Here is a 55,785-nt window from a genome sequence, read left to right on the forward strand (position 1 = left end):
GGCCATAGGGCGTATCGCAAGCGGCATGGGTCGAATTGGCATAGACGATATGCGGGTCGGCGCCGGCCTCACGGCAAGCTTGCGCCAAGGCTCCGGCGATCGCCGGATTGCCCTGTTCGATCTCCTCATCCGAGGCCCGGTTGATACCCGCGAAGTGCAGCACGGCATCGGCACCCGTCAGGGCCTCGCGCAGGAGAACCGGGTCGACGAAGGCGCGGTGGTCGAGCGTGATGAGGTCGAAGGGGGGCGGAGCCTTGCGAAAAGCCGCCGCGCAGTTTGAGGCATGGAGACGCGCGCAGGCGTGCCAGCCCAGCAGCCCCGCAGCGCCGGTGACAACGAAACGCTTCACGCCGGCTTGTTCCACGCGTAAAGCTCCGCCTGGACCTCGGGAAGAGTCAGCAGCAGCGCCTTCACCTTGTCAACATCGAGACGCTCGGTATTGTGCGAGTGATAGTCCTCGCGCCGCGCCGTCTCATCCTCGCCCTCGGTGAAATAGGCGCGATAATTGAGGTCGCGGCCATCCATGCAGATGCGATAATAGTCGCCCATATCCTCGCTCTGGCCGAGTTCCTGGGCGGTGGCCAGCGTTTCGTAGAGCTTCTCACCGTGGCGCCAACCGATCTGCTCGACAGGATGGTTAGGCACGCCCAGCAGCTCGGCGAGCGCCCGTACGAGATTGGCTATGGTGGAGGCGGCCGCCTTACGGATGAAGAGATCACCTTGGCGCGCGCAGGTAAAGGCATGGTTCACAAGCGCCACGGAATCACGCAGCGGCATTAGGAAGCGCGTCATCGCCGGTTCGGTCACGGTGATAGGCTGCCTACTCTTGATCTGATTGATGAAAAGGGGGATTACTGAGCCACGCGAATACATGACGTTGCCGTAGCGCACGAGTGAGATGGTCGTCGCGGCATCCGGCCCGATAGCGCGGGCAAGCGCAATGGCGATCTTCTCCATCATCGCCTTGGAGATGCCCATGGCGTTGACCGGCATCACCGCCTTGTCGGTGGACAGGCAGACAACTGAGCGCACGCCAGCGGCTACCGCCGCATGGATCACATTTTCGGAACCCAGGATATTGGTGCGCACTGCCTCGAGCGGGAAGAATTCACAGGACGGCACCTGCTTCAACGCCGCAGCATGGAAAACGCGATTGACACCGGCCATCGCCCTGGTCACGCTGTCTCGGTCCCGAATATCTCCTATGTAAAAACGAACGTTCTCATTGCGAAGCCTGTTACGCAGTGCGTCTTGTTTTTCCTCGTCACGGCTGAAGATGCGGATTTCTCCGCAGCCGCGCTGCAAGAGGTCGTGCAGCATGGTCTTGCCGAACGAACCCGTGCCGCCGGTGATGAGAACACACTCGTTTTTCATACCTTGCACCCTGTAGCGCCAACTCTCGCACCACCTTTATGGTGCGGTATAACGAGCCGGCTCTCAAAGGTAAAGCTACCTCAGCATGCCGGACAATGCGATGAGTCCGACGCATACAGACCACACCACGGCAGCAGGAGGTTGGAACTGGGATGCCGACATCGTCGTCCATCTCACTTATGCCGAGTATGAGGCCAAGGCAAGCACCCCATAAACTACTTCATCGCAAGAGCAACGAGGACAATTGCAGCGAGATAGTGGACAGCGAGGCAACCATATCGCATTGCGCTGCGCTTCCAGTTTTTTGGGGCCTTCCGAACAAGCATTCAATGACGTTTCGACGTTTATAATAGGCGGGACGATTGAGCGGACAGGCGCACTACGACTTGCTTGGTCGGAGATCACCACTTTAATGCCTCGCTTCTTACGCCAAAAGATGCAGCCAATCAGCATTGCAAGCGTTGTCGGCGATCGGACGGCGAGTCTGAGAAATAACCTCCAACATGGGCCGAGCCATGGAGATATCTGCAATATTTCCAAGTGTCAGTGCGACGGCAACGATCCGGCCACAAGCCCGCCCATCTCCGCCAGATGCAGAGCGATGGGTTTTCACCTAAGAACTGTCGAGCATCATTTCATCAGGGGTTGGCCTGGAAGCAGCCACTCTAGCGAGGACACACTGCCAAGTACCGCACCGAGCCCAGCGGGAATATCAGGTTTATAGATCGTTTTCGCCGGGCCGTACTCGGGCAGCACGTTCCACCACCGTGCACCGGTTTTCAGGATGCGCAGAATGCAGCTGATGATACGTCGGCACCTACCCGGGACTTGCTCGGTTGGCTCTTTGGCAAATGCGGCTTCAACGTCGTCCAGGCTTCATTCGATAGCCGGAATAGATCGCGCATGACTGCCCTCCATGCACCAGAACTCATTCCGAAACAGAACCGTCCAATCTTGACAAGAATTTGATCCAATCACCCATCTCGAATCCGTTCGGTATAAGCTTCGTCAGATCCAGCAACCCTGAAGTAATTTTTGCGCTCGGCCGGTGAGAATAACTCACTTTAACTGGCGGAACGCCAAAGAGCCGCACCGATGTTGCGCTCTGCCCTTGCCCACATCTCAGCTCGCATTAATAGGCCCTGAGCCTAGAGAAAATCAGACACCCCCCCCATGGGGTACGCATCAAGAAGACTCCCGTCTGTTAAGTTCACTATCTTAATATGATTTTCTTTAGCCAATTTTGCTATAAGGTAATGAATCTCCGTAGTAATGTGATAGTATTTAAGGTAAAATGCCAAATTGTAGGTCGGCAAGCTTTGATCGTCCAATGCATCGCTGTAGCAATGATTATTCATACGAGAGCAGAATAGATTATAGTCGCACCCCAAAAGATATATTTCTCTAAACCCCATATACATAGCAGAAATTATAGAATAACTAACAACATTCATGACAGAAGATACATTACTAGATAAATCATATCTAACAACACTTTCTGGATAATTTTTAGAATAAACGAACACGCAATCTAAATCGTCTCGGATGCAATCCCTGGCTCTAATGTCAGTTATAAAAACAGGAGGACTAGATATATATTTATTAATAATCTCACTAAATTCATTAATTTCTTTTATCCAGTATTGGTTGTCAAATAATGAGTAATAACTAGGCCTTAAATGATCTAGAATATCGGATTTATACATAGAATTCACCCCAAAAACACACTCTGAGCTTAAAAATGCAAGGTGCTCAGCCGGAATTTTTTTAAGAGAGGGGCCAGTGCCAATAATAAAGCAACGCTCTCCTTTGTGTAAATTTTTGTATTTTTTATTCCTACCTAGACTGGCGTGAAGGTCACGATTCATCCAGAAGACAGCATCACTTGCGACATTAAAAGCGCGATAAAGCACCCTGTTAATCTTTTCGTGCAACTCAAAATACGACATTATAACCTCTAAGAGCTGTTACGAGTGGCGCTAGGTAAATCTGCAATATTCTCTAGAGATGGATTTGAAATTGTAAATAAATGCATCGCTGAGCGGATTTCGCTCTCCGATGCATTCCACCAAGCCCCCTGGAGCAGGGCAGCCACAACTTCTTCCGGGAATCTGAGCTTAATATGCCTTGCAGGAACGCCACCTACAACAGAATAGGGAGGAACGTCTCGAGTCACAACTGCTCCCGCGCCGACAATCGCCCCGCTACCTATCTGAACACCCTCAAGGATCATGCAGTTGGCACCGATCCATACATCATGTCCGATTTTAACTCTACGCTCGACATAACTGGCGGACTCAGTCTCCACCCAACTGAATCCCGTACCGTTATACTTTTCCACGAAAATTGGAGAGGTCGATACAAGCTCCGCCATGTGGGATGGAAGCCCAATAAAACAATCCCAGCTTATGGAACAGAATGACCCAATATCGGCATTACATACGCGAGTTCGCGGACCAACATAACTATACCTACCTATTTTGCTATTATTAATCCTAACAAACCGATTTAATTTGGCTTTTGGATCCACAAAAGACTTATTATCCGCCATCGACAACAATGGATCAATAAAGCCTTTCACCGCCCGTAAGAATCGAGTTCGAAGCATTGAGAAAATCGCCATATTCCACCCAAGCATGATAATTTTTATGTAAAAAAACACACCACGATAGACAGAGAGACTCGATACTTATGATAGTTAAATTCAAGAATTAACCATACCAAAAAATACAATATAAATAATATTTACATAAAAACATCAAGAAAAATATGTAAAATTTGTTGGAGTCCCACTCAAGGCATCCTTTATTAGTCTTCTCCCAAGAATAATACTTAGGTGCTTCGGCGCAAGCCCGTATCCTGGCCGCACACTCCGCACGGCATCGGCAGTGATGATCTCGCCGGCCTTCAAATCCTTCACGAAATAGAGCGAACGACGAAACTGTATGTTACCCTGCTCGCTTGATTTACGACCGTAATCGATACGGCCAAGCGCGTCCCATGCGGTCTTCGCACCGATGCAGAGCGCGGCCATGTCCGCCGGCTCCAGCGAAAAGCTGTCGTCGGGTCCACCACCGTTGCGGTCGAGCGTGAAATGCTTTTCGATGATGGAGGCGCCGAGCGCAACGCCAGCGATAGCCGTGGTATTGTCGAGTGTATGATCGGACAGGCCGGTGACAAGGCCGAAACGATCCATCATGTCGGGAATGGTGCGCAGATTGTAATCGGCGGCCGGCGCGGGATAGCCGGAGACGCAGTGCAGTAATGCCAGTTCGCGGCAGCCGCCATCGCGGGCCGCGGCGACCGCCTCCGCGATTTCCTCCTCGTCGGCCATGCCGGTGGAGATGATCATCGGCTTGCCGGTCGCGGCCGCATAGCGGATGAGCGGCAGGTCCACCGCCTCGAACGAAGCGATCTTGTAGGCTGGCGCGCCAAGATCCTCGAGCAGATCGATGGCCGTCGTATCGAAAGGCGAGGAGAAAATGGTAATACCGAGCCTGCGCGCATAGTCGAACAGCGGCTTGTGCCACTCCCACGGCATATGGGCTTCCTCGTAGAGCTCATAGAGCGTACGCCCGTCCCACAGCCCCCCTTTAATTTTGAATTCCTCCCGATCGCTGTCAAGCGTTATGGTATCGGGGCGGTAGGTCTGCAGCTTGACCGCGTCGGCACCCGCCTTCTGCGCCTCCTCGATGATGCGCAAGGCGATATCCAGATAACCGTTGTGATTGGCCGACAGCTCGGCAATCACATAGGGAGGATAGCTTGGGCCGATAGCGCGACCGGCGATCTTCAGCTCTGGAATCATGTTATCGTTCCTGTTGACTGCAGGCGAGCACGGCTTGCATCGCCCCGCGCCTGTGTGCCCATTCTTGGGAGAGAATCCCCAGCCGAACGATGTCCACAAAGGCACCGTCTCGCAAGTGCTGGCCGCGAAATGTCCCTTCGATACGAAATCCGAACTTCCGATGCAATCCTATCACCGGCATGTTAAAGGCCAGCACCTCACAATACAGCTTATGCAAACGCATGTTGCTGAAAACCTCGTCCAACGCAAGGAACTCCATACGCGAACCCGTTCCACGCGGTGCGTCGGGGGATGCATAGAACGCCCAGGAACAATTGGAATTGACTCGATCAACCATCGTAAAGCCGACAATACCTAACGGTATGCTCCAATCCTCGTACATGAAATAGTACTGGTCAGTGCGCTGGCGAGTCCGCTCCCACCACGCCATATGCTCCTCAGCCGATATTTCGTGCCGCGTATACATATTGGCGCGAACGGTGGGCGCATTTCGCCATGACAACATAAGGTCAAGTTCATTGTCGGCGATCGGACGGAGTCGGCCGGAAATACTCATTCTATACCCCCAAGGAAATGGTCTCTTGCAACATCCCCTCTATAACGGCCAATACACCAAGACCGTCGCAGATGCCGCTCGAATATCTTGAAAGTAAGCGCAATTGCTCAAACGCCGGATCTTTCAGCAGTTTGGGTAAAATTTTCTGTAAAGACGGCACGGTAGGAATAGCAATAACAGCATTCAACTCTGCGAAAGCCGCTGCGACCTCTTTCTGATTCTCAGCCAAAACCAATTGTATCGTCGGCAGGCCGAGGCAACAGCGCTCCCAAGAGGTGCTGCCCGCCGCGCCAATGGCAAAATCTGCGTCTGTCATCAGGCGCGCCATATCGTGCACGCCGACCAGCACACGGGTCGGCCGAGGCATCGCGGCGGCTTTCGCCCTTACCTGCGCCAGAAAGGGTGCATGCGGGCCCATCACCACGGTAATCCGCAGGTCAGGTGGCAACTCGCAGCCGCCCAACGCGTCGAGGATCGCGCCAGTCGCGTTGTCCTTGTCGACACCGCCCATCGTGATGAGCAGATGCTTGAACTCTGACTGCTCACGCCGTGCCAGGCTTTCGGCGCGCAGGGCGGCGAACTCGGGACGCAACAGGGCGTAGCGCGGACCGATCAGGGTTTGCGCGTCCGGCGGCAGCAGATCACAGTAGTCTTCAACCCGCCGACCAAGGCTCTGGTCGAGCAGGAGGTCGCAATCGTGCGGGCGGTCGGCGAGATCGTCGATCACCAGCAGGCGGCGATAGCTCGGGCGCACCGCTTGTTCCCATCGGCGATCAAGCGCGTAGTGGTCCACGACCATCCAGTCCGTAGATACACCGGCCAGTGCCTCAAGACTGTCTTGCGCATCAGTAGCCCAGTTCGTACCGAGCCAATGCGCGTGGGGAGGAGCATCGCAATCCATGGCAGCCAGTGCATCGGGGCGAGGCAAGGCAATGGCCTTATACCCGCGGCCGGCAATCAACTCGAGCAGGTTCCCTTCATGCCGACGACACAGAAACAGGCACTCCGCTCCGTCTTCGCGCAGAGCATCCGCCAACGTCAGGCAACGCATGACGTGGCCGGTGCCGATCTCCACCGAGGCGTCGGTACGGAAAGCGATACGCTTGGGTTGGCGGCTATCGTGGGTCATTTTGAATCGACGCCTTCACTCCGGTATCCACCGCAGCCTTGAACATGAGTTCCGCCCGTTTCCAATCCTCGGACGTATCGATATCTTGAACGCGGTGGCGCGGCAGCGGAACCGGCGCACTGGCAGGACCAAACAGTGGCGTCCCCGTCAACCACGCTTTTGCCTTCCCCCAATAGAATTGCCCAGCGTCGTGCCAGGCTTCTTCCAGATCCTGCGAACGGGTATTGAAATGCTCGGGCTGTAACATCTCCACACGTCGCTCCGGCGTCAATCGGAGCGCGCGCTGGATTGGAAACGGATAGCTCGTGACGGAAAAGGCATAGTCCGCACCGCTATCGTCGAGCACATAGAGCCCCCGTCGGATATCAGCGGCCCTGATGAAGGGTGCGGTCGCATAAATGCAGCAGACTTCCTGCGCCGTCGGGCCGTTCTCGTCCTGCCACCGCACCGCATGAGCGATGACGGGAATGGTCCCGGTATGATCGTCCGACAGTACGGCCGGGCGCACGAACGGCGTCTCCGCCCCATATTCCCGGCCGACCTCGGCGATCTCGGCGTCATCGGTGCTGACGATGATGCGTTCGAAGCAACCGCTTTCAATCGCGGCGCGGATTGACCAGGCAATCATTGGGAGTCCCACGAACGGCCGGATGTTCTTACGCGGAATACGCTTGGAACCGCCCCGCGCGGGGATGACGGCAAGCCTCATTGCCCGATCGCCTCCCGCAGCACTTTGACGACGAAATCCTGCTCGGCATCGGTCAATGCTGGGTGCATCGGGATGCTGATCGCTTCCCGGTAATATTGCTCCGCGTGTGGGTAATCGCCCTCACGGAAACCCATTGCCTGATAATGCGGCTGGATATGTACCGGAATATAATGCAGATTGACCATTATATCGCGCGCGCGCAGCGCATCGAACACCTCAAGATGCGTGGCTTCAATCCGGTCGAGCTGTAGGCGGACCACATAGAGGTGCCAGGCCGAATGGCTATCTGGATGCTGCCACGGCAGGGTCAGTGGCAGATCAGTCATCAGGCTTTCATATCGCGCCGCAATCTCGTGGCGGCGCAAGACATATTCGGCCAAGCGGGTCGCTTGGCTAACACCGAGGGCGGCCTGTATGTCCGTCATGCGGTAATTGTAGCCGAGCGCGACCTGCTGATAGTACCACGGCCCATCCATACCCTTGGTCATCAGCGCTGGGTCACGGGTGATACCATGACTACGTAACAAGCCGAGGCGTGTCGCCAGCCCATCGTCATTGGTCAGAGCCATGCCGCCTTCAGCAGTGGTAATGATTTTAACAGGGTGGAAGCTGAAAACCGTGATGTCGCTGTAGCGGCCATTGCCGATCGGCTCGCCCTTGTAACGGCCGCCGATAGCATGCGAGGCATCCTCTATGATGCGGAAGTTATATTTCAGGCCAAGCGTATGGATTGCCGCCATATCGCAGGGCTGACCGCTAAAATGCACCGGCACAACGATCTTGGGCAGACGGCCGACCCTCTCAGCCTCCATGAGTTTGCGCTCCAGCGCCTGCGGGCAGAGGTTGTAGGTGCGGGGGTCGATGTCGACGAAATCGACCTGTGCGCCGCAATAGAGAGCGCAGTTGGCAGAGGCGACGAAGGTGTTGGGCGTCGTCCACAGCCAGTCGCCGGGACCGAGATCGAGCGCCAAGCAGGCGATGTGCAGCGCCGATGTGGCGCTGTTGACGGCGACCGCATGGCGGGCGCCGACATGCGCGAGCACCGCTTGCTCGAATGCCGGGATATTGGGACCTTGGGTCAAATTTGTGGATTTAAGCACACCGATGACGGCGTCAATATCGTCCTGCGTGATATCCTGTTGCCCATAGCGAATCATGTTGGTTGAACCGTTCCGATGTTAAGAGGACGTAGCCATGCCGGTATTACGACCGAGCCGCCAGCAAGCGACGGTCTTCCAGACAAGGATCAGAATGAAGGATGCGCCCAAGCCGATCGGCACCGCCAGAAGGGGTTGAAACATGCCCACCAGCCATGTCGATAACCCGAACACCGGCAGAGTCACCAAATGGCTTGCGATAATCGACCTATCCTTCCCGTAGGCATAAAGCACATAATGCGGCACCATGCCGAGGGCGTTGATTGTCATTGCCATCAATATCCAAGGGTACAGCCGAATCGCATTCTTGTAGACCGGGTCACCAATCCAATCCAATAGGAAGGGTAGCACCAACCAACTGACAAAGGCGAAGGCTACACACAATGCCAGGGTCTGCAGCAGTATCTGCCACATGCGCTTGCGGGCCAGGGCATGTTCACCGTCATGAGCCAGCCGGATAAGTTCTGGACAAGCATAAGCGAACACACCCGCGTCAAGAAATACTAACAAGGTGCCGGCTATACCCAGGAACAGCACATAGGCCCCAACCATCTGTATACCACCAAGCGCTTCCAACCAGTATCGGTCGACGGTTTGGATGCCCCTCAGAGCCAAGGTTGCGCCGAGAAAAGCCGCGCTTAAGACGACGCCTTTCCTGATCCACCCCCAGTCGATTGGAAGACGCCAGCCGCCCATCCGCAACTTCCTCAATTTCACAATGCCTAGCGCGGCGGTAACCACCCCGGAGAATGCCCACAGCGCCATAACAGCATTGAGATTCCTGCTCTCCGCGCACCAAGCCATCAGGGCGACAATTACGAGCCCCCAACTCCCCTGACGCATAAATAGGAGTAGGCTAGCGGAAATCTGTTGCGATAACGCAATGAGCAGACGGTATATTTCCTGATTGAAATATTCGAGTAGCAGAAGCGGGGCGAACCACCAGATCAGATAAATGGGCCAGCCGACATACCGAAGCAGAAGGATCGCGAGAGGTAGCAGCAGTACGTAAAGTACCGCCGATAACGCTGCTTGCCCCTTGAGCATCTGACCTCTCCGGCCTTCGGAAGTCCGTATAATCTCGCGCGTGGTATAAATATAGAAATCCAACCCAACAAAATACATTCCATAGGAAACCGTGGCAGAAAAAATACCGTAGTAGCCAATTGAAGAAGGATCTATGTATTTTGCCAAAAAAAATATAAATAAAAACCGTATGCAAAGCGTCATACTCCGCAATACAATGTTGACAATTCTCTCAGCACTGAAAAGCAAAGAACTCCCCTATAGAACCATTATAAATGCTCTTTGCGCTTCGCCTTCTAGATTTTCCGGTAACTTTGCAACAACTCTAGCGACGTGGTATCGCTTCTGCATCAGATCCATACGGCAGCTTCGGTGCAATCCGGGTCATCTAACCGCCACCGAGGGATCACCGTCGATTTTGCCGAGGGGTTATGGCCTTTAAGGGCTTGATGATCAAGTGGGCACCATGGATTGCAAATTTGGTTCTGACATGCTCCCCTGAAATATCCTCGCTTTAAGATTAGGCTGTTCTCTGGAGATGCAGACAGAAAATGAAGCGATGCCGTTTCATTGACGAACAGATCATCGGCATTTTGAAGGAGCACCAGGCTGGGTTGTCGGCTGTTGAAATGTGCCGCAAATATGGTGACAGCGACGCGACCTTCTACAAGTGACGCTCGACGTATGGCGGAATGGACGTGCCGGAGACCAAGCGCCTGAAGGCTTTAGAGGACAAGAATGCCAAGTTGAAGCGCCTTCTCGCCGAAGCGGCGTTCGATGTATCAACGCTGAAGTAAATGCTCGGAAAAAACTTCTGAAGCCCGGCTCAAGGAGGAACGCCGTGAACTGGCTATGAGCGAGAAAGGTTATTCCCAGCTCCGCGCTTGCGGTCTGGTCGACATAGACCCGCGTGTCTTCCGCTATCGGTCGACGCGGGGCGATGACGCCGCGCCCCGCACGAGGCTAAAGGAACTGGCCAGCCAAAGGCGTCGCTTCGGCTATCGTAGCCTGCATGTCGCTCAAGCGGCAAGGTATCAAGGTCAACTGGAAGAAGCTGTATAGGCTTTACAAGGAGGAGAGCGGCTGACCGTGCGCAAGCGCGGCGGTCGCAAAAGAGCGCTGGGAACGCGAGCATCGATGGCAATCCCGCAGGAACCTAACCTGCGCTGGAGCCTGCACTTCGTCTCCGATGCTCTGGTCGACGGCAGGCGCTTCCGCATTCTCTGTGTCCTCGACTACTTCAGCCGAGAGTGTCTTGCTAGCGTGGTCGACACTCGCTGTACGGCGAACGTGTCGGTCGTGAACTGAACGGGATCGCCCTCAGAACGGGCTATCCCTGCATGATCGTCTCGGACAACGGAGCCGAACTGGCGTCGAACGCCACCCTAAAATGACAGCAGGATCATGCTGTCGCGTGGCATTACATCGCGCTGGCCAAGCCATTGCAAACGGCTTCGTGAAGAGCTTCAGTGGACGCATGCCTTAACGGGCACCTATTCACCAGCTACCGCCATGCCAGGGAGATTATCGAATGCTGGAGAAACGACTATAACTTGGACCGCCCGCACACGAGCCCCAACGGCTTGCCCCTCATGAGTTTACAGCCCGGTCCAAACAGGATCAGAACATAGACAGAGCTAACTTGTAAACGCGGACGATCAGGGGGAGCACGTCAACGGAAATCCCCCAGTCTTGGCGAGCAAAAATCCGCAACTCTCCCTACAGTACGCCTTTGTAGACCGCCATAAGCGGTGACCAGTAAGCAGTACCGTGGAAAACGACTTGCCGATCTCCAGCCGCTCCAGAGCACAGGCCCGAACAGTGTCCTGAATTCATCCATCCGAAACCGGTCGCGAAACAGAGACCAACATCCTCCCGCGATAAGGCTTTCGCCCCGGGCACCATGTCGACAATAGGCAAGATGATCTTTGGGGTCCCTCCGTAGTCCTTCGGCAACTGGAAAATAGGCTTCTCTGCACTTCACAATGTCCGCTCGCCGCATTGGCGCGGCTATTCGTGTCCGGCGTGAAATGTTTCTCTGGCCTGAAGAAGGGAGGGCTGGCTGGGGCGCCAGGATTCGAACCTGGGAATGCCGGTACCAAAAACCGGTGCCTTACCGCTTGGCGACGCCCCACCGAGCCAGATCGCTCAGCGATGCCTCGGCACCTCAAAGCGAATCTTCGAGATTGCTCTAGCAAGGGTCGATATTGGATGCAACACACTTCGATCGGCCGTGTGCGTCCAATGCTGGAGACTGCCCTTTGGGGCGAGAATAGTACCGATACGCCCCTCATAAAAATTCGCTTTTTAGCGGGAACAAATTTTGCGGCACCGCATTTCAGGAATGCAACTGCAAACACCCCCGGATGCGGTTGCGAGGGGGACCCGAGAGCGATGTGCACGCTCTTGGGTCTCAACCATGCCGGGGATTTCTCTTCCGGAAACAGCATGCGCCGGCCGCTGCAAACAACCGCACGGCTCGCGCCAAACCTGCGAAGCCAAGCGGAAGGAGCGCGTCATGGTCTTCAAGGAAGGCACCTTCAAGGGCGTGCAGCCCGAGCATTTCGATGGGCCGCATCCCGCCCGGCTGGAAACGGCGGTCGCCGATGCGCTTTCCATGGCGGGCGATGTGGATGCGTCCGATATCGCCGTGACCTGCGTTGGGACGCGTATCCTGCTGTCCGGCAGCGTCGGCTCTGCCGATGAGGCCGGGCGGGCGGTGGCGGTGGCCGCTTCGCTCAAGGATGTGAGCGAGGTCGACAGCCGGCTCACCTGGCTCTAGCAAAAAGCCGCCATTGCCCCCTACTCTCCGGAATGCTAGTTGCAGTGCAGCAAACTGGAGTGATGCCGGATGCTTGCCGCAAGACCGACCTATGACGCGCTGTACCGGGATTTTCACTGGCAGATCCCCGAACGCTTCAATATCGGCACCGCCGTCTCGTCCGCCTGGGCGGCACGTGAACCGGACCGGGTCTGCCTCCAGCATTTCCTGCCCGATGCTCCCCCGCTTTCCATGACCTATGGCGCGCTTGCCGCCCGCTCGGATGCCTTTGCCGCCGCGCTCAAGGCGGAAGGCGTCACGAAAGGCGACCGCGTTGCGATCCTGCTGCCGCAGGGGTTCGAGACGGTCGTCGCCCATGTCGCGATCTACAAGCTCGGCGCCATCGCGCTGCCGCTGGCCCTGCTCTTCGGTGCGGACGCCCTGCTCTTCCGCCTGAAGAACGCCAGGGCAAAGGCCGTCGTCACCAACGGCTTCGGCCTGACGCGGCTGGCATCGATCCGCGCAGAGCTTCCGACGCTGGAGCTCGTGATCTCCACCGAGCCGGCGGATGGCGTGGAGGCCAAGGACTTCCAGGAGCTGGTGTCCCGACATGCCGGCCCCTTCGAGGCCGTGGACAGCGGGCCGGACGATCCGGCCATGATGATCTACACCTCGGGCACGACCGGCCCACCGAAGGGCGCGCTGCACGGCCATCGAGTGCTGCTCGGCCATGTGCCGGGCTTCCAGATGCATCACGAGTTCCTGCCGCAGCCGGGCGACCGCATCTGGACGCCATCGGACTGGGCCTGGGCGGGCGGCCTGCTCAACGTGCTGCTGCCGGCGCTGCTGCTCGGCGTGCCCGTCGTCTCCTCGCCCGGCCAGAAGTTCGACCCCGACATGGCCTATCGCATCATGCAGGAGATGGATGTGCGCAACGCCTTCATCCCGCCGACGGCGCTGCGGCTAATGAAGACGGTCGAGAAGCCGCGGGAGAAATACCGGCTGAACCTGCGCACCATCGGCTCGGCCGGCGAATCGCTCGGCCGGGAAACCTGGGAATGGGTGCGCGATACGCTCGGCATCACCATCAACGAATTCTACGGACAGACCGAGTGCAACATCGTGCTCGGCTCCATCGGCAAGCTCGGCATCTCCCGGCCGGGGCCGATCGGCAAGGCCGTGCCGGGCCATGTGGTCGCGATCATCGATGCCGAGGGCCGGGAGCTGCCGCGCGGCACCGTGGGGCAGGTCGCGGTGAAGCGCCCGGACCCCGTCATGTTCCTCGGTTACTGGCTGAACGAGAAGGCGACGGCGGAGAAATTTATCGGCGACTGGATGACGACGGGCGATCTCGGCCGCATGGACGAGGAAGGCTACGTCACCTTCTTCGGCCGCGACGACGACGTGATCACCTCGTCAGGCTACCGGATCGGCCCGAGTGAGATCGAGGATTGCCTTGCCGGGCATCCCGCCGTGCAGCTCGCCGCCGCCGTCGGCAAGCCGGACCCAGTGCGCACGGAGATCGTCAAGGCCTATGTGATGCTGCGCCCGGGCCATGCGCCGTCGCCGGCGCTGGCGCGCGACATTCGCGACTGGGTGAAGTCCCGGCTTTCCATGCACGAATATCCGCGCGAGGTGGATTTCGTCGATTCCCTGCCGCTGACAACCTCCGGCAAGGTCATCCGCCACCTGCTGCGCAAGCGGGCGGCGGAAGAAGCCTCCTTCGCGGCATAGGGCATTTTGTGCAATCGCATGATCCAACGCCAAAGCGATCCCGCTCCGGCTGGAAATGCTCTTGGCTAGAGTTTGTCAGGGAAAAGTGGAACCCGGTTTTCCCGATAAGACAAACGGAAACAAGGGAATCTAGAGTTTGTCAGGTTCAGAATGAACCTGACAAACTCTAGCGCCGCGCCAGCGAACGGATCTTCTCGCGCAGCAGCCGCGCCACGTTGCGGGTGTTGCGATAGAGATGGAGCTGCGTCGCCACCTGCCGCACGTCGCGGTCGCGGTTCTGCTGCAGGCCGATGACCAGCGTGCCCATCTCCTCGCGCTCTTCCCAGAAGCGGCTCATCACCGGATGGTCCGGCACGGCGCAGGAATCCGACCGGACGATATTGGCGTCGTCGAGATGCCATTCCGTCAGTTCCGCCAAAAGCAGCTTGCCCGGCGAATATTTCGCGAACTCCTCATCGAAGGCCGTCTTCCACGTATAGGCCTCGCCGCCCGTCAGGAAGACGACCATGGAGGCGATGGCGCGGCCGTCGAGATCGAGCGTGTGGATGCGCACGCCGTCGGTCTCGGCCAGATTGGTGATCGCCTCGCGGGCGAAGGCGGCGCGATAGCGATCGTTGATCATCGCCGTGCGGCCCCGGCCCTTCCAGCCGGAGGCCTCCAGCAGCAGGAATTCCTCCATGCGCAGGCGAATATCGGCCGGCTGGCGGGCGACGTTGTAGCCGAGCATGCCGAGTTGATCGAGCTTTCGCCACTGGCGGCGCAGCTCGCGGAAATGCTCCGGCGATATGGCGTGCTGGAGATAGGTCTGGCCGTCGAGCAGGCTCTCCAGCATCGGCCGGCGATAGGTGTCGGTGACCGTGACCGGAAGGTTGCGGCCGATCGCGACGGCGCGGATCAACTGCGCGAAGGGACCGTCGAGGCGAAGATCGGGCAGGACGAGGATCGGCGGCAGGCCGGCGCTGCCGCCGCCCAGTACGTCCAGCAGGTTGTCGAGCGTCTCGGCGGCATCCTCGGCGTCTACGAGCGGCGTGCCGAGCGGGCCGAAGGGGTTCGACCAGACGCGCAGGATGCTGGAGCCGATGGAAAAGCCCGGCTTTTCGATGGAGAACGGCATCAGGAAGCGAAGGCGGCTGCGCCCCGCTGCCTCGTCGCGGATGACGGCGAGGCGCACCGTGCGGTCCTCGAGCCGCGGCATGGCCGGCGCGAGGAACCGGCCGGTGAAGAAGACGTTCGGCTCCATGACGCGGTTCGACAGGAAGTCCAGCTCCTGCTGCAGTTCGTAGCCGGCCGTCGCCGGATAGAGGGCGAGCGAGCGGCCCGGCTTGCCGGTGGCGATGCGCTGGTCGGCCGGCGGCTGCGCCAGCGGGGCTGCCGGCGGGATAGCGGCCTGGGCGCGCCCGCCCGCAAGCGCATGGTCGAAGCCGTGGCTATCGGTCATGGTGGTCCATCCCGTTGGTAAGGCTTGCCGTCACCGGATTGGCGAAGGCGAAGAGAATGATAGAGAGCTTGCCGCGCACCGCGATATGCAGGAGCACCGCCTCCACGACCATGGCGCTGGCCGTGGCGATGGCGGCGCCCGTCAACCCGAAGAGCGGAATGAGCGTGACGTTGAAGAGGACGTTGGCGGCGAGCGCCACGGCATAGACGGCGACGCAGAACCGCTGCTCGCCGGCCATGGTGAGCAGAACCTCGCCGGGGCCGACCAGCGCCTTGGCGAGAATGCCGGCGAGGAGGATCGCCATCAGGCCATGACCGGCCGTGAAGGCCGGGCCGAACAGCGACAGGAGGACATGGCCGAGCGCCAACACGGCAAGCCCGACGACAAGCGACGGCCAGAAGCTCCAGCGCACCGTCTCGCCGGCAAAGCGCGCCAGCGCCGCCCGGTCGCCGGAGGCGAACAGGGCCGAAAAGCGCGGAGCCGCAGCGGCCTTTACCGAGAAGACGACGAAATGCACCAGCGCCATGGTCTTGGCCGCCGCGAAATAGATCGCGACGCTTTCCGGATCGAGGAAGATGCCGACGACCAGCACATCCGAATTGGTGAGCAGGAAGCTGAACCCCTCGATGAGGAAGATCGGCAGCGCCGCCTTGATCCAGAGGGAGATTTCGACCTTTCGAGGCCCCGGAACATAGCGCGTGCCGAGCCGTCGCACGATATTGATGAACTGCACGACGGTGGTCAGATAGGTGGCGGCCAGCGCCGCGACCATCGCGGTCTGCGCCGTATGCGGCTCATCCAGCCACATCGCCAGAACCATGAAGACGAGGATCAGCAGCGGGCGGATGATGTAGGTAGGGCTGAGCGCAACGAGCGCCCAGCTATGGGCGCGGGCGGTGCTGTCCAGCACGTCGCCGAGCGCAATCATCGGCATGCAGAAGAGGCCGATGAACAGCGGTATGACATAGTAGTCGGAGAAGGCCCCATGGAAAAGCCAGAGGCAGAGGAAGCCGACCGCCGCCAGCACCGTGGAGGACAGCATGGCGAAGACGCGCGCCGTGGAAATGAGGCCGCGGATTTCCGCATGGGCGTTTCGCCCGGCATAATCCGGCAGGAAGCGCACGACGGTGGTGTGGAAGCCGAGGCAGGACAGGTCGCCGCAGATGACGACGAGCGCCCAGGCGAAGACGAAGACGCCATATTCGAACTCCCCCATCATGCGGGCGAGAACGATCTGCGAAAGGAAGGCGATGGCGGCGCTGACGACGCGGATGGCGAAGGTGACGAGCGCCATGCGCTGCGCGCGATTGCGCGGATCGTCGCTGGCGAGCGCGCGCAGGAACGGTTCCGCCTTGCCGCGCAGGCCCGCGGGCAGCAACCTCTCCGCCGACTGTATGACCGCCATGAACACAGGAACCCGAACGCTACGCAGGACTGAACGAGCGCCAGTCTTGTCAGATCAGGGTTAACAAACGGTTGGATGGACTGCCGCGCGGGGCCTCGCCCGTAAAGAAAATGCCGCCCGGAGGCGGCATTTCAGGATGCTCGTCACGCCTGCTCGAAGGCGCCGTGGCAATGCTTATATTTCTTGCCGGAACCGCAGGGGCAAGGCTCGTTGCGCGCGATGCGGCCCCAGGTCGCGGGGTCGTTCGGGTCGCGGTCCTCGACGGCGACGGCCATGAAGCCGCTGCCTTCGCCGAAATCGTCCTCGCCGGTCGTGCCGTCGATGTGATGGCCTTCCATTTCCGGCGGCACCGGCGCGGGCGCATCGGCGGCCTGGCGCACCAGCTCGACGCGCATCAGCTGCGCGGTCACGGTCTGGCGCAGGTTCGCCAGCAGCGCCTGGAACAGTTCGAAGGCCTCGGCCTTGTATTCCTGCAGCGGATCGCGCTGGGCATAGCCGCGGAAGCCGATGACGGAGCGCAGGTGATCGAGATTGACGATATGCTCGCGCCACAGGTGGTCCAGCGTCTGGAGCAGCACCGAGCGCTCGACATAGGTCATGATCTCGGGGCCGAAGCGTTCCGCGCGATCCTGCGCCGCCGCATCGGCAGCCGTCCGCAGGCGCTCCAGGATATCCTTCTCGTCGATGCCCTCTTCCGCCGCCCAGGCGTCGATCGGCAGGTCGAGATTGAGCTGTTCGAGAACGCCATGCTTCAGGCCGGCGACGTCCCACTGCTCCGCATAGGCGTTTTCCGGAATGTTCAGGCGCACGAGGTTTTCGACCACCTCATGGCGCATGTCGCCGACGATTTCCGACAGATTCTCGCCGTCCATCAGCTCGATGCGCTGCTCGAAGATGACCTTGCGCTGGTCGTTGAGAACGTCGTCGTATTTCAGGAGGTTCTTGCGGATATCGAAGTTGCGCGCCTCGACCTTCTTCTGCGCGCGTTCCAGCGCCTTGTTGATCCAGGGATGGACGATGGCCTCGCCTTCCTTGAGACCCAGCTTCTGCAGCATGGAATCCATGCGCTCGGAGCCGAAGATGCGCATCAGGTCGTCCTGCAGCGACAGGAAGAACTTCGAGCGGCCCGGGTCGCCCTGACGGCCGGAGCGGCCGCGAAGCTGGTTGTCGATACGGCGGCTTTCGTGGCGCTCGGTGGCAAGGACGTAGAGGCCGCCAGCGGCGAGCGCCTGTTCCTTCAGCTTCTTCACCTCGGCGATGATGGCGTCGCGCTTGGCGTCGCGCGCGGCACCCGGCTCCATCTCGGCAAGCTCGCGCTCAAGCCGCATCTCGACGTTGCCGCCGAGCTGGATGTCCGTGCCGCGGCCGGCCATGTTGGTGGCGATGGTGACGGCGCCGGGAACACCGGCCTGCGCCACGATATAGGCTTCCTGCTCGTGGTAGCGGGCGTTCAGCACCTGGAAGTCCTTGAAGCCGGACTTCTTGAGCAGTTCGGCCAGAAGCTCGGACTTCTCGATGGACGTCGTGCCGACGAGGATCGGCTGGCCCTTCTCGCGCGCCGCCTTGATCTCCTCGATGATCGCCTTGTACTTCTCTTCCGCCGTCCGGTAGACCTCATCGTCCTCGTCGATACGCTGGATCGGCAGGTTGGTCGGCACTTCCACGACCTCGAGGCCGTAGATGTTGCCGAATTCCTCGGCTTCCGTCGAGGCCGTGCCGGTCATGCCGCCGAGCTTGGAATACATGCGGAAATAGTTCTGGAAGGTGATCGAGGCCAGCGTCTGGTTTTCCGGCTGGATCGTGACCTTTTCCTTGGCTTCCAGCGCCTGGTGCTGGCCTTCCGAATAACGGCGACCCGGCATCATGCGGCCGGTGAATTCGTCAATGATGACGATTTCGTCGTTGCGGACGATGTAGTCCTTGTCGCGGGTGAAGAGCTTGTGGGCCTTCAGCGCGTTGTTGATGTGGTGAACGATGGCGACGTTCTCCACGTCGTAGAGCGACTCGCCCTTGAGAAGACCTGCCTGGCGCAGCAGGTTTTCGAGCTTCTCCGTGCCGATTTCGGAGAAGTTGGCGGAGCGCTGCTTCTCGTCGATCTCGTAGTCGGCCTCGTCCAGCAGCGGAATGTAGGCGTCGATGGTGGTGTAGAGGTCCGAGCGGTCGTCGAGCGGGCCGGAGATGATCAGCGGCGTGCGCGCCTCGTCGACGAGGATCGAGTCCACTTCGTCGACGATGGCGAAGAAGTGGCCGCGCTGGACCATCTGGCTGCGCTCGTACTTCATGTTGTCGCGCAGATAGTCAAAGCCGAGTTCGTTGTTCGTCGCGTAGGTGATGTCCGAGGCGTAGGCCGCGCGGCGCTGGTCGTCGTCGAGGCCATGCACGATGACGCCGGTCGAAAGGCCGAGAAAGCCGTAGATCTTGCCCATCAGGCCGCTGTCGCGGGAGGCGAGGTAATCGTTGACCGTCACGACATGCGTGCCCTTGCCGGCCAGCGCGTTGAGATAGACGGGCAGCGTCGCGACGAGCGTCTTGCCTTCGCCGGTCTTCATTTCGGCGATCGACTTCTCGTGAAGGATCATGCCGCCGATGAGCTGGACGTCGAAGGGACGAAGGCCGAGAACGCGGAAGGCCGCCTCGCGGGCGACGGCGAAGGCCGGCACCAGGAGGTCGTCCAGCGTCTTGCCGGCTGCGAGCTGTTCGCGGAATTCGACGGTCTTGGCGCGCAGCGCCTCGTCGGAGAGCGCCTTGATCTCGGGTTCCAGCGCGTTGATCGCATCGACGCGGGATTTATAGGAACGGACGCGGCGATCGTTGGAGGAGCCGAACAACTTGCGGGCAATGCCGCCGAGGCTGACCATCAGAATGGTCCTTTCTTTATGGGCGCCCGGCGCGTGACGGGCCGCACGATAATTGCGCGCAAAGCCGTGAAACGCCCGGAAACTGTTCTGGACGCGGGATTGCGTGACAGATAAGAGGGGGGTCGAATGATGTCAACGGCTCTGACGGTTGCACAACTGCCACATTCTGGTGGTGTTGAACCGTCCGGCACCGGATATCGACCCGATTCCGGCGAGGATGTGAAAGGTCTTTTCGTAATGTTCAAGTACAGCAAGCTCGCGGCAGTCGCCCTGATCGCGATCGCCGCAGCCAGCAGCAATGTTCGCGCAGAAGATGCTCCGGCCGATCCGGTCATCGCCAAGGTCGGCGCCGTCGAGATCCACGAATCGGAGCTGAAGCTCGCGATCGCCGGCCTCGACCCGCAGCTCGCCAACCTGCCGGACGACCAGAAGCGCGTCGCCGCCCTCTCCTCCATCATCGACGTCAAGCTGCTCGCGGCCGACGCCGACAAGGAAGGCCTGAAGGACAGCGCCGACTTCAAGCAGCGCCTCGCCTTCCTCACGGACCGCGAGTTGCACAACGCCTACTTCAAGAAGCACGTCGTCGATGCCGTTACCCCGGAAGAGGTGAAGGCGCGCTACGAGAAGGAAATCGCCGCGATCACGCCGGAAGACGAAATCCGCGCCCGCCACATCCTCGTCAAGACCGAGGAAGAGGCCAAGGCCATCATCAAGGATCTCGACGCCGGCAAGGACTTCGTTGAAATCGCCAAGGAAAAGTCGACCGACCCGAACAAGTCGGAAGGCGGCGACCTCGGCTATTTCTCCAAGGGCCGCATGGTTCCGGAGTTCGAAGCAGCCGCTTTCGCGCTTGAAAAGGGCGCCTATTCCAAGGAGCCGGTGAAGACGCAGTTCGGCTTCCACGTCATCAAGGTCGAGGACAAGCGCAAGCAGCAGCCCCCGGCGCTGGACCAGGTCGAACCGCAGGTTCGCCAGCTTGTCATGCGCGACAAGTATCTGGAGCTTCTGGAGAAGGCCAAGGCCGCCGCTCCGATCGACATCCAGGACGCCACGCTGAAGACCGCCTATGACGCCGTGAACAAGCCGGTCGCCGAAGGTGAAGGCGAAGCCGCCCCGGCAGCGGAAGGCCAGCAGTAAAACGACTTTGGCCCGGCGCTTCCCGCCGGGCCTTTCTTCACGCAGGAAACAAACGATGTCCGGTTCGATCTCCCCGCTCGCTCCCAAAACCTATGCCGACATGCCGCCGCTGCGCGGCGTGCGCATGGCGACCGCCGCCGCCGGGATCAAGTACAAGAACCGGACCGACGTGCTGATGATGGTCTTCGACCGCCCCGCGACGGTGGCGGGCGTCCTCACGCGCTCCAAATGCCCCTCCGCCCCGGTCGATTTCTGCCGCGCCAACCTTCCGGGCGGCGTCGCGCGCGCCGTCGTGGTCAATTCCGGCAATGCGAATGCCTTTACCGGCCGCAAGGGCCGCGAATCGACGAAGATGACCGCGGAAGCTGCCGCAAAGGCCATCGGCTGCAGCGAGGGTGAAGTCTTCCTCGCATCCACCGGCGTCATCGGCGAACCGCTCGACGCCACGAAATTCTCCGGCGTGCTCGACAGCCTCGCCGCCTCCGGCACCGAGGACTTCTGGTTCGAAGCCGCCAAGGCGATCATGACGACGGACACCTATCCGAAGGTCGCCACGCGCACCGCCGCGCTTGGCGGCGTCACCGTCACCATCAACGGCATCGCCAAGGGCGCCGGCATGATCGCGCCCGACATGGCGACCATGCTCTCCTTCGTCGTCACCGATGCCGACATTCCCGCCGCCGTGCTGCAATCCCTGCTTTCGGCCGGCGTCGGCCCGACCTTCAATTCCGTGACCGTCGACAGCGACACCTCGACCTCCGACACGCTGATGCTGTTCGCCACCGGCGCCGCCGCGACCGACGGCCAGAAGCCCGTGACGGCCGACGATGCCACGCTCGACGGCTTCCGCGCCGCCCTGAACGACCTTCTGCGCGATCTCGCCCTTCAGGTCGTTCGCGACGGCGAAGGCGCGCGCAAGATGGTGGAGATCACCGTGGAAGGCGCAGAGAACGACGAAGCGGCCAAGCGCATCGCGCTTTCCATCGCCAATTCGCCGCTGGTCAAGACCGCCGTCGCCGGCGAGGACGCCAACTGGGGCCGCATCGTCATGGCTGTCGGCAAGTCCGGCGAGATGGCCGACCGCGACCGCCTCGCCATCTGGTTCGGCGACGTGCGCGTCGCCGTCGACGGCGAGCGTGATCCGGCCTATTCCGAGGCCGCCGCCACCGCCGTCATGAAGCGCGAGGACATTCCGGTGCGTGTCGAGATCGGCCTTGGCAAGGGCCGCGCGACGGTGTGGACCTGCGACCTCACCAAGGAATATGTCGAGATCAACGGCGACTACCGCAGCTAAAAGACCGGCGAATCCGTGACCCTTTCCGGACAGAAGACGACGATGAGCGATCTCCCCAAAGTCCGGCGGCTCGAGGCCGTCGGTTTTCGTGCCTGGCCGGCGGCCACGGTTCAGTATGACGGAAGCTGGCTCTGCCGGCTGACCGCGGGCCACCCCTCGCGCCGGCTGAACTCGGTCAACCCGCTCGACCCGTCCGATACCCGCGACATCGCGATCCGCCTTGAAAAGGCGGCAAAGCGCTTCGCCGATTACGGCCGGCCGCTGCTCGTGCGCCAGACGCCGCTTGCGCCGCCGGAGCTGATCGCCTTCATGGACGAGGCCGGCTGGGCGAATGCCGGCCGGACCGCCGTCATGATGGCCGACCTCGCCAGCCTCCCGCGCGACGAGGGCCTCGATCACCTGCCGAGCCGCGATGTCGGCCGCTTCGTCGATGCGCGCATCCGCGTGGCCGGCGACGACCCGGCGCTGAAGCCCGGCCTTACCGAGATCATCAACGCCATCAAGGCGGAAGCCGGCCTCTTCATCTTCGAGGAACCCGACTTCGGCCCGACCGCCGTGACGATCGCCGTGCAGGACAACGACCTTGCCGGCATCCTCCAGCTCGGCGTCGCCGAAGAACGGCGCGGACAGGGCCTCGGCACCGCCATCCTGCATGCCAGCCTGCGCTGGGCCAAGCTCAAGGGCGCACGCAAGGCCTGGGTGCAGGTCGAGGCGGATAACGCCGCCGCCCGCGCGCTCTACAGCCGCGCCGGCTTTAAGGACGCCTACGAATACAGCTACCGGGGACCGAACGCGGCATGACCGAGACCGTTGCCAAACAGCGCCGCATCCTTCTCGTCGCCGCCTGCGCGCTGGTCGATGCCGATGGCCGCATCCTTCTGGCGCAGCGCCCCGAAGGCAAGCAGCTCGCCGGCCTGTGGGAATTCCCCGGCGGCAAGGTGGAGCCGGGCGAGACGCCCGAGGAAACCCTGATCCGCGAGCTGGACGAGGAACTCGGCATCACCACGAAGATCCCCTGCCTTGCGCCGCTGACCTTCGCCAGCCACACCTATGACGACTTCCACCTGCTGATGCCGCTCTATGTCTGCCGGCGCTTCGAGGGCACCGCACAGGGCCGCGAGGGGCAGGCGATCAAGTGGGTGCGCCCGAAGGCGCTGCGCGACTACCCCATGCCGCCGGCCGACGAACCGCTCATCCCCTTCCTCATGGACCTTCTCTGAGCGGGATAGCGAGGGATTTACCCTCAATTTTTCAGTCTCCGTTAAGCAAACGTTTAGCACCCTCGTTCAAAGATTGGGTCTAACGTTGCAATGAATGCTTACGAGATCCTGTGATGCGTGACGAAGACTTCTGGAAAGCCGTTCAGGAGAAGGATTTCACGCCGGCCGGCGACACCCGGACCGGTGCCCTCAATCTTGCCCTCCTTTTCGGTACAGCCGTGATCGCCCTGGCGCTGGTCCTGACCCCGGTCCTCTCCGCGAAGACCGACAAGCGCATGATCGCCAATGTGCCGGACGACTTCGACATGATCTCGACGGGTTCGATCCCGGCGGAAAGCGGCACCAAGCGCTATACCGTGCGCCGCAGCGTCCTGCAGGAAATGCCGGGCGCCGTCTGCATCGTCAACGGCAGTGAAACGGGCGGCGGCTGCTGAACGAGACCCTTGGGAGAGCGGGAATGATGCGATTTCTGAAGTCATTCCTCGCCGACGCCAAGGGCGCGACGGCCATCGAATACGGCCTGATGGCCGCCCTCGTCGCCGTCGGCCTGATCGTCGGCCTTTCCGCCCTGGGCGACAGCCTCGACAACACGTTCCAGATGTTGAGCGAAAGCCTCACACTGGAGGACTGATCACTCTTGCCCACCTGTCTGCTTGAGCGCATCGGCAAGCCGCATCGCCGCCGAACCGGGCTTCAGCGGCTTCTGCTGGCTTTCGTGCGGCGCCCAGCCCGATACATAGATGATCGAAAAGGTCGCCCGGATGCGCCCGTCCGGATCGCAGAAGCGTTCGGCATAAAGCTCCGCCGCCCTGAGCAGGATCGCGCGCGCCAGCGGCCGGCGGCTGCGGCCGGCAAGCGGATTGGCCATGCCCATGGCGCGCAGGTCCTTCATCAGCGGGAAGATCGAATCGTAGCGGACCGTATAGGTCTCCTTGTCCGTCACCGGCAGCGCGAAGCCGCCGCGCTGGAGCAGCGCACCCACGTCGCGCACATCCGGGAAGGGGATCACCCGGGGGCTGGCCCCGCCCGTCAATTCGCTTTCCGCCGCCAGCAGGACCTCGCGCAATTCCTGCAGCGTGCCGCTGCCGGGAATGGCCGCCATGAACAGCCCGTCCGGCTTCAGCGCACGGCGGATCTGCACGAAGACCCCCGGCGTATCGTTGGTGAGATGCAGGGCGAGCGGCGAGACGATCAGGTTGACCGATTGCGGCTCCAGCGGCACGGTCTCGAGCGGCGAGACGATCACCGCCTCGCCGGGCGCTGCAAAGCGCGCGTCGCTCTCCACGCGCAGGATGGCGTCCACCTTGCCGGTTTCGGCAAGGGCGCGCGCCACCGCGCCGGTATGGCCGTGCAGCTCGACCGCGTGCTCGAAGCGGCGCTCGATGACGCCGAGCCGTTCGGCAAGCTCGCGCGCCACCAGGTCGAGCAGGAAATCGGCCGGCTCGCCGCGCAGCGCCCGCAGGCGGTTCGTGTCGATCAGGGCGTGGTCGAAAAGCGTTTCCATGGGAAAGGTCCAGTTCGGATTCCCTGTCGCTTTGGCCGTGAACCGCGGCTATTGTCAACCATATGAGCGAAAACGGGGCCGATGAAGCGCCGGCAGTCCCGCTCCGGCAGGCCCTCGCCCGCCGGCTGCGCGGCCTTGCGGGCCTTGCGCTCGACACCGTCTACCCACCCGTCTGCGCCGGTTGCGGCGTGCTTCTCGGCAGCAAGGCAAGCCTTTGCCCGGCTTGCTGGGCCGGGCTCGCCTTCATCGAACGGCCCTATTGCGAGGTGCTCGGCACGCCTTTCTCGCACGATCTCGGCCCCGGCATCCTCAGCGCCGACGCCATAGCCAGCCCGCCGCCCTTCGACCGGCTGCGCTCCGTCGCGCTCTATGACGACCTCGCCCGCAGTCTGGTCCATGCGCTGAAATATCGCGACCGTACCGAACTTGCGCCGATGATGGCGGCCTGGATGCTGCGCGCCGGCGACGGCAGCGTTCAGGCGGCCGATGTCGTGGTGCCCGTGCCCCTGCACCGCCTGCGCCTCCTCTGGCGCAAGTTCAATCAGGCCGCCGAACTGGCGCGGGCCCTCGGCGCGCTTTCCGGCACGCCCGTCCTGATCGACGCCGTGCGCCGCACGAAGCGCACCCGCCGCCAGATCGGCCTTGGCCCGCGCGCCCGCGAGGACAATGTGCGCGGCGCCTTCACGATTACCCCCGCAGGTCGCGAGGCTCTTTTCGGCCGCCGCGTCGTGCTTGTCGACGATGTCTACACGACCGGCGCGACGGTTGCCGCCGTCACCCGCATCCTCAAACGGGCCGGCGTTGCGGACGTCACCGTTTTGACCTTTGCAAGGGCGCTGCCCGGACCTATATAAAAGATAAGGTTTTTCAAGCTTTGGAGCGAAAACGCATGGCTTCGGTCGTCATCTACACGCGTCAGTTCTGCGGCTATTGCAGCGCCGCCAAGAAACTCCTCGAAACGAAGGGCGTCGCCTATCAGGAGCACGACGCCACCCACGCGCCCGAACTGCGGCAGGAGATGATCGAGCGCGCCGGCCGCAACACCTTCCCGCAGATCTTCATCGATGGCCGCCATGTCGGCGGCTGCGACGACCTGCATGCGCTGGACCGCGCCGGCGAACTCGACGCGCTTCTGGCCGCCTGAGGAGACCCCGATGCCCGTCACGATCGCCGCCATCCAGATGTGCTCCGGGACGGACCCCGTCCGCAACGTGGAGACGATGCGCCGGCTCGTGCGCGAGGCGGCCGCTAGGGGCGCGGTCTATGTCCAGACACCGGAAATGACCGGGGCCCTCCAGCGCGACCGCACGGGCCTGCGCGCCATCCTGCGGCAAGAGGAGGACGACCTCGTGGTGGCGGCGGCCGCGCAGCTTGCCGCCGAGCTTGGCATCCATGTCCATGTCGGCTCCACGGCCATCGCGCTTGCCGACGGCAAGGTCGCCAACCGCGGCCTCCTCTTCGGCCCGGACGGTGCACGCATCTGCGCCTACGACAAGATTCACATGTTCGACGTCGACCTCGACAATGGCGAGAGCTGGCGCGAAAGCGCGGTCTATTCGCCGGGCGCGGTGGCGCGCATGGCGGACCTGCCCTTCGCACGGCTCGGCTTTGCCATCTGCTACGACGTGCGCTTCCCGGAACTCTTCAAGACGCAAGCTCAGGCGGGCGCGCAGATCATCTCCGTGCCCGCCGCCTTCACCCGCCAGACGGGCGAAGCCCATTGGGAAATCCTGCTGCGCGCCCGCGCCATCGAGAACGGCGTCTATATCGTCGCCGCCGCGCAAGGGGGCGTGCATGAGGACGGCCGCGAGACCTTCGGCCATTCCATGATCGTCGACCCCTGGGGCCGCGTGCTCGCCTCTGCGGGCGGAACGGGCGAGGCGGTCGTGCTTGCGGAAATCGACATCGCCGCCGTCAAGGCGGCGCATGACAAGATCCCGAACCTGCGCAACGGACGCGCCTTCACGCTCGAAGCCCCGGGCGATCATCCCGTCAAGGGAGGCGTTGCCGCTTGATCCGCTATGAACTTACCTGCGACAACGGGCACGCTTTCGAGGGCTGGTTCGGCTCGGCGGACGATTTCGACCGCCAGCAGAAGATGGCCCTCGTCTCCTGCCCCACCTGCGGCTCGGCCCATGTCGCCAAGCGCCTGATGGCCCCTTCCGTCTCCACCGCGCGCAAGAAGCAGCAGCGGCAGGATCTCGCCGTGCAGACCGGCCAGCGCGAGATGATGACGAAGCTTCGCGAGATCGTCTCGACCATCCGCGCCAATTCCGAGGATGTCGGCGAGCGCTTTCCCGAGGAAGCCCGCAAGATCCACTACGGCGAAACCGAGCAGCGCGGCCTCATCGGCCGGGCGACGGCGGAAGAAGTGCGCGATCTCCTGGAAGAAGGCGTCGAGGTCGCCGCCCTGCCCGTGCTACCCGACGATACGAACTGATCACGCGGAGGCGCGCCGCGCCACCAGCATGTAGTTCACGTCCATGTCCTTCGACAGGTTCCACTGATTGAGCAGCGGATTGAAGAAGACGCCCGTGCGATCCGTCATCGTCAGGCCCGAGGCCGTGAGCGGCTTTTCGATCTCTTCCGGCCGCACCAGCTTTTCATATTGATGCGTGCCGCGCGGCAGCCAGCGCAGCACGTTCTCGGCCGCGAAAATGGCGAGCGCCGCCGCCTTGAGCGTGCGGTTGATCGTGGCGACGAACATCATGCCGCCGGGGCGCACCATGGAGGCGCAGGTGGTCAGGAAGAAATCGACGTCGGAGACATGCTCGACCACTTCCATATTGAGCACGACGTCGAAGGTCTCGCCGCCTTCCGCAAGAGCCTCGGCCGTCACGGCGCGGTAGTCGACCGGCACGCCGCTGCCCGCCGCATGGGCTTTCGCGATGCCGATATTCTTTTCAGAGGCGTCCGCGCCGAGCACTTCCGCCCCCATGCGCGCCATCGGCTCGGACAGAAGCCCCCCGCCGCAGCCGATATCGAGGATGCGCAGGCCCTCCAGCGGGCGATGGGACTGCGGGTCGCGGCCGAACTGGGCGGAAACGAGGTCGCGGATATAGGTGAGACGAACGGGGTTGAACTTGTGCAGCGGGCGGAATTTTCCCGTCGGATCCCACCACTCGGCCGCCATCGCCGAAAAGCGGTCGACCTCGGCCTGGTCGATCGTCGTGCGGGCTGCTTCGCTCATGGCTCGTCTCCTTCGCGTCGGGATGCCGAAGTGAAGTCGGCCTCCGGGGGCCGGATGTCAAGGGGGCGAAGTGAAGCGGGGCGTGGCTCTCGCCACGCCCCGCCCGTTTCAGCGCAATTTTGAAAGGCGAGGTCAGCCGCGGCCGAACTCGTCCTCGATGCGAATGATGTCGTCTTCGCCGAGATAGGAGCCGGTCTGCACCTCGATCAGCTCGAGCAGGATCTTGCCCGGATTGGAGAGCCGGTGAACCTCGCCCTGCGGAATATAGACGGATTCGTTCTCGCGCAGCGGGATCGTGCGGTCGCCGATGGTCACCTCCGCCGTGCCGCGCACGACGATCCAGTGCTCCGAACGGTGGTGGTGCTTTTGCAGCGACAGCCGCTTGCCGGGCGTCACGAACAGCCGCTTGACCTGGAAGCGCTCGCCGTTCAGCACCGAGGTATAACCGCCCCAGGGGCGATAGGACGTCGGATGCGTCTCGGTCAGCTTCGCCGTCTTCGGCAGGCCCGCAAGATGCTTCACCAGCTTGCCGACATTCTGGCTGTCCTCCAGCCGCCCGACATAGACCGCATCCTCGCTGGCGATGACCGCAATATTCTCCAGCCCCTGCACGGCGACATGGATATCGCGCGAGATGACCAGCGAGTTACGCGTGTCGAGCACCGTCGTGCTGCCGTCGGCGACGTTGCCGGCCTCGTCCTGCCGGCCCGTTTTCCAGACCGAATCCCAGCTACCGAGGTCCGACCAGGAAATCGGCGAGAGCACGACGGCGGCGATCGGCGTCTTCTCGAAGATCGCATAGTCGACGGAGATATCCGGCGCGCGGGCAAAGGCCGTCTCGTCGAGGCGTTCGAAATCGAGGTCGTGATGCGCCTTGGAAACCGCTTCGCTCGCCGCGGCCAGCACCTCCGGCGCATATTGCTGAAGCTCGCGCAGGAAAAGGCCGACCGGCAGCATGAACATGCCGGAATTCCAGAGATAGCCGCCGGCCGCAAGCATGGCCGTCGCACGGTCTGCATCCGGCTTCTCGACGAAGCGGCGCACGGCATGGGCGCCGTTGCCGAGGTCCTCGCCGGTTTCGATATAGCCGTAGCCCGTGGCCGGCTCGCTGGGCGTGATGCCGAAGGTGACGAGGCGGCCGGCGCGGGCGGCAGCGGCAGCCTTGGCGATGCAGTCGAAATAGACGGCATTGGCGTCGATCTCGTGGTCGGAGGCCAGCACCTGCATGATCGCCTCCTCGCCGTGCTTGGCCGCGATCACGGCGGCAGCGGCGGCAAGGGCGGGTGCGGTGTTACGCGCGACCGGCTCCAGCAGGATCGAGGTGAGCGGCACGCCGGCCGCCCGCGCCTGCTCGGCGACGAGGAAGCGGAAATCGGCATTGGTGACGATGACGGGCGGCTCGTACAGCGCCGCGTCGGAAACGCGCGACAGCGTCTTCTGGAAGAGCGTCGTCTCGCCGAGGAACTCGAGGAACTGCTTGGGGGCGGAAGCGCGCGACAGCGGCCAGAGGCGCGTGCCCTTACCGCCGGCCATGATGACGGGTACGATCTTGGTGCTCATTCATTCCATCCTGATGCTGGACCTCGCCTTCATGGCGATGGGCGTTTGACCGCAATCTTGCGCAGGGCCGTAAAGAAAGAGGAAATCGCCTGCAAGTTGCCGACGAAAGAAGCGGCTTTCCCTTCGGTAAGGTAAAGAGGACCTTGTCAGCGCATGCAGGGCAACAAAAAACCCGCCGGAGGCGGGTTCGATGTCTACGCGATGATGCCTGCCATCAGACCGGCATGACGATGCCCTGCAGCGTCGTCAGTTCGGCGAGATAGGTCTCGATGCCGAACTTCTGGTCGTCGGACTTCACATGCTCGAGTTCCTTGCGGGCAACATCGATGCGGCGCGTGATGTCGTCGCTGTTGAATTCGTCGACATGGACGGCCGATTCGGCCAGCAGCGTGCAGCCGGTCGGGATGATGTCGGCAAAGCCGCCGAAGACCACATAGCGGTCCTTCTTGCCGTCGGCCGTCTTCACGGTGACAATGCCCGGCTTGATCGTCGTCATGGTCGGCGCATGGTTGGCCATGACGGTCATCTCACCCTCGGTCGCCGGGATGACGACTTCGCTGACGCTACCGGAAACCAGCAGGCGCTCGGGGGAAACGAGTTCAAAGTTGAAACTGTCGGCCATGACCATTCACTTCTTTTGACTAATCCGGTCAGGAAAGGGCGCCCTGACGGGCGCCCCGATTTCATCAAGCGGCTTCGGCAGCCAGCTTCTTGGCCTTCTCGATGGCTTCTTCCATGGAACCGACCATGTAGAAGGCGGCTTCCGGAAGGTGGTCGTACTCGCCGTTGACGAGGCCCTTGAAGCCCTTGATCGTGTCTTCGAGAGCGACGAGCTTGCCCGGCGAACCGGTGAAGACTTCAGCCACGAAGAACGGCTGGGACAGGAAGCGCTCGATCTTGCGGGCGCGGGCAACGGCCAGCTTGTCGTCTTCCGACAGTTCGTCCATGCCCAGGATCGCGATGATGTCCTGGAGAGCCTTGTAGCGCTGCAGGGTCGTCTGGACTTTACGGGCGACTTCGTAGTGCTCTTCGCCGACAACCATCGGGTCGAGCATGCGCGACGTGGAGTCGAGCGGGTCAACGGCCGGGTAGATACCCTTTTCGGCGATCGAGCGCGACAGAACGGTCGTGGCGTCGAGGTGGGCGAACGAGGTGGCCGGCGCGGGGTCGGTCAAGTCGTCGGCGGGAACGTAGATGGCCTGAACCGAGGTGATCGAGCCCTTGGTCGTGGTCGTGATGCGTTCCTGCATCTGGCCCATGTCCGTGGCGAGCGTCGGCTGATAGCCCACGGCCGACGGGATACGGCCGAGCAGAGCCGACACTTCGGAACCGGCCTGCGTGAAGCGGAAGATGTTATCGACGAAGAACAGAACGTCCTGGCCCTTGTCGCGGAAGTCTTCAGCGATCGTCAGACCCGTCAGGGCGACGCGAGCGCGGGCGCCCGGCGGTTCGTTCATCTGGCCGTAAACGAGAGCAGCCTTGGAGCCTTCGCCGCCACCGTGCTTGTTCACGCCCGATTCGATCATTTCGTGGTAAAGGTCGTTGCCTTCGCGGGTACGTTCACCCACGCCTGCGAACACCGAGTAACCACCGTGCGCCTTGGCGACGTTGTTGATCAGTTCCATGATGAGAACGGTCTTGCCGACGCCTGCACCGCCGAAGAGGCCGATCTTGCCGCCCTTTGCGTAAGGCGCGAGAAGGTCGACGACCTTGATGCCGGTGACGAGGATCTGCGCTTCCGTGGACTGCTCGACATAGGCCGGAGCGTCCTGGTGGATGGCGCGCTTGGCGGAGGTGACGAGCGGGCCTGCTTCGTCGACCGGCTCGCCGATGACGTTCATGATGCGGCCGAGCGTTTCATCGCCGACCGGAACCGAGATCGGAGCGCCCGTGTCGGCGACCGGCTGACCGCGGACGAGACCTTCGGTCGAGTCCATGGCGATCGTGCGAACGGTGTTTTCGCCGAGGTGCTGGGCGACTTCGAGAACGAGGCGGTTGCCGTTGTTGTCGGTTTCCAGCGCGTTCAGGATGAGCGGCAGGGCGCCGTCAAAGGCGACGTCGACGACGGCGCCGATAACCTGGGTGACGCGGCCGGTCGCAGCAGCGGAAGCTACCGGATCGGCAGCCTTCGTTGCCGTCTTGCGCGCAGCAGCCGGCTTCTTTTCGACTGCGGTTTCTTTCGGGGTAGCTGCCTTAGCCATGTATCTTACCCTCTTTGTCCTGGTCCTTAGAGCGCTTCAGCGCCCGAGATGATTTCGATGAGTTCCTTGGTGATCTGAGCCTGGCGCTGACGGTTATAGTTGAGCGTCAGCTTGTTGATCATCTCACCGGCATTGCGGGTCGCGTTGTCCATGGCGCTCATCTTGGCGCCCATTTCGCCGGCGACGTTCTCGAGCAGGGCCCGGAAGATCTGCACGGAAATGTTGCGCGGAATGAGATCGCCGAGGATCGCGCTGGCGTCCGGCTCGTAGTCGTAGATCGCCGTTGCACCGGTCGTTTCGGCAGCGGCCGCGGGAGCGGAAGCCGGAACGAGCTGGAGCGCGGTCGGGATCTGCGCGATGACCGACTTGAACTCGGAATAGAACAGCGTGCAGACGTCGAATTCACCCTGCTCGAAGAGACCGATGACCTTGCGGCCGATCTCGTCTGCATTGGTGAAGCCGATGCGCTTGACTTCGCGCAGGTCGACGCGGTCGACGATCAGCGAAGCGAATTCGCGGCGCAGGATATCGAAGCCCTTCTTGCCCACGCAGATGATCTTGACCGTCTTGCCGCTTGCCAGAAGCTTGCGGGTATGGTCACGCGCCAGACGCGCGATCTGCGAGTTGAAGCCGCCGCACAGGCCGCGTTCGGCCGTGCAGACGACGAGCAGGTGGACATCGTCCTTGCCCGTGCCGGTCATCAGACGCGGCGCGCTGTCGTCCTGGCCGATGTTCGCGAGAACGGCGCTCATGCGCTGCGAATAGGGCCGGGCGGCCTCGGCCGCTTCCTGGGCGCGTCGAAGCTTCGCCGCGGCGACCATTTTCATCGCCTTGGTGATCTTCTGCGTCGCCTTGACGGAGGCGATCCGGTTTTTCAGATCCTTAAGTGAAGGCATCCGTTTTCCGTCCTGTAACACGATCCGGAAGGATCATGCGTCAAATCCAAAGTTCGGGAGCGCCCGCGCGCCTGTCGGCGCGCAGGGCTGGAACCGTCAGCTCAGCCGAAGGTCTTGGCGAAGGCGTCGAGAGCAGCCTTGAGCTTGCCCTTCGTGTCGTCGCTGATCGCCTTTTCGGTGCGGATCGCGTCGAGGATCGACTTGCCTTCCGAGCGCAGGTAGCCAAGCAGGCCCTGTTCGAACTTGCCGACCTGAGCGACCGGAAGCTTGTCGAGGTAGCCGTTGACGCCGGCGAAGATCACCGCGACCTGCTCTTCCGTCTTCAGCGGCGAGAACTGCGGCTGCTTCAGGAGTTCGGTCAGGCGGGCACCGCGGTTCAGCAGGCGCTGCGTTGCGGCGTCGAGGTCCGAGCCGAACTGGGCGAAGGCTGCCATTTCGCGATACTGGGCGAGTTCACCCTTGATCGAGCCTGCGACCTGCTTCATCGCCTTGATCTGCGCGGACGAGCCGACGCGGGAAACCGACAGACCGACGTTAACGGCCGGGCGGATACCCTGGTAGAACAGGTCCGTTTCAAGGAAGATCTGGCCGTCGGTGATCGAGATCACGTTGGTCGGGATGAACGCCGAAACGTCGTTACCCTGGGTTTCGATGACCGGCAGAGCCGTCAGCGAGCCAGCGCCCATGTCGTCGTTGAGCTTTGCAGCGCGCTCGAGGAGACGCGAATGCAGGTAGAAGACGTCGCCCGGGTAAGCTTCGCGGCCCGGCGGGCGGCGCAACAGCAGCGACATCTGGCGGTAGGAAACGGCCTGCTTGGAAAGGTCGTCGTAGCCGATGAGGGCGTGCTTGCCGTTGTCACGGAAGTATTCGCCCATCGCGCAGCCGGCGAACGGTGCGAGATACTGCATCGGCGCCGGGTCGGAAGCCGTTGCGGCAACGATGATCGAGTACTGGAGAGCGCCGCGCTCTTCGAGAACCTTCACGAACTGGGCGACGGTCGAACGCTTCTGGCCGATAGCGACGTAGACGCAGTACAGCTTGTCGCCGTCCGGGCCGTTGTCGTGGATGGCCTTCTGGTTCAGGATCGTGTCCAGAATGATGGCGGTCTTGCCGGTCTGGCGGTCGCCGATGACGAGCTCGCGCTGACCGCGACCGACCGGGATGAGGGCGTCGATGGCCTTGAGGCCGGTCGACATCGGCTCATGAACCGACTTGCGCGGGATGATGCCCGGAGCCTTGACGTCAACGCGGGCGCGCTGCTTGGCATTGATCGGGCCCTTGCCGTCGATCGGGTTGCCGAGCGCGTCGACGACGCGGCCGAGCAGTTCCGGACCGACCGGAACGTCAACGATGGCGCCCGTACGCTTGACGGTGTCGCCTTCCTTGATGTCACGGTCCGAACCGAAGATAACGACACCGACGTTGTCGCTTTCCAGGTTCAGCGCCATGCCGCGGATGCCGCCGGGGAACTCCACCATTTCACCGGCCTGGACATTGTCGAGGCCGTAAACGCGGGCGATACCGTCACCGACGGAAAGCACCTGACCGACTTCCGAGACTTCCGCCTCTTTGCCGAAGTTTTTGATCTGATCTTTGAGAATTGCGGAAATTTCCGCGGCGCGGATATCCATCAGCCGACCTCTTTCAGTGCAAGCTTAAGAGTAGAGAGTTTGGTGCGAAGGGACGTGTCGATCTGGCGCGATCCCACCTTGACGATCAGACCACCGAGAATGGACGGATCCACGGTGACGGCAACCGCCACGTCTTTGCCGGTGACGCCTTTCAGCGCCGCCTTCAATTCGTTTTCCTGCGCTGCGGTCAGCGCATGGGCCGAGGTGACATCGGCCGTGATTTCGCCGCGGGCGCGGGCCGCGATGACGCGGTATGCCTGGATCATGCCGGGAACGGCGAAGAGGCGACGATTCGACGCAACCACCTTGAGGAAGTTTGCCACGAGGCCCGTGATGCCGGCCTTGGCGGCGACGGCGGCAATGGCCTTGGTCTGATCTTCGGCGGAGAAGACAGGGCTGGCGATCAGCCGCTTCAGGTCGTCGCTTTCGTTGATCAGAGCCTGGAAACGGGCAAGATCGGCACCGACACTGTCAGCCGAACCGGCTTCCTGAGCGAGGTCGAAAAGCGAAGACGCGTATCTTTCTGCAACACCGGAAACAAGCTGGGATGTGTCTGCCACGGGCACAAGCTTCTCTTCTTATCATTCAAGACGCAGGGCAGTAGCGAAGCTACGGTCCTAACCACCTGAAATCGTTGCGGTAATCTTCAGTTCCCACAGGCCTTGGCGCCCGCTTTTTCTGAATTTCGCGGTTCGTCTAGCATAGGAAACCCGGACTCGCAACACGCCGGACGCAGGAATGCGCCATAAGTCGGCCACAGTCGGGGCAAAAGTTGACTGCGCGCACTCTGTTCGGCCGCCGGAAAGCGTCAATCGCCTGATTTTCGGGTCAGATGAAGCCGAAGGCGTAGCCCAGCGGCAGGCCGGCAAGCACCGCCTGCACGGCGAGCACGAGAAGGTTCTTCAGCGAGAAGGATCCATCCGACATCAGCGAGAGGATGCGGCCGAAAGCGGCAAGGGTGAACCCGCCGCCGATCGCCATATAGATCCAGCTCTGCGCCATCATCAGCGCCACGATGGCGAGGCCGGCATAAAAGCCGCCGGAGGAGCGGACGAAGGCGAGCCCTTCGCGGCTGGTTTCCTTCGTCTGGAGACCGGCGAGTTTCAGCACCGTGCCGGGAGCGAAGAGCGCGATCAGGCCGAGCAGGCTCGTCACGATGGCCGCGCAGAACGCCAGGAACTCGCCCGTCTCGGTGGGGATGTAGAATTCCATCTCGGCGCCTCTCCCGTCGGTTGCTGCGATTCTCTATCGCACAAGCGCCCGGCGCACTGAAGCGCACGCGCCGACTTCGCACAACTCTTTGTTAACCATGCACTTCACAGGAAACTCTGCGGATCGACATCGAGCTGCACCTGCAGCGAGGCCCGCTCCTTCGGCCCGTTGGCCAGCATGGCGCGCAGGAAGGCCTGCATGTCGCTGCCCCGCCGGCCATGCACCAGAAGGCGAAAACGGTGGCGGCCGCGCACCAGCGCCAGCGGCGCTTCCGCCGGGCCGAGGATGGAAATTCCGTCCGCATGGGGTGCCGCCTGCCGCAATCCGCGCGCATGCGCTTCCGCCTCGCCGCGCGTATCGGCCGAGACGATGACCGAGGCGAGCCGGCCGAAGGGCGGCAGCAGCGCCTTTTCCCGCTCGCCGATCTCGCGGTCGTAGAAGGCCTGCGCATCGCCCGAGACGATGGCCTGCATGACGGGATGGGCCGGCTGGTAAGTCTGGATGAGGCCGTGGCTCTTGAGGCCCGAGCGCCCGGCGCGGCCCGTGACCTGCGAAAGAAGCTGGAAGGTGCGTTCAGCCGCGCGCGGATCGCCGTTGGAGAGGCCGAGATCGGCATCCACCACCCCGACCAGTGACATGAGCGGGAAATTGTGCCCCTTGGCAACGAGCTGCGTGCCGATGACGATATCCGCCTCGCCCCGCGCGATGGCTTCCAGTTCCAGCCGCAGGCGCTTGACGCCCATCAGATCGGAGGAAAGCACGATGGTCCGCGCCTCGGGGAAATGGCGCTCGACCTCCTCCGCGATGCGCTCCACCCCCGGCCCGCAGGCCGCCAGATGATCGAAGGTGCCGCATTCCGGGCAGGCTTCGGGCGTCCGCTCCGCATAGCCGCAATGATGGCACTGGATCTGCCCGCGAAAACGGTGCTCCACCAGCCAGCTCGAACATTGCGGGCACTGGAAGCGATGGCCGCAGACCCGGCAGAGCGTCAACGGCGCATAACCGCGCCGGTTGAGGAAGAGCAGCGCCTGCTCCTCCTTCTCGATGGTGCGGGCGATGCCGCGCAGCAGAACCGGCGAGAGGAAACCGCCTTTTGCCGGCGGATGCCGCCGCATGTCGACGAGATGCAGGTCCGGCAGGGCCGCATCGCCGTAGCGCGTCGGCAAATGGAGCTTGCGGTAGCGCCCGGTCTCGCTGTTGACCCGGCTTTCCACCGAAGGCGTCGCCGAGACCAGCACGGCCGGGAAATCGCCGATGCGCGCGCGCACCACCGCCATGTCGCGGGCATTGTAGAAGACACGGTCTTCCTGCTTGTAGGCCGGGTCGTGCTCTTCATCGACGATGACGAGGCCAAGATTCTCGAAGGGCAGGAACAGCGCCGAGCGCGCGCCGGCCACCACCCGCACATCCCCCGTCGTCACCTGCCGCCACACGCGCTCGCGCATCCGCGGGGCGAGGTCCGAGTGCCATTCGGCGGGCTTGGCGCCGAAACGGTCCTGGAAGCGTTCAAGGAAACTTGCCGTCAGCGCGATTTCCGGCAGCAGGATCAGCACCTGCCGGCCGCGCCGCAACGTCTCGGCGATGGCCTCGAAATAGACCTCCGTCTTGCCCGAGCCGGTAATGCCGTCGATCAGCGAGACGGAGAAGACGCCCTTCTGCACGCTCTCGACCAGTTCCGCCGCACTTTCCGTCTGCGGCCCTTCGAGCCGGGGGGCGACATAATCGGGATCGGGCGCGGCCACCACCGGCGGCGGCGGCAGGAAAACAGTCTCGAAACTGCCCTGCTTGACCAGCCCGTCGATAACGCTCGTCGAGGTGCCGGAGGCATGGGCAAGGCCCGAGCGGGTCCACGCAATGCCGTCCTCGACCAGTTCCAGCACGCGCTCGCGGGCGCTCGTCAACCGTTCCGGCCGGTGGCCGGTGAAGCGCAGCCCCTCGATCATCGGCTCGGGATCGAAGGCCGTCGGCGCGCGTAGCGCCATGCGGGCGACGAGGCCCGGCGGCGTCACCGTATAGGCGGAGACCCAGTCGAGGAAATCGCGCATCTCCCTGGAAAGCGGCGGGCAGTCGAAGACCTTCTCGATGGGCCGCAGCTTTTTCGGATCGACCCTGCCGTCATCGCCGCCGTCCCAGACGACGCCCGGCACCAGCCGCGGTCCGAGCGGCACCTGCACGATGGAGCCCGGCTCGACCGCCATGCCCTCGGGCACGGCATAGGAATAGGGCGCAGGCGTCGGCACCGGCACCATCACGGGCACCGTGCGCGGAAAAAGCCTTTCCCCGAAAAGATTGGTCGAATCGCTGCTCATCGCCCGCGAAGATGCCCCCGCGGCCGTGCGAAGAAAACCGCAAAGATCGCCGCCCCGCTCATTCGTCGTCGTCCATCTCGCCGGTCAGCCGCATCCCGTCGATCCAGGTTGCCCCGTCCTTACGCACGACGCGCCTGGCCCGCACCCCGCAGCGGCTTTCCACCTCCCGCGCCAGCCGCTCCGAATGGGTGACGATCCAGAGCTGGCTCGTGCGGGCGGCGCGCGCGATCATTTCGGCAAGCGCCGGCAGCATGTCGGGATGAAGGCTGGCCTCCGGCTCGTTGAGCGCGATCAATGGCGGCGTGCGGTAGGAGAGCAGCGCGGCGGCGAGCGAGAGGAAGCGAATCTGCCCGTCGGAAAGCTCGCGCGGCTGGAAGACGCGCTGCGGGAAATGCGGAAAGACCAGCCCGTAGGAGGCGAATTCCTCCGGCTCCGGCACGGAAAGCTTCGCCCCGCCGAAGGCATCCGCGACGGCCCGGTCGAGATCGACCGTATCCTGCCGCGTCCAGGCGAGCGTGGCGAAGACCGCCGCCATATTGGCCCCGTCCTCGTCGAGCAGCGGCGCGGTGACGGCAAGGCAGGGCTGGCGCAGCGCCGAATCGCGATCCGTGCGGAAGCCGTGAAAGAACCGCCATTGCGAAACGGCGCGGCGAAAGGTGCCGATCTCTGGATAATGCCCGGCATCGCCGAGCAGCGCGATGGCCGTCTCCGACGTCAGCGCCTGCTCGGGATATTCGGCCATGCGCCCCGTCTCGTTGCGCACCATGATGCCCGGCCCGGACCGCTTCATCACCGTCACCGGCCGGCGGCCCGTCTCGATGGAAAGTTCCTCCGCCTTCACCTGCGGCTCGAAGGCGAAGCCGGCGGAGGCCGGCGGCCTGAGGCCCGCCTCGATGCGGTAGCGGAAGGTGATCGCCCGCTCCTCGTCCATCAGCTCGGCCTCGAGCCTGATGCGCACCGGCTCGTTCGGCCGGCGCTTGCCGGTCCACAGCGCCGATCCCATGCCGCCTTCCGCCGCGATCTCGTTGGCGAAGGTGCCACGCACCGCCGCCTGCACCAGTTGCAGCGAGCGATAGAGGTTGGACTTGCCGGCCCCGTTTTCCCCAACGAAGAGGTTCACCCGGCCGAGATCCATGCGGATCGAACGGAGCGAGCGGTAGTTTTCGGCGGACATGGAGCGCAGCAGCATGAATTGACCCGGATTCGAAAAGAGAGCCGTCTCTATACAGCCCACCGTGTCTAGAGGAAGGCGATACTCCTTGCCCAGCCCGGAGGAAGAACGTTAGCAAATCCTTAAGCGGAAACCGCCATCCTGCCCCGAACATCAGAGACAGGACATGACGGAACTTCTCATCATCGCCGACCAGACGCTCATGGACGAGCGGCAGGGCTGGCTCAGCGCCCTTGCCGAGGAACGCCGGCTTTCCGACAACACGCTGGACGCCTATGAGCGCGACACGCGCCAGTTCCTCGCCTTCCTGACGCAGCATATCGCCGCCCCCGCCCGGCTGAAGGACATCGGCGCCCTGCGCCCGGCGGACCTGCGCGGTTTCCTCGCCGCCCGCCGCCGTGACGGCGCGGGTTCGCGCACGCTCGGCCGCGGCCTTGCGGGCCTGCGTTCCTTCCTGCGCCATCTGGAGCGCAAGGGCCTCGCCAATGCCGCCGGGGCGACCGCCGTTCGCTCGCCGAAACAGCCGAAATCGCTGCCGAAGCCGCTTTCCGACAAGCAGGCCATCGCCGTCGTCGATGCGCAGGAACAGCTTGCCGAAGAACCCTGGATCCGCACGCGCAACGCCGCCGTGCTGACCCTTCTCTATGGCTGCGGCCTGCGTATTTCCGAGGCCCTGTCGCTGACCCCGGCGGACTTTGCCGGCAGCCCCACCTCCCTGCGCATCACCGGCAAGGGCGACAAGACGCGCATCGTGCCGCTGATCGCCCAGGCGCGAACGGGTGTCGAAGACTGTATCAGGCTCTGCCCCTTCCAGCTTGCGGAAGACAAGCCGCTCTTCCGCGGCGCGCGGGGCGGCCCCCTGCAGCCGGCCATCGTCCAGCGCGAGATGCAGAAGCTGCGCGGCGCGCTCGGCCTGCCGGACAGCGCCACGCCCCATGCGCTGCGCCATTCCTTCGCCACGCATCTTCTGGCCGGCGGCGGGGACCTGCGCACCATCCAGGAACTGCTCGGCCATGCCAGCCTTTCCACCACGCAGGTCTATACCGGCGTCGATTCGGCGCGCCTGCTCGAAATCTACGACCGCGCCCATCCCCGCGCCTGATCCCGTTAAGGGATTATGAGGAAGAGGACGCTAGGGTCCGCCCGAAAATGCAGGGAGTTCGACCATGATAGTCCTTCTTCACAAAAGCCGTGAAGCGCTCGCCGACCGGCTGGCCGATACCGGGCTGTGGCTTCTCGCCGCGATCAACGTGCTCCTCGCACTCTCCTTCCTCGTCGTGCTGGCGGCCCTTTCGCCGGCCAACGCCCAGGAAACGCCCGCCTGCGGCGGCGAGAACCTGCTTACGCAGCTTGAGAAGGACGATCCCGCCGCTTTCGCGAAGCTGCGCGCCGAAGCCGACGCCGTACCGAACGGCCGGGCCATCCTCTGGAAGATCGAAAAGGACGGCAGGCCCCCCTCCTGGCTGCTCGGCACCATGCATGTGACCGATCCGCGCGTGCTCGCCATGCCCGAGACCGCGCGCACCGCCTATGCCGCCGCCGGCACGGTCATCGTCGAATCGGACGAGATCGCCGACGAGAAGAAGGCCAGCGTCGCGATCATGGCGCACCCCGACCTCACCATGTTCACCGACGGCAAGTCCATCACCGATTTCCTCGACAAGGACGACGCCGCAAAGCTGACGGAAGGCCTGAAGAGTCGCGGCCTTTCGCTCGCGGCCGTCGCCCGCATGAAGCCGTGGATGATCGCCAGCTTCGTCGCGCTGCCGGCCTGCGAGATCGCCCGCAAGACCGCCGGCGCCGCCTTCCTCGACCAGCGCCTCGCCAAGGACGCGCTTGCCGAGGGCAAGACCCTGAAGGGCCTCGAAACCCTGATCGAACAGATTTCCGCCCTCGATTCCCTGCCGCTCGAACCCCAGATCCAGGGCCTCGTGCAGACGGTGGAGCTGGGCGACAAGCTGGAAGACGTCATCGAGACGATGAGCCAGCTCTATCTTGCCGGCGATACCGGCATGATCATGCCCATGATGCGCGCGGCCGGCCCCGAGACAGGCGACGATGCCTATGCCGATTTCGAGCAGCGCATCATCGTCGACCGCAACCACATCATGGCGGACCGCGCCGCGCCGATCCTCGCGGAGGGCAATGTCTTCATGGCCGTCGGCGCACTGCACCTGCCGGGGCCGGAGGGCGTTGTCGAGCTGCTGCGCAGGAAGGGCTTCACGGTCACCGCCGTGAAGTGAGCACCCGCTCGCCGATGCCGGACAGCATCCGGCGCACGATCAGCTTGTGGAACGGCATGACGGCGGCAAGATAAAGCCGCCCGAACAGGTTGTTGCGCTGGACGAGCGTCATGACGGAAAGGGTCTGCCCGCTCGGCCGGTCCTGCCGCACGTCGATGACAATGCGGAAATCGAGGTGCCGGTCATCGAAGCCGAGCACCACCCGGTCGTCGCTGACACTGACGACGGGAAATCCGCCGATCTCCGCATCCGAGGTCTTCACCTCCGCCGCCGCCCCTTTGAGGCCGAAAGGCGCGACAAGAGCGTTGCGCAGCACCATCAGCTTGCGCACCCAGCCCGGCGGATGCTCCAGCGCCAGCCGCGCCGCCTCCCGCGCCGTCAGATTGCCGACCGGCAGCCCGAGCGTGAAGCGATCCGCCCAGTCGGCGGCGGGAAGGAGGGGATGGGGGAGCGAGACGGGCCGCGAGACGGGAGACATGAAGACCTTCCTTTAAGGCCTTCATGGTGCCCCCGTTCGGGCGGGGAAGACAGGCGGCCGGTTGTCGCAGTCGCTATCCGTCCGGGAAAAGGATCGCCTCGACATCCTGCGCGCCGTTCAGGATATGCAGCACCTGCACCTGCCCATCCGCAACGCGGTAGAAGATCAGATAACGCCCATGCACGAGGCGGCGGACACCATGACGCTCGTAACGCGGCACAAGCGGAAAGGCGTCAGGCGTTATGGCAAGCGCTCCACATCGGACAAGCAGCTCCTGCACGAAGCTGAGCGCCCGCGCCGGATTATCGCGGGCGATGTAATCGCCGATCGTTTCGAGGTCCCTCTCCGCTTCCCGTGAGAGGACAACGATCATGAGGCGCTGCGCCCCGTCATCCGGCCATATTTCGCAGCCAGCCGTGCCGCCACATCTTCCGCGGAAGACAAACGCCCGGCCTCTGCGTCCTCCAGCCCCCTGGCAATGGCAGCATCCAGCGCGACCAACCGCTTCTCGCGCTCCTCGACGAGCCGCACGCCCTCGCGGAGCACTTCGCTGCGCGAATTGTAGCGACCCGTTCGCACCAGGTCGGCGACATAGTCTTCAAGATGCTTGCCGAGATTTGCGCTGCTGGCCATGGCGACCTCCATCACCCGATTATAGATCGGCTGATAATAGTTAGCAATCAGAGGTCGCCACGACCGAGCCGCTCACATATGGATCGGCTTGGCGAAGGTTGCGAGCGCGGCTTCCTTGACGGCTTCCGACATGGTCGGGTGCGCGTGGCAGGTGCGGCCGAGGTCTTCGGAGGAGCCGCCGAATTCCATCAGCACGGCCGCCTCGTGGATCATCTCGCCGGCGCCGAAGCCGACGATGTGGACGCCGAGAACGCGGTCCGTTTCCTTGTCCGCCAGAACCTTCACGAAGCCGTCCGTCGCCAGCATGGCGCGGGCGCGGCCGTTGGCGGTGAAGGGGAATTTGCCGGCCTTGTAGGCGATGCCCGCGGCCTTCAGCTCCTCTTCCGTCTTGCCGACGGAGGCGACTTCCGGCTGGGTGTAGACGACGCCGGGGATGACGTCGTAATTCACATGGCCGGCCTGACCGGCGAGGATTTCGGCGACGGCAACGCCCTCGTCCTCGGCCTTGTGGGCCAGCATCGGGCCGCGCACCACGTCGCCGATGGCGTAGATGCCCGGAACGTTGGTCTGGAAGTGCTTGTCGATCTCGACGCGGCCACGGCTGTCGAGCGCGACGCCGGCTTCCTTGAGGCCGAGGCCTTCGGTGTAGGGCTTGCGGCCGGTGGCGATCAGCACGACGTCGGCGTCGATGGTGGTGGCATCGCCGCCCTTGACCGGCTCGAAGGTCACCTTCGCGCCGGAGCCGGACTTCGTAACGCCCGTCACCTTCGCGCCGAGCTTGAAGTCCATGCCCTGCTTGGCCAGCATGCGCTGGAACTGCTTGGAGACCTCGCCGTCCATGCCGCCGAGAATGGCGTCGAGATATTCGACGACCGTGACCTTGGCACCGAGGCGCGCCCAGACCGAGCCGAGCTCGAGGCCGATAACGCCGCCGCCGACGACGACCAGATGGCCCGGCACCTTGTCGAACGCGATGCCGCCCGTCGAGGAGACGATGACCTTCTCGTCGATCTCGACCGGAACGCCCGGAATGCCGGCAACATCCGAACCCGTGGCGATGACGATGTTCTTCGTTTCGAGAACCTGTTCCTCGCCCTTGTCGTTGGTGACGGAGACCTTGCCCGCGCCCAGCACCTTGCCGGTGCCCTGAATGCCGTCGATCTTGTTCTTCTTGAAGAGGAAGGCGACGCCGTCGACATTCGACTTCACGGTGGCATCCTTGTGCGCCATCATGTTGGGCAGGTTGAGGGTCGGCTTCACGCCGTCGATGCCGAGGGCTTCCATGCCGTGGGCGGCGTGGCTGTAGGTCTCGGAGGCGTGCAGCAGCGCCTTGGAGGGAATGCAGCCGACATTGAGGCAGGTGCCGCCATAGGTCGCGCGCTTTTCGACGACCGCGACCTTGAGGCCGAGCTGGGCCGCCTTGATGGCCGAGACGTAGCCGCCGGGGCCGGAACCGATAACGATGAGATCATATGCCATGACAAGTCCTTCCTGCGCGGGGCCTAGCGGCCGCCGCTGACGTTGAGGGCGGCACCCGTCACATAGGATGCCGCGTCGGAGAGAAGATAGAGAATGGAATGGGCGACGTCATCGGCCGTGCCCGGCCGCTGCATCGGGATGAGCGATGCCATGTCGCGCGCCCGGTCCGGCAGGCCGCCGGAGGCGTGGATTTCCGTATCGATGATGCCGGGGCGCACGAGATTGACGCGCACGCCTTCCGCCGCGACCTCGCGGGCAAGACCGATGGTGAAGCTCTCGATGGCGCCCTTGCTGGCGGCATAGTCGACATATTGCCCGGCCGAGCCAAGCTGCGCGGCGACGGACGACAGGTTGACGATGGAACCGCCCTGCCCGCCATGGCGCGTCGACATGCGGCGCACGGCCTCCTGCGCGCAGCGGATCGACCCCATGACATTGACGGCGAACATGCGCTCCAGCCGCTCGGCAGACATTTCGTCGACGCGCTGCGGCATGGCGACGATGCCGGCATTGTTCACGAGACCGTCGAGCCGGCCGAAGGTGCCGTCGATGGTGGAGAAGATATTGGCAAGGCCGAGCTCGCTGCCGACATCGCCCTGAATGGGAATCGCCGAGCCGCCGGCATTGCGGATTTCGGCCACCACGGCCTCGGCGGCTGCAAGATTGGAAACGTAGTTCACCGCGACCTGCCAGCCGGCCGCGCCCGCAAGGCGGCACACGCTGGCGCCGATGCCGCGGCTGCCGCCGGTGACGAGAAGGACGGGGGCCTCGCTCATGCCGCGCATCCCTTCCGCTTCAGCACGTCCCAGGGCATGACACTCGCCTTGCCCTCTTCCCAGAGGGTCGAATAGCGCAGCGACGCCCCGAAGCCGGAGAGAAGCAGGCTCTCGGCCGCCTTGCCGCCTTCATCGGGCAGGAGCGCGGCATCGCCGCTGTCGAGCGCATAGATCACGCCTTCCCAGACGGTGCAGGTGGCGATCTCCTCGCCGGTCGCATCCCCTTCCGGGCAATTGTGCATGACCATACCGTTGGAACGGGGAGGGTCGCCCGGCAGGACCACACCGTCCAGCACCACGCCGCTGGCAAGCACCTTCAGCTTGAAGTGATGGCTCGTCGCGGCGGCATCGGAGCCGACAGGCTCGAAGGTCAGCTCATAGCCCCCGTCGCGATCCGCATAGATCGCGCGGTCCTGCCGGCACTCCGCCGCAGATGCAGCGGAAGCGGCGAGGAAAGCGGTGAGGACGAGGGCAGCGCGCATGTTTCAGTGGGCCTTTTCCGTGGCGAGCTTGATGCCAAGCGCGATGAAGACGAGGCCGCTGGCGCGGTCGATCCACTGGCTGGCGCGGGCAAAGGCCGCGCGCATCTTCGGCGTCGTCATGAACAACGAAACGCCGACGAACCAGACGATGAGGCAGATCGCCATGACAAGGCCGTAGCCGAACTTGACGGCGATGGGCGTGTGGGCGCTGACGACCGTCGAGAAGATCGACAGGAAGAAGAAGACCGGCTTGGGGTTCAGCGCATTGGCAAGGAAGCCGAGGCCGAAGGCGCGCAGCGCCGACTGTTCGCTCTTGCCGTCCGCATCGCCCTTCACCGCCTCGACGGAAAGGTCCGCCTTGCCGGCGCGAAGCGCCTTGATGCCGATATAGACGAGATAGGCGACACCGCACCACTTCACGATGTTGAAGAGGTAGATCGACTGGGAAATGATGAGGCCGAGGCCGAGGATCGTATAGGTGACGTGGAACATCAGCGACGTGCCGATGCCGAAGGACGTGACGATGGCCGCGCGGCGTCCATGCACGAGCGACTGGCGCATGACCATGGCGAGGTCCGCGCCGGGGGAGACGATGGCGAAGGCGAAGATAGCCATCAGGGAGGCAAGTTCGAGAAGATACTGGCTCATGGACGTGCGACCGGTGCGTTGTGGAGGCCGTGAAGGCCACGGGATTGCTCTGCGCACGCCTCGCGTGCCCGACGGAAGGTATCCTGCGGTTCGGTTGCTGTCACGATGCCGGGAGGAGCGAAGGCCACGGTTTCGTCTCGGCTCGGGCTTCGGTCAGGTCATCAGCCGCACGACCATCAGGACAAGCCCGAAGATCGATACGAACCAGGCGAGCGTGCGCAGCACCGGAACGCCGGCCACGTAGAACAGCGTGAAAACCATGCGGGCGGCAATCCAGACCAGCGCGCCCGTCGCGCCAAGCCCGCCCGTCTTGCCCGTCACGGCCAGCGCAAGCGCCAGCGCGACGAAGGCGGGATAGGTCTCCAGCATATTGTTGAGGGAACGCTGGAGACGCCCCGCCACCACGCTTCTGGACGTACGCTGCTCGTCCCGCGGGCCGAGCAGGTACTTGATGCCGAGATCGCCGGCGAGATCCAGCGACAAGGCCTGCACGAGAATATGCACGAGGAGAAACACGACGCTCCAGCCGAGCACCCAGATTTCCGTCGATGCGGCCGCTGCTTCCATCACCCTCGCACTCCAGGCGCAGACCCGATCATCGCCCCGACGCCGGCAAGCGGCGGGGCAGACGGGCGCTCTCGAAGGAGCGCCCGCCGCAGCGACCCTTAGAGATCGAGAACGAGGCGTTCGGGATCTTCCAGGCTGTCCTTGACGCGCACGAGGAAGGTCACGGCTTCCTTGCCGTCGACGATGCGATGGTCGTAGGAGAGCGCGAGATACATCATCGGACGGATGACGATCTGGCCGCCGACGACGACCGGGCGTTCCTGGATCTTGTGCATGCCGAGGATGCCCGACTGCGGCGCATTGAGGATCGGCGAGGACATCAGCGAACCGTAGACGCCGCCGTTCGAGATGGTGAAGGTGCCGCCCTGCATGTCGGCCATGGAAAGCTCGCCGTCACGGGCGGCTTTGCCGAGGCGGCCGATTTCCTTCTCGATCTGGGCAATGCCCATCTGGTCGGCATCGCGCACGACCGGAACGACGAGGCCCTTGTCCGTGCCGACGGCAACGCCGACATGGCAGTAGTTCTTGTAGATGATGTCCGTGCCGTCGATCTCGGCGTTGACGGCCGGCAGTTCCTTCAGCGCATGCGTGACGGCCTTGGTGAAGAAGCCCATGAAGCCGAGCTTCACGCCATGCTTCTTCTCGAAGAGGTCCTTGTAGCGGTTGCGCAGGTCCATCACGGCCGACATGTCCACCTCGTTGTAGGTGGTCAGCATGGCGGCGGTGTTCTGCGCGTCCTTGAGGCGCTTGGCGATGGTCTGACGCAGGCGCGTCATCTTCACGCGCTCTTCGCGCGGCGCATCGGCTTCCGAGGAGGCCGGGCGGGCGGCAACCTTGACCGGCTCGGCAGAAGCAGAAGACGCCGTGATGCCCTTGGCGACGGCGGCCATGACATCGCCCTTCAGCACCTGGCCACGCTTGCCGGAACCGTCGACCTGATCGGCCGAGAGGTTGTTTTCGGCAAGCAGCTTGGCGGCGGCAGGAGCGGCCGGCATGGCAGCGGAAGCGGCGGGCTTGGCCTCAGCAGCCGGAGCGGCGGCGACAGCCTTTTCCGCGGCAGCGGGAGCCGCCGCACCGGCGACAGCGCCGGCGGAAATCTGGCCGAGCAGGCCGCCCGGCTCGACGGTGTCGCCGGCATTGGCGGTGATCTCGGCAAGGACGCCGGAGGCCGGGGCCGGCACTTCGATCGTCACCTTGTCGGTTTCCAGTTCACAGAGCGGCTCGTCGGCCTTGACGGTGTCGCCGACCTTCTTGAACCAGGTGCCGACGGTCGCTTCGCTGACGGATTCGCCCAAAGTCGGGACGCGGATTTCGGTAGCCATGATTTGAGTTCCGTTGTTCGTGTCTTTGTCGTGGGTGCGGGAACGTTGGGCGGCTTAGCCGCCCAGCGCGTCCTCGAGGAAGGCGGCAAGCTGCGCGAGGTGCTTGGACATCAGGCCCGTCGCCGGCGAGGCGGCGGCCGGACGGCCGGTGTAGCGCACGCGCTGGTACTTGGCGTCGATATGCGCCAGCACCCATTCCAGATAGGGGTCGATGAAGGCCCAGGCGCCCATGTTCTTCGGCTCTTCCTGGCACCAGACCATCTCGGCGTTGCGGAAGCGCGACAGCTCGTTGATCAGCGCCTTGGCCGGGAACGGATAGAGCTGTTCCAGACGCAGCAGGTAGACGTCGTCGATGCCGCGCTTCTCGCGCTCTTCCAGCAGGTCGTAATAGACCTTGCCCGAGCACATCACGACGCGGCGGATCTTGGCGTCCTTCTGGAGCTTGATCGGGCCGTCCTTGATGACCTCGGCGTCGTCCCACAGCAGGCGGTGGAACGAGCTTTCGCCCGCCATTTCCGATAGCGAGGACACGGCGCGCTTGTGGCGCAGCAGCGACTTCGGCGTCATCATGATCAGCGGCTTGCGGAAGTCGCGCTTCACCTGACGGCGCAGGATGTGGAAGTAGTTCGCCGGCGTCGTGACGTTGGCGACCTGCATGTTGTCTTCCGCGCAGAGCTGCAGGAAGCGTTCGAGGCGGGCGGAGGAGTGCTCCGGACCCTGACCCTCATAGCCGTGCGGCAAGAGGCAGACGAGGCCCGACATGCGCAGCCACTTGCGCTCGCCCGACGAGATGAACTGGTCGAAGACGACCTGCGCACCGTTGGCGAAGTCGCCGAACTGGGCTTCCCAGAGGGTAAGCGCGTTCGGGCGGGCCAGCGAGTAGCCGTATTCGAAGCCGAGCACCGCCTCTTCCGAGAGCATCGAGTTGATGACCTCGTAGCGCGCCTGCGTCGGGGAAAGGTTGGCGAGCGGGATGTAGCGGTCCTCGGTCTCCTGATCGTAGAGAACCGAATGGCGCTGCGAGAAGGTGCCGCGTTCGCAGTCCTGACCGGACAGGCGGATCTTGGTGCCCTCGACGCAGAGCGTGCCGTAGGCCAGCGCTTCGCCCATCGCCCAGTCGATGCCCTCGCCCGTCTCGACCATCTGCATGCGGTTGTCCATGAACCGCTGGATGGTCTTGTGGGCGTGGAAGCCTTCCGGGATCGTCGCGATCTTGCGGCCGATCTCCTTGAGCTGCTTCATCGGCACCGAGGTCTTGCCGCGGCGCTGTTCGTCCTGGTTGTCGGCCGAGCGCAGGCCCGACCACACGCCGTCCAGCCAGTCGGCCTTGTTCGGCTTGTAGGACTGGCCGATCTCGAATTCGGTTTCGAGATTAGCGCGCCAGTCGGCCTTCATCTTCTCGAACTCGCCCTCGCTGATCACGCCTTCTGCGACGAGGCGCGCGCCGTAGAGACTGACCACGGTCTTGTGGGCGCGGATCGCCTTGTACATCTTCGGCTGCGTGAACGCGGGCTCGTCGCCTTCGTTATGGCCGAAGCGACGGTAGCAGAACATGTCGATGACGACCGGCTTGTGGAACTTCATCCGGAACTCGGTCGCGATCTTCGCGGCATAGGTCACCGCTTCCGGATCGTCGCCGTTCACATGGAAGATCGGCGCCTCGATCATCTTGGCCACATCCGAGGGATAGGGCGAGGAGCGCGAGAAGGCCGGGTTCGTCGTGAAGCCGATCTGGTTGTTGATGATCACATGGACCGTGCCGGCGACGCGATGGCCGCGCAGGCCCGACAGGCCGAGGATTTCAGCCGTGACGCCCTGGCCGGCGAAGGCCGCATCGCCATGCAGCAGCAGCGGCATGACCTGAGCCCGCTCGGACAACGGAATGATGTCGCCCTCGAAGATCTTGGCCATCTGGTCCTGCTTGGCGCGGGCCTTGCCCATGACGACAGGATTGACGATTTCCAGATGCGAGGGGTTCGCGGTCAGCGACAGATGCACCTTGTTGCCGTCGAACTCACGGTCCGAGGAAGCGCCGAGGTGGTACTTCACGTCGCCCGAGCCTTCCACGTCGTCCGGCGCGTAGGAGCCGCCCTTGAACTCATGGAAGACGGCGCGGTGGGGCTTGGCCATCACGTTGGTCAGAACGTTGAGGCGGCCGCGATGCGCCATGCCGAGCACGATTTCCTTCAGGCCCATCTGGCCGCCGCGCTTGATGATCTGCTCCAGCGCCGGGATCAGCGATTCACCGCCGTCGAGGCCGAAGCGCTTGGTGCCCTTGTACTTGACGTCGATGAACTGCTCGAAGCCTTCCGCCTCGATCAGCTTCTGCAGGATCGCCTTCTTGCCTGCGACGGTGAAGTCGACGCCCTTGTCCGGGCCTTCGATGCGCTCCTGGATCCAGCCCTTCTCTTCCGGGTTGGAAATGTGCATGAACTCGACGCCGATGGTCGAGCAATAGGTGCGCTCAAGGATTTCGACCATCTCGCGCACGGTCGCGTATTCGAGGCCGAGCACGTTGTCGATGAAGATCTTGCGGTCGAGATCCTTGTCCTCGAAACCGTAGTTCGAGGGCGAAAGCTCATGATAGTCCTCGACCGGCGCGGCAATGCCGAGCGGGTCGAGCTTGGCGTGCAGGTGGCCGCGGGCGCGGTAGGCGCGGATCATCATGATGGCGCGCACCGAGTCGCGGGTCGCCTGATTGACGTCAGCCTGGTTGACGGGCGTGCCGGCCTGCGCGGCGGCGGCCTCGGCCTTTGCCTGCACCTTCTTCTCAAGCACCTTCTCGACGACGCCCCAGTTGCCGTCGAGCGCCGAGACGAGTTCGCCGTTTGCGGCGACGGGCCAGTTCGCGCGCTTCCACGAAGCGCCCTTGGCCGCCTTCACGATGTCGGAGGGCTGGTCTTCGAGGGCCTTGAAGAAGGCCTGCCATTCCTCGCCGACAGAGGCGGGATTGGCCTCATACTTGGCGTAGAGCTGTTCGATATAGGCTGCGTTCGCCCCGTCGAGGAAGGACGTGGCCAGGAATTGTTCGTTGGCGTCTTGCCGTGCCATGGTTCTCTGCGGGCGCCGCCCGCCTCCCGAACGATCGTGTTGTGACTGCCCGGCACATCCTGCCGGGAAGAGCCAGAGAGGCCGGCGTTTCAGCCGGCCTCCCCTCGTTTCGTTTCTCAGCCCTTGAGGACTTCGACCAGGGTCTTGCCGAGGCGTGCCGGCGAAGGCGAAACGCGGATGCCCGCAGCTTCCATCGCCGCGATCTTGGATTCCGCATCGCCCTTGCCGCCGGAAACGACAGCGCCGGCATGGCCCATGGTGCGGCCCTTCGGAGCGGTACGGCCCGCGATAAAGCCGGCCATCGGCTTCTTGCGGCCCTTCTTGGCTTCGTCGATGAGGAACTGCGCCGCATCTTCTTCGGCCGAACCGCCGATTTCGCCGATCATGATGATCGAGGTCGTGGCGTCGTCGGCCAGGAACATCTCCAAGACGTCGATGAATTCGGTGCCCTTGACCGGGTCGCCGCCGATGCCGACGGCCGTCGTCTGGCCGAGGCCTTCGTTGGAGGTCTGGAAGACGGCCTCATAGGTCAGCGTGCCGGAGCGCGAGACGATGCCGACCGAACCCTTGCGGAAGATCGAGCCCGGCATGATGCCGATCTTGCACTCTTCCGGCGTCAGGATGCCGGGGCAGTTCGGGCCGAGCAGGCGCGACTTGGAACGGTCGAGGCGGGCCTTGACGCGCACCATGTCGGCAACCGGGATGCCTTCGGTGATGCAGGTGATGAACGGGATTTCCGCATCGATCGCCTCGATGATCGCGTCCGCGGCACCTGCCGGCGGAACGTAGATCACGGATGCGTCCGCGCCGGTCTTCTCACGGCCTTCGGCGACGGAGGCGAAGATCGGCAGGCTTTCGCCCTTGGAGCCGGTCCAGGTTTCGCCGCCCTTCTTCGGGTGGATGCCGCCGACCATCTGCGTGCCGTAATAGGCGAGCGCCTGTTCGGTGTGGAAGGTGCCGGTCTTGCCGGTCAGGCCCTGAACGAGGACCTTGGTGTTCTTGTTGACGAGAATCGACATGAGGTCAGGTCCTTCAGTTAGCCGTTGATCGCGGCGACGATCTTCTTGGCGGCGTCGTCCAGATCGTCGGCGGCGGTGATCGCCAGGCCGGATTCGTTCAGGATCTTCTTGCCAAGCTCGACATTCGTGCCTTCGAGGCGAACGACCAGCGGAACCTTGAGGCCGACTTCCTGCACGGCCGCAACGACACCCTCGGCGATGACATCGCACTTCATGATACCGCCGAAGATGTTGACGAGGATGCCCTCGACCTTCGGGTCGGCCGTGATGATCTTGAAGGCAGCCGCAACCTTCTCCTTGCCGGCGCCGCCGCCGACGTCGCAGAAGTTCGCCGGTTCCTTGCCGTAAAGCTTGATGATGTCCATCGTCGCCATGGCAAGGCCTGCGCCGTTGACCATGCAGCCGATATTGCCGTCGAGCGCCACATAGGCGAGATCCCACTTGGAGGCCTCGATTTCCTTGGCGTCTTCCTCGGTCTCGTCGCGCAGCGCCTTGATGTCGTCGTGGCGGAACAGGGCGTTGCCGTCGAAGGAGACCTTGGCGTCGAGAACGCGCATGCGGCCGTTCTTCATGACGATCAGCGGGTTGATCTCGAGCAGGCTCATGTCCTTCTCGACGAAGGCCTTGTAGAGGATCGGGAAGAGCTTTTCGGCATCGGCCTTGGCTTCGCCGTCGAGCTTGAGAGCTGCCGTCAGCTTGGCAAGGTCGTCGGCGGTGACGCCGGCTTCCGGGTTGATCGCGACGTTGACGATCTTTTCCGGCGTGTCATGCGCAACGGCCTCGATGTCCATGCCGCCTTCCGTCGAGACGACGAAGGCGACTTGGCCGACCGAGCGGTCGACGAGCAGCGACAGGTAAAGTTCGCGGTCGATGTCCGCGCCGTCCTCGATATAGAGGCGGTTCACCTGCTTGCCGGCGGGGCCGGTCTGCGCGGTGACGAGCGTATGCCCAAGCATTTCCTTGGCGTGGGCCTTGGCCTCCTCAATGGAGAAGGCGAGGCGCACGCCGCCCTTGGCGTCGGGGCCGAGTTCCTTGAACTTGCCCTTGCCGCGGCCGCCGGCGTGGATCTGGCTCTTGACCACGTAGAGCGGGCCGGGCAGCGACTTGGCAGCCGCTTCCGCCTCGTCCGCGGAAAAGATCGCGACGCCTTCGGCGACCGGCGCGCCAAAGCTCTTGAGCAGAGCCTTGGCCTGATATTCATGAATGTTCATCGGGAAAATCCTGTCTGGCTACCGGATTACTTCAGGGCGGGCGCGATGTTGATGCAGGCTTCGCAGAGGCCGGCAACGGCAGCGACCGACTTGTCGAAGGCTTCCTGCTCGGCCTTGTTGAGGTCGATCTCGACGATGCGCTCGACGCCACCGGCGCCGATGACGGTCGGAACGCCGACATACATGTCCTTGACGCCGTACTGGCCCGAAAGGTGGGCAGCGACCGGCAGGACGCGCTTCTTGTCCTTGAGGAAGGATTCGGCCATCTCGATGGCGGAAGCGGCCGGAGCATAGTAGGCCGAGCCGGTCTTCAAGAGGCCGACGATCTCGGCGCCGCCGTCACGGGTGCGCTGGATGATTTCTTCGAGGCGTTCCTTGGTGACCCAGCCCATCTTGACGAGGTCGGTCAGCGGGATGCCGGCAACGGTCGAGTAGCGGGCGAGCGGCACCATCGTGTCGCCGTGGCCGCCGAGAACGAAGGCCGTGACGTCCTGGACGGAAACCTTGAATTCTTCGGAGAGGAAGAGGCGGAAGCGGGCCGAGTCCAGCACGCCGGCCATGCCGACGACCATGTTCTTCGGCAGGCCGGAGAACTTCTGCAGCGCCCAGACCATCGCGTCGAGCGGGTTGGTGATGCAGATGACGAAGGCGTTCGGGGCATATTTCTTGATGCCTGCGCCGACCTGTTCCATGACCTTGAGGTTGATGCCGAGAAGATCGTCGCGGCTCATGCCGGGCTTGCGGGCAACGCCGGCGGTGACGATGCAGACGTCCGCGCCTTCGATGGCGGCATAGTCGCTCGCGCCCGTCAGCGAGGCATTGAAGCCTTCGACCGGCGAGGACTGGGCGATATCGAGGCCCTTGCCCTGCGGAATACCGTCGGCGATGTCGAAGAGGACGATGTCGCCCAGCTCCTTCAGGCCGGCCAGATGCGCCAGCGTGCCACCGATCATGCCAGAACCAATAAGTGCGATCTTCTTGCGGGCCATGAAAGCTTCCTTTGCTCCGATCCTAGAGGCCCCCAATGCCGTCATTGCGGGACCCTTCGGCGCAAGGGCTTACGCTTCCTATGTTAAAAATTCAATACATACTTTTGGATCGAAGATTTTCAATCGGTTAGATGTAAAAATTCTTACGTAAACGTAAGAATTTCCGTCACGCTTCCGTCACTTTCCATCATATCGCGCCTTGTGGTCGGCAAGATATTCCGTGCTGCGGATCTCGATGAGGCGCGAGACCGTGCGATCGAACTCGAAGCCTTCCGTGCCCTTGCGGGTCACAAGCAGGCCTTCCGGCGCAGCCGCCGCAGACGCAAAGAGGCGTGCGCGGTGATCGTAGATCGTGTCGATAAGATTGATGAAACGCTTCGTCTCGTTGCGCCGCTCGGCTCCGAGCAAGGGGATGTGGTCGACGAACAGCGTATCGTAATGCGCGAGGATTTCGAGATAATCCGCCGCCCCGAGCGGCCGCTCGCAAAGGTCGGTAAATGAGAAGCGCGCGGCACGCCCCGCCGCCTGCGGCACGACGATGGTGCGACCACGGAAGGAGATCGTCGCAGGGGCCACGTCCCTGCCGGCCGTCTCACGCCGCCAGGCCGCATCCATCGCCCTGTCGGCCTCGTCGCCGAGCGGATGGCGGAACACCGGCAGGCCGCTGTCCTTCTCGAGGCGATAGTCCGTCAGGGAATCCAGCGGCACGATCTCGACATGGCGTTTCAGGAGATCGACGAAGGGCAGGAAAAGGCCGCGATTGAGGCCGTCCTTGTAGAGATTGTCCGGCTCCACATTGGAGGTCGCGACGAGGATGCAGCCACGCTGGAACAGTTCGCCGAACAACCGCGATAGGATCATCGCATCGGCGATGTCCGTCACCGAGAATTCGTCGAAGCAGAGAAGCCGCGCCTCCTCGATGAGGCTTGCAGCGACCGGCGGCACGGGATCGGCCTGCTTCGTCTCGCCGTTCTTCAGCTTCTGGCGATGCTTGTGGATGCGGTCGTGCACATCCGCCATGAATTCATGGAAATGCGCCCGGCGCTTGCGCTTGACCGGCGCCAGCTCGAAGAACATGTCCATGAGCATGGTCTTGCCGCGTCCGACACCGCCATGGATGTAGAGGCCCTTGGGGGCGCTCGCGCTTTCGGGCTTGCGGGAAGCGAAGAGCCAGCCGAGCGCGCTCGACTTGCGCGCTGGGCGCTGGGCGTGAACCTCGCCGAGCAGCCGGTCGAACCGCACCGCCATCGCCCTCTGCGCGGGGTCCGGCTTCAGCTCGCCGCTTGCAACGAGGGCTTCCAGCCTATCCGAAACGCCATGGTCCGGGTGTGTCGAAACCCTGTCCCAGTCCTTGCCCATGGGCGCAGATCATCCGTATCTGTTTCGGAAGAATGGCTCAGCGCGACAGGCTGACGGGCTGGCCGGAATTGGTCGAGCCGTCGAAGCGGGAATCGGCCGTCTTGTAGAGACGGGCGATGGCGTTGCCGTCGCGGTCCTTCAGGACGACCTGCTTGCCGGCCACTTCCCAGGAGCCCATCGCCGTCAGCTCGCCCGCGCAGCCGCGCGTGCCGCCGCGCGAACCGCTGCCGAGATTGGTGAGCGTCAGG

General features: G+C 63.0%; 53 protein-coding genes, 1 tRNA gene and 2 pseudogenes (2 of these 56 only partly in view). 15 read left to right on the forward strand and 41 right to left on the reverse strand.

What is annotated here, in order from left to right; translation table 11 throughout:
* The 11 genes and pseudogenes from K8M09_RS15620 to K8M09_RS15670 form a co-directional block, all read right to left on the reverse strand.
* Positions 1 to 364: the start of a polysaccharide biosynthesis C-terminal domain-containing protein gene (locus K8M09_RS15620; RefSeq protein WP_160787956.1), read on the reverse strand. It extends 776 nt beyond the left edge of the window; 364 of the gene's 1,140 nt are visible here — the first part of the coding sequence; its start codon is at positions 362 to 364; its stop codon lies off the left edge, out of view.
* Positions 346 to 1,374, reverse strand: a complete 1,029-nt coding sequence (locus K8M09_RS15625) for a polysaccharide biosynthesis protein (RefSeq protein WP_160787957.1) — start codon at positions 1,372 to 1,374, stop codon at positions 346 to 348. The genes K8M09_RS15620 and K8M09_RS15625 overlap by 19 nt, the downstream gene beginning before the upstream one ends.
* Before the next feature lie 215 nt (positions 1,375 to 1,589).
* A pseudogene (locus K8M09_RS15630) lies at positions 1,590 to 2,279 on the reverse strand (transposase).
* A 243-nt stretch (positions 2,280 to 2,522) separates the two neighbouring features.
* On the reverse strand, positions 2,523 to 3,323 hold the full coding sequence (locus K8M09_RS15635) for a motility associated factor glycosyltransferase family protein (RefSeq protein ID WP_160787958.1): 801 nt from the start codon (positions 3,321 to 3,323) through the stop codon (positions 2,523 to 2,525).
* Between the two features lie 8 nt (positions 3,324 to 3,331).
* Entirely contained in the window at positions 3,332 to 4,012 is a 681-nt protein-coding gene (locus K8M09_RS23740) for a CatB-related O-acetyltransferase (protein WP_160787959.1), read from the reverse strand.
* 120 nt (positions 4,013 to 4,132) lie between these two features.
* Entirely contained in the window at positions 4,133 to 5,182 is a 1,050-nt protein-coding gene (gene pseI, locus K8M09_RS15645) for a pseudaminic acid synthase (RefSeq protein WP_160787960.1), read from the reverse strand.
* A 1-nt stretch (position 5,183) separates the two neighbouring features.
* Positions 5,184 to 5,738, reverse strand: a complete 555-nt coding sequence (pseH, locus tag K8M09_RS15650) for a UDP-4-amino-4,6-dideoxy-N-acetyl-beta-L-altrosamine N-acetyltransferase (RefSeq protein ID WP_160787961.1) — start codon at positions 5,736 to 5,738, stop codon at positions 5,184 to 5,186.
* A 1-nt stretch (position 5,739) separates the two neighbouring features.
* On the reverse strand, positions 5,740 to 6,867 hold the full coding sequence (gene pseG / locus K8M09_RS15655) for a UDP-2,4-diacetamido-2,4,6-trideoxy-beta-L-altropyranose hydrolase (RefSeq protein WP_160787962.1): 1,128 nt from the start codon (positions 6,865 to 6,867) through the stop codon (positions 5,740 to 5,742).
* Complete coding sequence (pseF, locus tag K8M09_RS15660) at positions 6,854 to 7,576, reverse strand: pseudaminic acid cytidylyltransferase (RefSeq protein WP_160787963.1); 723 nt, start codon at positions 7,574 to 7,576, stop codon at positions 6,854 to 6,856. Before pseF ends, pseG begins: the two co-directional genes overlap by 14 nt.
* On the reverse strand, positions 7,573 to 8,733 hold the full coding sequence (gene pseC / locus K8M09_RS15665) for a UDP-4-amino-4,6-dideoxy-N-acetyl-beta-L-altrosamine transaminase (RefSeq protein WP_160787964.1): 1,161 nt from the start codon (positions 8,731 to 8,733) through the stop codon (positions 7,573 to 7,575). Before pseC ends, pseF begins: the two co-directional genes overlap by 4 nt.
* A 21-nt stretch (positions 8,734 to 8,754) precedes the next feature.
* On the reverse strand, positions 8,755 to 10,008 hold the full coding sequence (locus tag K8M09_RS15670; protein WP_160787965.1) for a lipopolysaccharide biosynthesis protein: 1,254 nt from the start codon (positions 10,006 to 10,008) through the stop codon (positions 8,755 to 8,757).
* A gap of 302 nt (positions 10,009 to 10,310) precedes the next feature.
* On the opposite strand from K8M09_RS15670, the pseudogene K8M09_RS15675 reads away from it, so the two are divergent.
* A pseudogene (locus tag K8M09_RS15675) lies at positions 10,311 to 11,407 on the forward strand (IS3 family transposase).
* A 411-nt stretch (positions 11,408 to 11,818) separates the two neighbouring features.
* Here K8M09_RS15675 and K8M09_RS15680 read toward each other — a convergent pair.
* A tRNA-Gln gene (locus K8M09_RS15680) sits at positions 11,819 to 11,893 on the reverse strand.
* Positions 11,894 to 12,277: 384 nt separating this feature from the next.
* Here K8M09_RS15680 and K8M09_RS15685 point away from each other — a divergent pair.
* Both K8M09_RS15685 and K8M09_RS15690 read left to right on the forward strand, forming a co-directional pair.
* Complete coding sequence (locus K8M09_RS15685; protein ID WP_160787966.1) at positions 12,278 to 12,541, forward strand: BON domain-containing protein; 264 nt, start codon at positions 12,278 to 12,280, stop codon at positions 12,539 to 12,541.
* 69 nt (positions 12,542 to 12,610) lie between these two features.
* Positions 12,611 to 14,254 (forward strand): AMP-binding protein, encoded by a 1,644-nt coding sequence (locus K8M09_RS15690; protein WP_160787967.1) that lies wholly within the window; start codon positions 12,611 to 12,613, stop codon positions 14,252 to 14,254.
* Positions 14,255 to 14,420: 166 nt separating this feature from the next.
* On the opposite strand, the gene K8M09_RS15695 is transcribed toward K8M09_RS15690, so the two are convergent.
* The 3 genes from K8M09_RS15695 to secA all read right to left on the reverse strand — a co-directional run bounded on the left by K8M09_RS15695 (position 14,421) and on the right by secA (position 19,955).
* Positions 14,421 to 15,692: a GNAT family N-acetyltransferase gene (locus K8M09_RS15695; protein WP_160787968.1), complete on the reverse strand. Its 1,272-nt coding sequence runs from the start codon at positions 15,690 to 15,692 to the stop codon at positions 14,421 to 14,423.
* The gene (locus tag K8M09_RS15700) at positions 15,682 to 17,097 is read right to left on the reverse strand and encodes a lipopolysaccharide biosynthesis protein (protein ID WP_160787969.1); all 1,416 of its coding nucleotides are present in this window, start codon (positions 17,095 to 17,097) and stop codon (positions 15,682 to 15,684) included. Before K8M09_RS15700 ends, K8M09_RS15695 begins: the two co-directional genes overlap by 11 nt.
* A 143-nt stretch (positions 17,098 to 17,240) precedes the next feature.
* Positions 17,241 to 19,955 carry a preprotein translocase subunit SecA gene (secA, locus tag K8M09_RS15705; protein ID WP_160787970.1) on the reverse strand — a complete coding sequence of 905 codons (2,715 nt, stop codon included), beginning with the start codon at positions 19,953 to 19,955 and terminating at the stop codon, positions 17,241 to 17,243.
* A gap of 237 nt (positions 19,956 to 20,192) precedes the next feature.
* Between secA and K8M09_RS15710 the strand changes: the two genes are divergently transcribed.
* From K8M09_RS15710 to K8M09_RS15735, 6 genes are all read left to right on the forward strand, one after another.
* The gene (locus K8M09_RS15710) at positions 20,193 to 21,092 is read left to right on the forward strand and encodes a peptidylprolyl isomerase (RefSeq protein ID WP_160787971.1); all 900 of its coding nucleotides are present in this window, start codon (positions 20,193 to 20,195) and stop codon (positions 21,090 to 21,092) included.
* A gap of 55 nt (positions 21,093 to 21,147) precedes the next feature.
* On the forward strand, positions 21,148 to 22,386 hold the full coding sequence (gene argJ / locus K8M09_RS15715; RefSeq protein WP_160787972.1) for a bifunctional glutamate N-acetyltransferase/amino-acid acetyltransferase ArgJ: 1,239 nt from the start codon (positions 21,148 to 21,150) through the stop codon (positions 22,384 to 22,386).
* A gap of 42 nt (positions 22,387 to 22,428) precedes the next feature.
* A complete protein-coding gene (locus K8M09_RS15720) occupies positions 22,429 to 23,187 on the forward strand; it encodes a GNAT family N-acetyltransferase (protein ID WP_160787973.1) in 759 nt (252 codons plus the stop codon).
* Positions 23,184 to 23,606, forward strand: coding sequence for an 8-oxo-dGTP diphosphatase MutT (gene mutT / locus K8M09_RS15725; RefSeq protein ID WP_160787974.1), 423 nt, complete (start codon positions 23,184 to 23,186; stop codon positions 23,604 to 23,606). Before K8M09_RS15720 ends, mutT begins: the two co-directional genes overlap by 4 nt.
* A 113-nt stretch (positions 23,607 to 23,719) precedes the next feature.
* Positions 23,720 to 24,040 (forward strand): hypothetical protein, encoded by a 321-nt coding sequence (locus tag K8M09_RS15730; protein ID WP_160787975.1) that lies wholly within the window; start codon positions 23,720 to 23,722, stop codon positions 24,038 to 24,040.
* A 23-nt stretch (positions 24,041 to 24,063) separates the two neighbouring features.
* Positions 24,064 to 24,237, forward strand: a complete 174-nt coding sequence (locus tag K8M09_RS15735; protein ID WP_206366712.1) for a Flp family type IVb pilin — start codon at positions 24,064 to 24,066, stop codon at positions 24,235 to 24,237.
* Here the strand turns inward: K8M09_RS15735 and K8M09_RS15740 are convergent, their stop codons facing one another.
* Entirely contained in the window at positions 24,238 to 25,110 is an 873-nt protein-coding gene (locus K8M09_RS15740) for a methyltransferase domain-containing protein (protein ID WP_160787976.1), read from the reverse strand.
* A gap of 62 nt (positions 25,111 to 25,172) precedes the next feature.
* Here K8M09_RS15740 and K8M09_RS15745 point away from each other — a divergent pair, with 62 nt between their 5' ends.
* Genes K8M09_RS15745 through K8M09_RS15760 form a run of 4 tightly spaced genes read left to right on the forward strand, consistent with a single transcriptional unit; the run spans position 25,173 to position 27,550 of the window.
* Entirely contained in the window at positions 25,173 to 25,964 is a 792-nt protein-coding gene (locus tag K8M09_RS15745; RefSeq protein WP_160787977.1) for a ComF family protein, read from the forward strand.
* A 35-nt stretch (positions 25,965 to 25,999) separates the two neighbouring features.
* Complete coding sequence (gene grxC, locus K8M09_RS15750) at positions 26,000 to 26,254, forward strand: glutaredoxin 3 (protein WP_160787978.1); 255 nt, start codon at positions 26,000 to 26,002, stop codon at positions 26,252 to 26,254.
* Between the two features lie 10 nt (positions 26,255 to 26,264).
* Complete coding sequence (locus tag K8M09_RS15755; protein ID WP_160787979.1) at positions 26,265 to 27,125, forward strand: carbon-nitrogen hydrolase family protein; 861 nt, start codon at positions 26,265 to 26,267, stop codon at positions 27,123 to 27,125.
* On the forward strand, positions 27,122 to 27,550 hold the full coding sequence (locus K8M09_RS15760; RefSeq protein ID WP_160787980.1) for a DUF1178 family protein: 429 nt from the start codon (positions 27,122 to 27,124) through the stop codon (positions 27,548 to 27,550). The genes K8M09_RS15755 and K8M09_RS15760 overlap by 4 nt, the downstream gene beginning before the upstream one ends.
* Here K8M09_RS15760 and ubiG read toward each other — a convergent pair whose 3' ends face one another.
* The 10 genes from ubiG to K8M09_RS15810 form a co-directional block, all read right to left on the reverse strand.
* Positions 27,551 to 28,300, reverse strand: a complete 750-nt coding sequence (gene ubiG / locus K8M09_RS15765; RefSeq protein WP_160787981.1) for a bifunctional 2-polyprenyl-6-hydroxyphenol methylase/3-demethylubiquinol 3-O-methyltransferase UbiG — start codon at positions 28,298 to 28,300, stop codon at positions 27,551 to 27,553.
* Positions 28,301 to 28,432: 132 nt separating this feature from the next.
* Positions 28,433 to 29,860 carry a mannose-1-phosphate guanylyltransferase/mannose-6-phosphate isomerase gene (locus K8M09_RS15770; protein ID WP_160787084.1) on the reverse strand — a complete coding sequence of 476 codons (1,428 nt, stop codon included), beginning with the start codon at positions 29,858 to 29,860 and terminating at the stop codon, positions 28,433 to 28,435.
* 214 nt (positions 29,861 to 30,074) lie between these two features.
* Complete coding sequence (locus K8M09_RS15775) at positions 30,075 to 30,482, reverse strand: F0F1 ATP synthase subunit epsilon (protein ID WP_160787085.1); 408 nt, start codon at positions 30,480 to 30,482, stop codon at positions 30,075 to 30,077.
* Between the two features lie 64 nt (positions 30,483 to 30,546).
* Positions 30,547 to 32,061, reverse strand: coding sequence for a F0F1 ATP synthase subunit beta (gene atpD / locus K8M09_RS15780; protein ID WP_160787086.1), 1,515 nt, complete (start codon positions 32,059 to 32,061; stop codon positions 30,547 to 30,549).
* Positions 32,062 to 32,087: 26 nt separating this feature from the next.
* Positions 32,088 to 32,957 carry a F0F1 ATP synthase subunit gamma gene (locus tag K8M09_RS15785; RefSeq protein ID WP_160787087.1) on the reverse strand — a complete coding sequence of 290 codons (870 nt, stop codon included), beginning with the start codon at positions 32,955 to 32,957 and terminating at the stop codon, positions 32,088 to 32,090.
* 101 nt (positions 32,958 to 33,058) lie between these two features.
* Positions 33,059 to 34,588 carry a F0F1 ATP synthase subunit alpha gene (gene atpA / locus K8M09_RS15790; RefSeq protein WP_160787088.1) on the reverse strand — a complete coding sequence of 510 codons (1,530 nt, stop codon included), beginning with the start codon at positions 34,586 to 34,588 and terminating at the stop codon, positions 33,059 to 33,061.
* Positions 34,588 to 35,154, reverse strand: a complete 567-nt coding sequence (locus K8M09_RS15795; RefSeq protein ID WP_160787089.1) for a F0F1 ATP synthase subunit delta — start codon at positions 35,152 to 35,154, stop codon at positions 34,588 to 34,590. The genes atpA and K8M09_RS15795 overlap by 1 nt, the downstream gene beginning before the upstream one ends.
* Positions 35,155 to 35,416: 262 nt before the next feature.
* On the reverse strand, positions 35,417 to 35,800 hold the full coding sequence (locus K8M09_RS15800; protein ID WP_160787090.1) for an AGROH133_08824 family phage infection protein: 384 nt from the start codon (positions 35,798 to 35,800) through the stop codon (positions 35,417 to 35,419).
* 104 nt (positions 35,801 to 35,904) lie between these two features.
* The gene (locus tag K8M09_RS15805; protein WP_160787091.1) at positions 35,905 to 38,109 is read right to left on the reverse strand and encodes a primosomal protein N'; all 2,205 of its coding nucleotides are present in this window, start codon (positions 38,107 to 38,109) and stop codon (positions 35,905 to 35,907) included.
* A 58-nt stretch (positions 38,110 to 38,167) separates the two neighbouring features.
* Positions 38,168 to 39,298 carry an AAA family ATPase gene (locus tag K8M09_RS15810; RefSeq protein ID WP_160787092.1) on the reverse strand — a complete coding sequence of 377 codons (1,131 nt, stop codon included), beginning with the start codon at positions 39,296 to 39,298 and terminating at the stop codon, positions 38,168 to 38,170.
* Positions 39,299 to 39,446: 148 nt separating this feature from the next.
* Between K8M09_RS15810 and K8M09_RS15815 the strand changes: the two genes are divergently transcribed.
* Positions 39,447 to 40,382, forward strand: coding sequence for a tyrosine recombinase XerC (locus K8M09_RS15815; RefSeq protein WP_160787093.1), 936 nt, complete (start codon positions 39,447 to 39,449; stop codon positions 40,380 to 40,382).
* Positions 40,383 to 40,446: 64 nt separating this feature from the next.
* Complete coding sequence (locus tag K8M09_RS15820) at positions 40,447 to 41,523, forward strand: TraB/GumN family protein (RefSeq protein ID WP_160787094.1); 1,077 nt, start codon at positions 40,447 to 40,449, stop codon at positions 41,521 to 41,523.
* On the opposite strand, the gene K8M09_RS15825 is transcribed toward K8M09_RS15820, so the two are convergent.
* The 15 genes from K8M09_RS15825 to K8M09_RS15895 form a co-directional block, all read right to left on the reverse strand.
* On the reverse strand, positions 41,507 to 42,001 hold the full coding sequence (locus K8M09_RS15825) for a DUF2867 domain-containing protein (protein ID WP_160787095.1): 495 nt from the start codon (positions 41,999 to 42,001) through the stop codon (positions 41,507 to 41,509). The genes K8M09_RS15820 and K8M09_RS15825 overlap by 17 nt on opposite strands.
* A gap of 73 nt (positions 42,002 to 42,074) precedes the next feature.
* Positions 42,075 to 42,374 carry a type II toxin-antitoxin system RelE/ParE family toxin gene (locus tag K8M09_RS15830; RefSeq protein WP_160787096.1) on the reverse strand — a complete coding sequence of 100 codons (300 nt, stop codon included), beginning with the start codon at positions 42,372 to 42,374 and terminating at the stop codon, positions 42,075 to 42,077.
* A complete protein-coding gene (locus K8M09_RS15835) occupies positions 42,371 to 42,634 on the reverse strand; it encodes a type II toxin-antitoxin system ParD family antitoxin (protein WP_160787097.1) in 264 nt (87 codons plus the stop codon). The genes K8M09_RS15830 and K8M09_RS15835 overlap by 4 nt, the downstream gene beginning before the upstream one ends.
* 72 nt (positions 42,635 to 42,706) lie before the next feature.
* Positions 42,707 to 44,113, reverse strand: a complete 1,407-nt coding sequence (gene lpdA / locus K8M09_RS15840; RefSeq protein WP_160787098.1) for a dihydrolipoyl dehydrogenase — start codon at positions 44,111 to 44,113, stop codon at positions 42,707 to 42,709.
* A 23-nt stretch (positions 44,114 to 44,136) separates the two neighbouring features.
* Positions 44,137 to 44,889 (reverse strand): SDR family oxidoreductase, encoded by a 753-nt coding sequence (locus K8M09_RS15845; protein ID WP_160787099.1) that lies wholly within the window; start codon positions 44,887 to 44,889, stop codon positions 44,137 to 44,139.
* Entirely contained in the window at positions 44,886 to 45,371 is a 486-nt protein-coding gene (locus tag K8M09_RS15850; RefSeq protein ID WP_160787100.1) for a hypothetical protein, read from the reverse strand. The genes K8M09_RS15845 and K8M09_RS15850 overlap by 4 nt, the downstream gene beginning before the upstream one ends.
* Positions 45,372 to 45,374: 3 nt before the next feature.
* Positions 45,375 to 46,019 (reverse strand): LysE family translocator, encoded by a 645-nt coding sequence (locus K8M09_RS15855; RefSeq protein WP_160787101.1) that lies wholly within the window; start codon positions 46,017 to 46,019, stop codon positions 45,375 to 45,377.
* Positions 46,020 to 46,172: 153 nt separating this feature from the next.
* The gene (locus tag K8M09_RS15860; RefSeq protein WP_160787195.1) at positions 46,173 to 46,586 is read right to left on the reverse strand and encodes an MAPEG family protein; all 414 of its coding nucleotides are present in this window, start codon (positions 46,584 to 46,586) and stop codon (positions 46,173 to 46,175) included.
* 98 nt (positions 46,587 to 46,684) lie between these two features.
* The gene (gene odhB / locus K8M09_RS15865) at positions 46,685 to 47,908 is read right to left on the reverse strand and encodes a 2-oxoglutarate dehydrogenase complex dihydrolipoyllysine-residue succinyltransferase (protein ID WP_160787102.1); all 1,224 of its coding nucleotides are present in this window, start codon (positions 47,906 to 47,908) and stop codon (positions 46,685 to 46,687) included.
* 54 nt (positions 47,909 to 47,962) lie between these two features.
* Positions 47,963 to 50,959: a 2-oxoglutarate dehydrogenase E1 component gene (locus K8M09_RS15870; RefSeq protein ID WP_160787103.1), complete on the reverse strand. Its 2,997-nt coding sequence runs from the start codon at positions 50,957 to 50,959 to the stop codon at positions 47,963 to 47,965.
* Between the two features lie 116 nt (positions 50,960 to 51,075).
* The gene (gene sucD, locus K8M09_RS15875) at positions 51,076 to 51,978 is read right to left on the reverse strand and encodes a succinate--CoA ligase subunit alpha (RefSeq protein ID WP_119258990.1); all 903 of its coding nucleotides are present in this window, start codon (positions 51,976 to 51,978) and stop codon (positions 51,076 to 51,078) included.
* Positions 51,979 to 51,995: 17 nt separating this feature from the next.
* On the reverse strand, positions 51,996 to 53,189 hold the full coding sequence (gene sucC, locus K8M09_RS15880; protein ID WP_160787104.1) for an ADP-forming succinate--CoA ligase subunit beta: 1,194 nt from the start codon (positions 53,187 to 53,189) through the stop codon (positions 51,996 to 51,998).
* Between the two features lie 26 nt (positions 53,190 to 53,215).
* The gene (gene mdh / locus K8M09_RS15885; protein WP_023514887.1) at positions 53,216 to 54,178 is read right to left on the reverse strand and encodes a malate dehydrogenase; all 963 of its coding nucleotides are present in this window, start codon (positions 54,176 to 54,178) and stop codon (positions 53,216 to 53,218) included.
* Between the two features lie 177 nt (positions 54,179 to 54,355).
* Positions 54,356 to 55,537: a cell division protein ZapE gene (gene zapE, locus K8M09_RS15890; RefSeq protein ID WP_160787105.1), complete on the reverse strand. Its 1,182-nt coding sequence runs from the start codon at positions 55,535 to 55,537 to the stop codon at positions 54,356 to 54,358.
* Between the two features lie 37 nt (positions 55,538 to 55,574).
* Positions 55,575 to 55,785, reverse strand: the 3' end of a protein-coding gene (locus tag K8M09_RS15895) for a protease inhibitor Inh/omp19 family protein (protein ID WP_160787106.1). Its footprint extends 323 nt past the window's final position; the window shows 211 of its 534 coding nt (coding positions 324–534); its start codon lies beyond the right edge, outside the window — the gene reads right to left on this strand; the stop codon is at positions 55,575 to 55,577.

It is taken from the genome of Shinella zoogloeoides (assembly GCF_020883495.1).
Classification (GTDB): Bacteria; Pseudomonadota; Alphaproteobacteria; order Rhizobiales; family Rhizobiaceae; genus Shinella; species Shinella zoogloeoides.

Excerpts from the sequence above, each read along its gene's own strand:
- K8M09_RS15850 (WP_160787100.1), bottom strand. The coding sequence starts at position 45,371 with ATGCGCGCTGCCCTCGTCCTCACCGCTTTCCTCGCCGCTTCCGCTGCA.
- mutT (WP_160787974.1), top strand. The coding sequence starts at position 23,184 with ATGACCGAGACCGTTGCCAAACAGCGCCGCATCCTTCTCGTCGCCGCC.
- K8M09_RS15835 (WP_160787097.1), bottom strand. The coding sequence starts at position 42,634 with ATGGCCAGCAGCGCAAATCTCGGCAAGCATCTTGAAGACTATGTCGCC.
- sucD (WP_119258990.1), bottom strand. The coding sequence starts at position 51,978 with ATGTCGATTCTCGTCAACAAGAACACCAAGGTCCTCGTTCAGGGCCTG.
- K8M09_RS15755 (WP_160787979.1), top strand. The coding sequence starts at position 26,265 with ATGCCCGTCACGATCGCCGCCATCCAGATGTGCTCCGGGACGGACCCC.
- K8M09_RS15775 (WP_160787085.1), bottom strand. The coding sequence starts at position 30,482 with ATGGCCGACAGTTTCAACTTTGAACTCGTTTCCCCCGAGCGCCTGCTG.
- K8M09_RS15870 (WP_160787103.1), bottom strand. The coding sequence starts at position 50,959 with ATGGCACGGCAAGACGCCAACGAACAATTCCTGGCCACGTCCTTCCTC.
- K8M09_RS15730 (WP_160787975.1), top strand. The coding sequence starts at position 23,720 with ATGCGTGACGAAGACTTCTGGAAAGCCGTTCAGGAGAAGGATTTCACG.
- K8M09_RS15800 (WP_160787090.1), bottom strand. The coding sequence starts at position 35,800 with ATGGAATTCTACATCCCCACCGAGACGGGCGAGTTCCTGGCGTTCTGC.
- odhB (WP_160787102.1), bottom strand. The coding sequence starts at position 47,908 with ATGGCTACCGAAATCCGCGTCCCGACTTTGGGCGAATCCGTCAGCGAA.
- pseH (WP_160787961.1), bottom strand. The coding sequence starts at position 5,738 with ATGAGTATTTCCGGCCGACTCCGTCCGATCGCCGACAATGAACTTGAC.
- K8M09_RS15740 (WP_160787976.1), bottom strand. The coding sequence starts at position 25,110 with ATGGAAACGCTTTTCGACCACGCCCTGATCGACACGAACCGCCTGCGG.
- K8M09_RS15805 (WP_160787091.1), bottom strand. The coding sequence starts at position 38,109 with ATGAGCAGCGATTCGACCAATCTTTTCGGGGAAAGGCTTTTTCCGCGC.
- mdh (WP_023514887.1), bottom strand. The coding sequence starts at position 54,178 with ATGGCCCGCAAGAAGATCGCACTTATTGGTTCTGGCATGATCGGTGGC.
- K8M09_RS15830 (WP_160787096.1), bottom strand. The coding sequence starts at position 42,374 with ATGATCGTTGTCCTCTCACGGGAAGCGGAGAGGGACCTCGAAACGATC.
- K8M09_RS15745 (WP_160787977.1), top strand. The coding sequence starts at position 25,173 with ATGAGCGAAAACGGGGCCGATGAAGCGCCGGCAGTCCCGCTCCGGCAG.
- K8M09_RS15770 (WP_160787084.1), bottom strand. The coding sequence starts at position 29,860 with ATGAGCACCAAGATCGTACCCGTCATCATGGCCGGCGGTAAGGGCACG.
- K8M09_RS23740 (WP_160787959.1), bottom strand. The coding sequence starts at position 4,012 with ATGCTTGGGTGGAATATGGCGATTTTCTCAATGCTTCGAACTCGATTC.
- K8M09_RS15815 (WP_160787093.1), top strand. The coding sequence starts at position 39,447 with ATGACGGAACTTCTCATCATCGCCGACCAGACGCTCATGGACGAGCGG.
- K8M09_RS15785 (WP_160787087.1), bottom strand. The coding sequence starts at position 32,957 with ATGCCTTCACTTAAGGATCTGAAAAACCGGATCGCCTCCGTCAAGGCG.
- K8M09_RS15720 (WP_160787973.1), top strand. The coding sequence starts at position 22,429 with ATGAGCGATCTCCCCAAAGTCCGGCGGCTCGAGGCCGTCGGTTTTCGT.
- K8M09_RS15625 (WP_160787957.1), bottom strand. The coding sequence starts at position 1,374 with ATGAAAAACGAGTGTGTTCTCATCACCGGCGGCACGGGTTCGTTCGGC.
- K8M09_RS15700 (WP_160787969.1), bottom strand. The coding sequence starts at position 17,097 with ATGGCGGTCATACAGTCGGCGGAGAGGTTGCTGCCCGCGGGCCTGCGC.
- K8M09_RS15820 (WP_160787094.1), top strand. The coding sequence starts at position 40,447 with ATGATAGTCCTTCTTCACAAAAGCCGTGAAGCGCTCGCCGACCGGCTG.
- grxC (WP_160787978.1), top strand. The coding sequence starts at position 26,000 with ATGGCTTCGGTCGTCATCTACACGCGTCAGTTCTGCGGCTATTGCAGC.
- sucC (WP_160787104.1), bottom strand. The coding sequence starts at position 53,189 with ATGAACATTCATGAATATCAGGCCAAGGCTCTGCTCAAGAGCTTTGGC.
- K8M09_RS15635 (WP_160787958.1), bottom strand. The coding sequence starts at position 3,323 with ATGTCGTATTTTGAGTTGCACGAAAAGATTAACAGGGTGCTTTATCGC.
- atpD (WP_160787086.1), bottom strand. The coding sequence starts at position 32,061 with ATGGCTAAGGCAGCTACCCCGAAAGAAACCGCAGTCGAAAAGAAGCCG.
- K8M09_RS15810 (WP_160787092.1), bottom strand. The coding sequence starts at position 39,298 with ATGCTGCTGCGCTCCATGTCCGCCGAAAACTACCGCTCGCTCCGTTCG.
- lpdA (WP_160787098.1), bottom strand. The coding sequence starts at position 44,113 with ATGGCATATGATCTCATCGTTATCGGTTCCGGCCCCGGCGGCTACGTC.
- K8M09_RS15855 (WP_160787101.1), bottom strand. The coding sequence starts at position 46,019 with ATGAGCCAGTATCTTCTCGAACTTGCCTCCCTGATGGCTATCTTCGCC.
- argJ (WP_160787972.1), top strand. The coding sequence starts at position 21,148 with ATGTCCGGTTCGATCTCCCCGCTCGCTCCCAAAACCTATGCCGACATG.
- pseG (WP_160787962.1), bottom strand. The coding sequence starts at position 6,867 with ATGACCCACGATAGCCGCCAACCCAAGCGTATCGCTTTCCGTACCGAC.
- atpA (WP_160787088.1), bottom strand. The coding sequence starts at position 34,588 with ATGGATATCCGCGCCGCGGAAATTTCCGCAATTCTCAAAGATCAGATC.
- K8M09_RS15685 (WP_160787966.1), top strand. The coding sequence starts at position 12,278 with ATGGTCTTCAAGGAAGGCACCTTCAAGGGCGTGCAGCCCGAGCATTTC.
- pseF (WP_160787963.1), bottom strand. The coding sequence starts at position 7,576 with ATGAGGCTTGCCGTCATCCCCGCGCGGGGCGGTTCCAAGCGTATTCCG.
- K8M09_RS15690 (WP_160787967.1), top strand. The coding sequence starts at position 12,611 with ATGCTTGCCGCAAGACCGACCTATGACGCGCTGTACCGGGATTTTCAC.
- pseI (WP_160787960.1), bottom strand. The coding sequence starts at position 5,182 with ATGATTCCAGAGCTGAAGATCGCCGGTCGCGCTATCGGCCCAAGCTAT.
- secA (WP_160787970.1), bottom strand. The coding sequence starts at position 19,955 with ATGGTCAGCCTCGGCGGCATTGCCCGCAAGTTGTTCGGCTCCTCCAAC.
- K8M09_RS15695 (WP_160787968.1), bottom strand. The coding sequence starts at position 15,692 with ATGACCGATAGCCACGGCTTCGACCATGCGCTTGCGGGCGGGCGCGCC.
- K8M09_RS15735 (WP_206366712.1), top strand. The coding sequence starts at position 24,064 with ATGATGCGATTTCTGAAGTCATTCCTCGCCGACGCCAAGGGCGCGACG.
- zapE (WP_160787105.1), bottom strand. The coding sequence starts at position 55,537 with ATGGGCAAGGACTGGGACAGGGTTTCGACACACCCGGACCATGGCGTT.
- K8M09_RS15825 (WP_160787095.1), bottom strand. The coding sequence starts at position 42,001 with ATGTCTCCCGTCTCGCGGCCCGTCTCGCTCCCCCATCCCCTCCTTCCC.
- K8M09_RS15710 (WP_160787971.1), top strand. The coding sequence starts at position 20,193 with ATGTTCAAGTACAGCAAGCTCGCGGCAGTCGCCCTGATCGCGATCGCC.
- pseC (WP_160787964.1), bottom strand. The coding sequence starts at position 8,733 with ATGATTCGCTATGGGCAACAGGATATCACGCAGGACGATATTGACGCC.
- K8M09_RS15845 (WP_160787099.1), bottom strand. The coding sequence starts at position 44,889 with ATGAGCGAGGCCCCCGTCCTTCTCGTCACCGGCGGCAGCCGCGGCATC.
- ubiG (WP_160787981.1), bottom strand. The coding sequence starts at position 28,300 with ATGAGCGAAGCAGCCCGCACGACGATCGACCAGGCCGAGGTCGACCGC.
- K8M09_RS15860 (WP_160787195.1), bottom strand. The coding sequence starts at position 46,586 with ATGGAAGCAGCGGCCGCATCGACGGAAATCTGGGTGCTCGGCTGGAGC.